Origin of the sequence: Paenibacillus antri, from assembly GCF_005765165.1 — a bacterium.
In the GTDB taxonomy this organism is placed as follows: Bacteria; Bacillota; Bacilli; order Paenibacillales; family YIM-B00363; genus Paenibacillus_AE; species Paenibacillus_AE antri.
In genome coordinates, this window is the sequence record NZ_VCIW01000028.1 from 1 (window position 1) to 57,671 (window position 57,671).

Genomic DNA, 57,671 nt, shown 5'->3' on the forward strand with positions numbered 1-57,671 from the left:
CGTGTAGCCGATATCCCCAGCTTTGCATTACCTACATGGGAGCAGGTCAGAAACAGAAAATACGATGTTTGGGACCGTGAACACATCATCATCGATACTGCTCACCGAACTGTGGACGAATGTCTGAAAACGTTGCGCGCACGGTTGGAACAGGAACTTAAAAGACGGCGGTTGAATCAGGATCGGCATGACCGAGTATGTCTGAAATGGTGGAAAGAGGCGTGTCCTGTTCCAAGAGCCTGCTCGCCATCGTGTGCCGGAGAGAGTGCATGCCGCGGCGTTTTTTTAACGTCGGCAAATGTGCCAGTTCCATATATCGTTTAATTAGTTGACTCAGATGGTCGTCTTCTGAGAAGGGACCAAACGGCGCCATATGCCGGATAAACAGAAAGGGACTGTCGACTTTGGGTCGACCATATTTGAGGTAATCGATCACGGCCCAACCGACCTCCGGCGTAAGCTGAAGAGCATTCACTCATGTTCAATCGGAACGTACCGTAAGGGTTTACGTGCGTATAGATCAGCGGCGTAAGCGCTCGGAAATCTTCTGGGGTCATCAAGTCGAACCATTTCCGGTCAGATAAAATATTTTGCAGCATAATGGTATTGATGTATACTAAGCAGTTTTGCACTAGATGGAGAGATAACACAGACAGTTCCTGGTCTTCTAAACGGTTGGTGGCTATTTCCCCACCTTTGCCGTAAAAAATGAAACTGTTTGCCGAATTCCAATTCTCAACGACATTTAGCTGCGTTGATTTCTCGGCGCAACTCCTCTGAATGGAGGTAATCACATATGAATATGGTTTTGACCGCCTTACCGAGTTCTCCCAACGCTTGATATGTCGGATGTTTTAGATTATTTCGGGTAAATCGTTTCAAGATTGCCTCCGTTTCGGCGGTGCCGAGATGAAGCGCTGTGGCATACTTCATCATCTGATCGTACTGCTGCCGAATCAGTTCCCAATTAATCGGACGTGTCAAAGCCAACTGTAAGTTCGGGTAGGATTCGGTCATGCCTGATTCGGGTCTATAAAGCTTTTGCGAATGAATCGCTTTAAGCCTCGGCATGAGCTGATAGCCCAAGAGGTAACAAAATGCAAAGGCTACCTCGCTCTGTCCATGTGAATATACGTAATTTTTCTCTACTTCCATTTCGGTACAGTGACGGAGCAATCCTTCCATCATCGCAGCGACTTCGGATGAAGAACATGATTTGAGCTGCGAATAGATACATGTCGAGTTTTTATCAACGTGCCAGTAAATCATTACGCCGCGGCCACGGTACCGGATATGCCATTCAGTCATAAGGTTTTGATCCCATGCGCCGAACTTTTAGAATCTGATGCACATGACGTAGTAGCATTACCCCGAACATCTTGCATTTTCACACGGAAAATAGCATTTACCACTTCGGAAATTGCATTACGAAGATTATCTTTATGGATGAATTTGCGACGAACGTAAAGTAGATCTTTGTATGATTCCCCATGTTCACCGGCACTCACACGTTTTAAACCAGCATTCGTCCCAAGCCCGTATAGGGATAGAATTAGCCTCATTTGCAGAGTGCCCCGACCTAGCGCCTCACGAACAGCGACCGTCCTGAATTGCTCCGTAAAGCCGACGCGGAGATCCGCCTCTTTCAAAATATCCAATAGGCTCGTCATTGGCCACCGTCGAAGCATCTCTGTTTTCAATCGTGACAGATTGACTGGTTCCGCTTGTGGTTCTAACGGAGACAGACTAATCCAACCATTTCCTTTCTCCGTGATCCGAACTTTGTCGTTTTTTTTGGAGGTCGGTATCGAGCTTTTCCAAGCCTTCTTTCATGGTTTTCTTCAACGTTGAAATGAAGGCTTCAGCATCTAGAGGTTGTTTTAGAGCCTTGTAATTTTCTTCTCGTCGTTCTTCAAAATCTATGGGCAGGTCTTCGTCCGGATTCCGGTACCGATTCGCACCACTCACCCAAATTTCTTTGCAACGAAGTTTTTCCCTTAACGCCTGTAAGACGCTAATCTCATAATTCATGCGGTTAATCCGTTCTTGTCCTTTTTCATCTTTCTCAACAAGGATTTCTTTATTTACGCTACGTATTACTCCATCAATTGGGACATCTTCGGTGAACGGTAAATAGTGAAGACCGGTATCCGCATATTTTTTAACCAAAGTATAACAATCAAAAAAGATACATAGTTCCAATTCCTAAAACAAAAACGGAACTTGCTCATTCTCCATGGAATGTTGACGAATAATGAATCCCGACATATAATGTAACAATCGTTACATTATATTTTATAACGAGGTGAAAGATAAAGGAAGATGTATCTATTTTTTTCTTCTGTTTTATCTGCATTAATGGTTGCTTTTATTGTAGGCATGATCAAAGGTAGTCTGAAAACACTGAGAATATACGGTAGAGGTAAAAGTGCGGTTGGGCTCTGCATCGTACTTGCAGCATACCTGTTCGTACAAATTAGTCAACCAGCCCAGGAATACGAAAGCCCTTACGCAACGCTTAAAGAAACGACAAAAACTTATGAGGACGGAAAGGAAGCATTCGATGCGGGACAGTATGATTTGGCCGATGAACTCCTTTCTCAAGTTCCTTCAAGCGATCCAAATTATTACGACGCCAAAGAGATGATAAATCAAATCCAAGACATATATCTGAACAATCATCTACAGAATGCAAGAGCAAAGCTGCAGCAAAAAGACTTTGACGGAGCGCGCGAGGAACTAAACCATGCATTGGAGATCGATAAGTATTCCAAACAAGCGCAAGAATTGATCGTGCAGCTCGAAGAGCAGGAGAATCTGGCACGTAAGCATTCCATCCAAATGGGAATAGCACAAGCATTGGAGCGTGCAAAAGAAAAACTGTCTAGCGATAACTTTGCAGGCGCCAGAGCAGATGCTCAGCGGGCTGCAAAATTGAATCCTCAGTCGGAAGAAGTCAAACAGTTGGAAAACGAGATCGATGTCAAGGAGAAGAATTATAAAAAACGAAAAAGTGAGCAGGAAATGAAACGCTATAAGACAGAGAGCAAAACGTACTCTTATGTATACCTTATGCAAAATATGGACTCCCTGAAGGGAAAAAAAGTAAAGTTAACCGGGAGACTGACTTCGATAGGAAATACTCATTCGGAAATGTTTGCTTTAATGAATCTCATGGGTGAGGAAGGGAAGTTGACCTCAAATCTCGTACAGATCGAATACCCGATGGAATACCAATTTGAGAAAAACGATACGGTTATCGTGTGGGGAGAATTGCAAGGCAAGCGAATTTACAAGGAAGGTTCGGAGGAAGTTCCGGTCATAAAGGGCAAGTACTTAGAAAAAGGGTTATAAGCAGTAAAGCGTATACCACAAAAACCGGAGGTTACAGATGATGAAAACAGTTGTCTTTCTTTGCCCACATAATGCAGCTAAGAGCGTGATTGCCAAGGCTTATTTCGATAAGTTGATCGATGAGAAAAAACTTGATTTTGTTGCAACCTCATCAGGAACAGAACCCGGAAAAGCAGTCTCACCGCAAGTGGTACAGCTTATGAATGAAGAGAATATTGACGTGTCTCACCATGTTCCAAGATCTGTGACAACGGAAGAATTACAATCGGCTTGGAAAATCGTTTCGTTAGGCTGCGATGTAAATAAACTAGGTTCTTTCCGTGAAAAGATGGAAGCCTGGGACGATATCCCTCCCCCGTCACACGACCTTATCGGAGCTCGGGATGCAATTCGGTGTCGGATTGAAACATTAGTGGAAGAGATTGAACCAACCTAACGATCAGAAAAGGAGAAACGATATGACAGAAGCATCTTTGCAAAAACTGGGTAACAATCCGGAAGCAGCCTCTTATACGTTATGGCAACTCATCTTATACTTCCTAAAACTAGGTACTGTCGGATTCGGCGGGCCCGTTGCCTTGGTAGGGTATATGTACCGGGATTTGGTTGAAAAGCGGGGATGGATCTCGGAGTCCGATTACAAAGATGGGCTGGCCTTGGCGCAACTTTCCCCTGGACCGCTCGCGGCACAGTTAGGTATTTATCTTGGGTATGTGCATTATGGCATCCTGGGTGCAACGCTCGCCGGAATCGCCTTCGTTCTGCCTTCTTTCGTGATGGTGGTGGCAGTTAGCTGGGCGTATATTGCATTTGGCGGATTAACCTGGATGCAGGCAGTATTTTATGCGGTCGGCGCGAGCGTTATCGGAATCATTGCTTTCAGCGCATACAAACTGACGACCAAGACGATCGGAAAACAGTGGTTACTTTGGGGCATATATCTCGTATCGGCGATCTATACAGCAGTTATGGAAACCGAAGAAATTGCTCTGATCTTGGCTGCAGGCATTCTAGTCTGGCTTGTAAAAGCGCCCCCGAAACAATGGTTTAATAAAACCAAGCTAAACAGTATGGCAATCATGCCTCTGGCCTGGGCATCGACGAAAATACCAATAGCAGATGCAGGAACGCTTTGGCACATTTTTACGTTTTTCACCAAGGCAGGCGCATTCGTATTCGGCAGTGGTCTCGCGATTGTTCCGTTCTTATACAGCGGCGTCGTTGTGGAAAATGAGTGGTTAAATGCGCAGGAATTCGTCGATGCTGTTGCTGTGGCAATGATTACGCCGGGTCCGGTTGTCATTACGACAGGGTTTATCGGCTATCTGGTAGCCGGTTTTCCCGGAGCTACGATTGCAGCAGTGGCCACCTTCCTTCCGGCATATTTGCTGACGATCATCCCGGCACCTTTCTTTAAGAAATACGGTAAGCGCCCCGGAATCGCAGCTTTTATCGAAGGCGTCACGGTTGCTGCGATCGGAGCAATTACCGGTGCGGTGATTGTACTGGGGCAGCGAGCAATCATCGATATTCCTACAGCTCTATTTGCCGTCATTACTCTGGGCCTGCTCTGGAAATTCAAAAAAATCTCGGAACCGGTCATTGTACTCGGTGCGGCGGTCATCGGATTAATTGTATATCCCTTGCTTCACGCCTAACTTGAAACGATCGGGGGCTCATGTATGAAACGTGCCTGGCTGCTGCTATCTTATAAAATCCCTAATGAACCTTCTAAACATCGTGTGTTTGTTTGGCGGAAATTGAAGCGTCTTGGAGCCGAGCTGCTTCATGACACCTTTTGGTGTCTGCCTGCGACGGATTGGACCCGTGAACAATTTCAATGGTTAACGATAGAAATCAAAGATTTCGGCGGCAGTGCCTATTTGTTTGAGTCACAACTAACCATACCGGGGCAGGATGATACCTTAGTCCAAACATTTCTAACGAAGGTAGAAACAGAGTACAGGGATATCTTAAAGGAACTGGAACAAGAGGAGCTTGATCTTATGACCATCTCAAAACGTTACCAGATGATACAAAAAAGAGATTACTTTCAATCGGAACTTGGGAAGAATGTCCGGGATGCCTTAATTACGAAAGGGAGGACTTGAACTATGAAATGGGTTACTTGGGAACGGGTCGGAGTAGATCGAATGGCGTGCGCCTGGCTGATTCGCCGATTTGTTGATCCCCACGCTGAATTTCTGTTTATTTCTGTAGGGCAAAGTTTACCGGAAGGTGCGGAGCCTTTTGATATACCAGGAGTCCGATATTCTCATCGGCAGGGTCACTGCAGTTTCCATACCATCTTAAAAGAGTTTAAAATCAACAATTTGGTCTTGCAACGTATAGCTCGAATTGTTGATGAGGCGGATACCGTTCAGGAAGTGACGCTGGAACCGGCAGCCCCTGGACTTGATTTGATTTGCCGCGGCCTAAGTATTAGCAGCCCTGATGATGCTGTCGCTTTGGAACGGGGGTACCTCATATTCGAAGGACTTTATGCGAAGCTTGCTGAAGAAGGACAGCTGGTATAAAGTCAGAATAATTCGGACTCATTTATGCATGATCGAAGCTCCCGGATGACCGGGCTGAGGAAGTGGCCGTTTGCTTAAAAAGATGTGTTCCATATTCTTTCACGTGTTCCAATTATAGTCAATGTAACGGTCGGAGATAGTTGGGCGGAGATATGAAAACAGTCGGACGGACCGTAGCTCGTAGAGGGACGGAAGAGACTTTATATACGGATGATTTACCCAACCGACTTTTCATATTAGAATCCTGATTTTAAAAGGAGATGTATTACATGAGTCGAAATCCAAGAATAGCGATTCTTTGGCATGGGGACCGTGAATCACGAAATCATGCAACCGCCAAGAACAACAAATTCAGTAAGATATTCGAAGAATTTCAGCAGTACAATATCATAGCCGAACCTGCCGTTTACAATGATGAATTTGTTGATGAGGTGCAGCTTCAACTAAGTCAAGTCGATGGAGTCCTCGTTTGGGTGAATCCCATTGAAGGTGGAAGAAATCGGTCTATTCTAGACGAAATGTTGAGAGATGTCGCTTCAAGCGGAAATTTTGTCAGTACGCACCCCTATGTGATTTTGAAAATGGGTACCAAAGAGGTGTTATTCCAGACTCGGGAAATGGAATGGGGAGGCGACATTCATCTCTACAAAAACATCCAGGAGCTCCGTGAGCAATTGCCGGTTCGCCTTGCAGATGGATCTTCACGTGTATTGAAGCAGAATCGCGGCAATGGCGGCAACGGGGTATGGAGGGTTGAGTTTGTTGACGGGACTGGTGTTCAAAGAACGGACCCCATCATTCGTGTACTCCATGCACTCCGTAACAGCACCGAGAAAGAGATGCTGTTCAGTGAATTCATAAACCAATGCGAAGCCTATTTTGCCGGAACCGGTCTAATGATTGACCAGTCCTTTCAATCTCCCCTGCCTGATGGAATGGTTAGATGCTACATGACCCATAATGAGGTGGTTGGATTCGGACACCAGTATGTTACAGCTTTACTCCGGCCACAGAGCGGTTCAGAACCACTGCAGCCACAGCCGAGGATTTACCATCCTGAATCGAAACCGGAGTTTCAGTCACTAAAAACAAAGATGGAGTCTGAGTGGATTCCACAATTGCTGCAATTACTCGACATTGAAACAAAGTCTTTACCGATTATTTGGGATGCGGACTTTCTCTACGGACCAAAGACCTCGTCAGGTGAAGATACGTATGTATTGTGCGAAATGAACGTTAGCTCCGTGCATCCTTTTCCGGATTCTGCTCTGCCTAAGCTGGTAAAAAATGCAGTTGCAATGATTACAAATTCTCAGAAGTGAAAATTTATCCTGCATTTCGACAGAAATGCCTGTATTTCTCCATATTTAAATTTGCTGCAAAGGACTTCACTGGTTTTATTACTGCCGGGGTCTTTTGTTTTGGCTCATTTCGAAAATATTGTTGCTCCTGCATTCTGTCCATTTTTTTGCTATAATGAATATCAACGTCAGTTTGTATTCAGGGGGATGGGCAGATGAGTTGGGCAAAGGTTTATGAGCTTTTCGATGAACTTCCGAAATCGGAACAATTACAGCTTTTCCAAGCCATGCAGACCACGCTGTTTCCTGAATCCAAAGAAGACATTGCTGCCATGGTCAGCGATATTCGGGAGGTCAGATTCAGCTAAGGACGCGCATGCGTCCATTGCGGCAGTGTCTCCGTGAAGCGGAACGGAAAGTACCGTTCTCGACAGCGCTACCTTTGCAACGACTGCGGCAAGTCATTTAATGATATGACAGCAAGTCCGCTTTCAGGAACGCACTATCCTCACAAGTGGTTGAAATACTTCAAGTTGATGCTCGAAGGCGTAAGCCTTCCAAAAATTTCCGATGAACTTGATATTCATGTTGCAACAGCGTTCTACTGGCGGCATAAAATTCTAAATGCGCTGCGTTCTCGTGGATACAATACGCTTACGGGCATCATTGAAAGCGACGAAACCTATTTCCTGGAGAGTGTTAAAGGAATACGGAATCTTACGCACCGCAGGCCGCGAAAACGCGGCGGTGTAGCCCGTCAGCGAGGCATCAGCAACGAACAAATCAGCGTCCTCGTCGCCCACGACCACAGTGGTAACATTCTGTCTAAAACGGCGGGACGAGGACGGATCACTGCGGATGAAATCGACCCTGTGTTAAGCGCTTGCTTGGATTCAGACGTTGTCCTATGTACCGATTCGGCCACAAATTTCAAGCTGTATGCGAAGAAAAAAGCCATTCCGCACGAGGTGCTAAACGGGAACAAAGGCGAACGAGTCAAGAAAGGCATTTATCATATCCAGCATGTAAATGCTTATCATCAGAGGCTAAAGAAATGGATTCAACGGTTCAATGGTGTCGCAACGCGGTACATGGACAATTACCTGTTCTGGTTCCGCTTCTTGGAAATGAACAAACATATGAGCAGGAACGCAATGAAGCGCTCAATCGTGCTTGAAGCATGCAGAAAAGCTGTGTTCTCGCCTGTGTGGTCATTCAAGTCGGCTTGAGGGTTGAGCGAGCAGAATAACGCAAGCGGGTCTTTCACAGGTTGCACAAAGGTACGATATTCTTTATCAGGGGATACAGCATGTGTAGCAGGAGTTGGATTTTGACTCGGATGGTTATATCATGGAGTGTGATAATTACCATTATTGTAAAGACTATTTTCAAGAAATTGTCAGGGGTGATCGTATGACCAACTTAACTGATAAAGAGCTGGATCTGGTCATAATCAAGCACTTAAAAGAGGCGAAGAAGAAGGACTTCCAAACGATTGCTGAAGAACTTCATCCTTACGATTTGGCTAGTATCTATAAACGGATGTCCGAAAAGCATAAACCTCGGTTTTTAGTTTTCTTAACCCTGGAGCAAACTGCACTCTTGGTACAAGAGCTTGAACAAAAACAGCAAATTGACGTCCTAACCAAGCTTGGCGTGGAAAAGACCGCGCAAGTAATGGACCTAATGGATAATGATGATCTGGCAAATCTGTTAGGTGAGCTGACAGAGGAGAAGAAACAAGCATTTTTGGAAAGAATGAAAAACGAAGAGTCTCAAGCAGTACAAAGCTTAATGCAATATCCTCCAGAAACAGCAGGGAGGATCATGACTAATAGGTATGTCTGGATCCCAAGACACTACACGGTTAGGGATGTAGCGGAGAAGCTTAGAGAATATGCAGAGATTGCGGAGACTATAAATTATTTATTTGTGATTGATGACGCAAAAAAATTGATTGGAGTTGTCTCTTACAGGGATTTAATATTAACTACACCAAATGAAAAAATAGAAAATATCATGTACGAAAGGGTTATATCCGTTACCGTTGACACAGATCAGGAAGAGGTCGCCCGCATTATTGAACGTTATGATTTCTTGGCTGTTCCCGTTGTTGAAAGTGATAATAGGTTAGTGGGTATTGTGACGGTAGATGATATTATTGATGTCGTCATAAAAGAAGCAACAGAGGACATTCAGAAGCTTTCTGCGTCAGGCAAATCAATTGACTTCGATACCAAAGCCTCTGTAGCTGCATTCCGAAGGCTCCCGTGGCTTGTCCTATTATTGCTTATAGGCATTTTATCTGGAACGATCATAAGTCAGTTTGAAGAAACTTTAGAAAAGGTTGTCGCGTTAGCTTTTTTTATGCCCATGATCGCAGGGATGACAGGGAATACAGGGACACAATCTTTAGCAGTTGTAGTAAGGGGTTTAATTACAAGAGATGTCGATGCAAGAACTGTTAGGAGATTATTCTTCCGTGAGCTTTTGGTTGGAATCATATTAGGCGTGGTTTGCGGCATATTAATTTCAATCATCGCTTATATATGGCAAGGGAATCCTGTTCTTGGACTTGTAGTTGGCAGCTCATTGGTGATGACCTTGATCATTGGCACCTTAGCGGGAACAATTATCCCAATTGTACTATATAAGTTGAAAGTCGACCCTGCGGTAGCGTCTGGACCGCTGATTACGACCTTAAATGATATTTTATCCCTTTTGATTTATTTCGGGATTGCTACGATGTTTATTTCGTATCTTATTTAAACCATTGACGCTCGATAAACACGTAACTGAATACATTGTGGGTTAATGATGATCGAAACATCGGGAGGAAAGCTCCCAATTGAAACCACCGTACATAGAGCTCACGATAGCCCAGATCATCAACGCCCTTATCAAAATCACCATTCCAGAACCAAAGCTCTGGTTTATTTTGTACAAAAAAGGCACCGATGTCGAAGGTCCAATATGGCGATCCGGTAACACAAATATTAAGGCCGTCAGCTATTTGTTTCTTGAGCGTGTCCCAATTTGCTGCTATATCCCCTGACCAGGTAATAGTGCCGTACCGATGCTGCCCCGCATATGCAGAACGCGTCAGATTCACCACGCGTTTGCTGTCTGTCGTGGAGCGCTGGCCTTCATAGATCCCTTTGGAATGCAGCAGTGAGTAGGCATTGATATATTCGGGATCAAGGTAACTCTTCGCTTCCCCTGTATTGATAAGCATACGCTGCTCGGGTTCAGGCTTGACCGCGCCTTTCCAATCAGCTTCGAACGGTTCTGTGCAATCACACAACCATGCATCAATGCCATGGGAGAACAATCCGGCATTCGCTTGCTGCCAATAAAGTTGACGTGCTCCTTCTTGAAAAGCGTCATACGTCGCCTGATTACCAAGCAGATAACCGTTCTCATCCATTTCCCGGTGGTTGTCGCCACCTGAGTTCATAATGGGCCAGATCGAAACCATGAGTTTGGATTTTAGGGCATGCAGTTGCTCCATCATGTTGGCATCAGGATCTGGAAACCGCTCAGGGTCAAGCGTCTTCTGTCCCCACAATTCTCCAGTCCATGAACGCCAATCCAGCACAATGCAATCCAATGGCAGCTCACGGCAGTATGTGCCAAGTTCTCGCGGTTGCGATACAACTGATCAGCCAGCACAACCTTGGGATACATACCGAATCGACTCTTGTACGCTTCCACCGATTCGATCAAAGTCACGCCTTCGTGAAAGCTGTACCATTGCATGCGTTCAATGATCGCGTACCCATTCACTAGACTCATCGAGACTTTAGAACCGAATTCGACCTTCGCTTTGGACTTGCCTCGCACCATCGGACGTACATGCGGTTGATGAATGCTGACAATCCGATCATCGACTTGGTGTGTTCGGTTTGTATACATCTCGAACTGCTGACGGTACATCTCCTGAACGACGAGCAAATTCTTGTATTGCCGCTTGTTCAGTGCCGTGAGAGGAGTGATTTCAGCTAGCTGCTCAATGATTCGAATATATCCCGTGCAATGAACTTCAACTGCTTGCCAATCGCCTTACGGAGCTTCTTGTGCCCAATTCGACGTTGCTTTGCGACTGCAAGATAGGCTTTACGAGCCTTCTCTCGATACGTACGCGGTTTCGCAAGCGTGCCCTTATGCGGTGCATGGAGCGCATCAATGATTTCCTCTAATTTCTCGCGGCCGGTATGGAGCAAGGTGATACCTGTTGGGTAGGCGATGTCTGCCGGCGCACATGTCGCATCAAGCAACAATGTGCCTTGATTTGGGTCAGCTTCGGGACGAATGGATTGCTTCGGTTTCGCAGATTTTCCTGCGCCCGGCATGGAGTCGTCATCGTCACGATCTTGTTCTTGCTTCGCGGATTCAATCGCGATCATCTCATTGATCTCTTGAAGCACTTCTGCATTCAAACGCTTCCGGAAATGGGTCATGAGCGAATGATGAAACGGAGGCTTCCGATCCTGGTACGCCTCAAGCCCAATGAAGTATTGCAGATACGGATTCTCTGTCAACTGTTCCAGCGTCTCGCGATCCGAGAGCTGCAGACGCTCTTGGATGATAAGAGAACCTAGAGCCGTGCGAATAGAAACTGCTTGCTGGCCGCGCATCGACTTTTTCAATGACTTGGCATATTTTTGATCGACCTTCGCCCAGGGAATCAATTGGGCCAACTTACACCAGCGATTGTCGGGATTCAACTTCCCGCCGAAGGGAAGAAAAAAATCGCCTGGCAACAAGATTTGGTTCGCAATTTTTCCGTAAGGCTTATACATGTCGAATCACTCCATATGCACGGAATTTTGCGCTAAATCTTCATTATCCTTGCATATGTATTCGACAAAAAGGGATGAAAAACCTTGCTGCTATGCGATTTTTTGAGCGTTCAGCAAACCCTAATTAATTCAGTTTCAAATTGCAACTGAATTTATGGGGATTGAATCGTATGAAATATTTGTTTGTTCATCGTGGCGGCGACGTTCCGAAGGATCAGGCTAATCAAAATGTTCATGACTTATGGCGTTGGCTTGACGATCTTAAAGCAAAGGGTTATGAAGCAGTGCGTTTTGCGGGAACCGGACGTAAATCCGTTTCCATGTCTGCGGTCGATGCTTATTCTGATGACATATTTGGTGTTTCGATAATTGAAGCAGATTCGCTGGAAGAAGCGATTTAACGACAAATTGGCCTGAATTGCCATATGGAGGCAAGATCGATATTTTAGAAGCGTTATAAATGATGGGTGAATGAAATGTCTGACCGGTTTATTTTGAACTTGTTTGCCTACCTTAGAAAGCAAATTCTCAATATCTGGCGGAAAAAATACTTTTAATCTTTGTTTTGGACATGAATCGATTGGAGACGAGCGATTGTATGAAAAAAAGAAGCGAAGGATGGTATTATTTCTTGATGCTTATTGTTCTGGCCGCGGGGCTCTTGAGTTCGTGGTACTTTTAAGTTCAACATTCATGCCATAGAACGTTCCAAGTACCATCGGCAACGTGACGATGATGGTAATCGCTGTAAGCAACTTAACAACATGATTGACATTGTTGGAAATAATGGAACCAAAACCATTCATGACATTCCCCAGAATGGCAGTGTATATTTCAGTCGTTTTGATCGCTTGCCGGATTTCGATCATGACTTCTGCAAGCAACTCTTGATCGTCTTCATACATTTTCAAAAAACTGCCGCTTAACAGCCGTTCCATCACTAAGTTGTTCGTGTCCAAAGCTGTCGAAAAATAAACGAGACTTTTCTGTAATTCAAGCACGGACAACAGTTCGTTGTTTTTCATGGATTGACGCAAGGAATTTTCAAGGCTTTCCATTTGCTTGTTGATTCGTTTCAAGTATTGTAAATAATAAAGCGAAGTATGGGACAGAATTTGCAGTAAGAACCGCGTTCTCATATGCGTGTGAAAATTTTTCACTTTACCTTGAATAAACTCATTCATGACAGCTGTGTCTTGCTGGCAAACGGTAAGGAAGTAATCCTCCATCACCAAAATGCCAAGGGTAACTGTAGTATTCGTCTCCTTTTGTCCATCTTTCGCAGAAATCGGGATGTCCACAAAAAGCATAACTCGGTTTTCATCTTTGTCGATCCGACCGATTTCATCATCATCAAGAGCATCCTGCAGAAATTCAACGTCAACATCCAATTCGCTGACCAATTTTTGTTTCTCATGTTCAGAAGGATTGGTAAGATGTATCCAGCAACCTTTTTCAAATTGGTCAAGTTTGTTTACTTTTCCGGCACCATCGTTTTTCAAAATGGTCAACATAAGGCTTCTTCCTTTCGCATGTAATAAATCGGCGGTGTTGCTCTCCACGTTTAATTTGTGCTTTTCCTCGAAGAACCACCCTCGGAAGCACATTAAGAAAAACCGTCAGTTCAGATCATCCTGACGGTCCTCTTATTGCGCATTAAAAAAATATTATGCTGTCCAACTTGCTTCATACCCATACACATTTTGATGATATGGTGACCCGTAGGGGATTCGAACCCCTGTTACCTCCGTGAAAGGGAGGTGTCTTAACCCCTTGACCAACGGGCCGAATGGAGCTTCCAACCGGAATCGAACCGGTGACCTCATCCTTACCATGGATGCACTCTACCTACTGAGCTATGGAAGCTGGCTCCCATGGGTTCCATATTCTTTCACGTGTTCCAATTATAGTCAATGTAACGGTCGGAGATAGTTGGGCGGAGATATGAAAACAGTCGGACGGACCGTAGCTCGTAGAGGGACGGAAGAGACTTTATATACGGATGATTTACCCAACCGACTTTTCATATTAGAATCCTGATTTTAAAAGGAGATGTATTACATGAGTCGAAATCCAAGAATAGCGATTCTTTGGCATGGGGACCGTGAATCACGAAATCATGCAACCGCCAAGAACAACAAATTCAGTAAGATATTCGAAGAATTTCAGCAGTACAATATCATAGCCGAACCTGCCGTTTACAATGATGAATTTGTTGATGAGGTGCAGCTTCAACTAAGTCAAGTCGATGGAGTCCTCGTTTGGGTGAATCCCATTGAAGGCGGAAGAAATCGGTCTATTCTAGACGAAATGTTGAGAGATGTCGCTTCAAGCGGAAATTTTGTCAGTACGCACCCCGATGTGATTTTGAAAATGGGTACCAAAGAGGTGTTATTCCAGACTCGGGAAATGGAATGGGGAGGCGACATTCATCTCTACAAAAACATCCAGGAGCTCCGTGAGCAATTGCCGGTTCGCCTTGCAGATGGATCTTCACGTGTATTGAAGCAGAATCGCGGCAATGGCGGCAACGGGGTATGGAGGGTTGAGTTTGTTGACGGGACTGGTGTTCAAAGAACGGACCCCATCATTCGTGTACTCCATGCACTCCGTAACAGCACCGAGAAAGAGATGCTGTTCAGTGAATTCATAAACCAATGCGAAGCCTATTTTGCCGGAACCGGTCTAATGATTGACCAGTCCTTTCAATCTCCCCTGCCTGATGGAATGGTTAGATGCTACATGACCCATAATGAGGTGGTTGGATTCGGACACCAGTATGTTACAGCTTTACTCCGGCCACAGAGCGGTTCAGAACCATTGCAGCCACAGCCGAGGATTTACCATCCTGAATCGAAACCGGAGTTTCAGTCACTAAAAACAAAGATGGAGTCTGAGTGGATTCCACAATTGCAGCAATTACTCGACATTGAAACAAAGTCTTTACCGATTATTTGGGATGCGGACTTTCTCTACGGACCAAAGACCTCGTCAGGTGAAGATACGTATGTATTGTGCGAAATGAACGTCAGCTCCGTGCATCCTTTTCCGGATTCTGCTCTGCCTAAGCTGGTAAAAAATGCAGTTGCAATGATTACAAATTCTCAGAAGTGAAAATTTATCCTGCATTTCGACAGAAATGCCTGTATTTCTCCATATTTAAATTTGCTGCAAAGGACTTCGCTGGTTTTATTACTGCCGGGGTCTTTTGTTTTTTTATCCCTCCCAACCAATCACATAAAGGTTCAAAAGATGGAACATCTTGGATTACAGTTGATTCTTTAGGGGAAATAATAATGATTCCACTTAACTCAGTCTAAGGAGATGGGAAGATGCCCCGAAAGGGAATAAGAAAGTGGCAATACATAGCCATTACATTAACCGTGAGTGTCCTGGTTGGAGTATATGTTTTTCAATATATAGCCGGTCGGATGGAGAGTTCTAATGTAACCGCTCAGGCGCATGAAATCAATTGGAAACCTGTAGAACAAATTCTCGGTATTCCTGGAAAAATGACTGCGGACGGTGTGTATAAATTCAGTTTGCCGCGGAGCGACCTGCAAGTGACTGTCGAAGGAATAAAGATTAAACCCACACTGGCACTTGGAACCTGGTTCGCTTTTAAAAAACATGATGCGAAGGCCATGGTCATGGGGGATTTAGTGCTTACCGAAGACGAAGTGAATCCGGTTATGGATAAGCTTTTTAAGGGAGGAATTATCGTAACGGCATTACATAATCATTTGATCGGTGAGTCTCCCCGAGTTAAGTATATGCATATTGAAGGGCACGGCGAGCCGGTTGAACTGGCGAAATCGTTACGAGAGGCATTGGATGTAACGAAGACGCCTTTGACAGCAAGCAAATCTAATCAATCAATCGAGTTCCCATTTCATGCGAAACGAATTGAACAGGTTCTCGGTTATCGTGGACAAGTCAGCAATGGCGTTTATCAAATCAGCGTTCCTCGTGCTGAAAAAATCACAGAAAACAAAATGGAAATCCCGCCTTCTATGGGCGTAGCCAGCCCTTTAAACTTTCAACCAACCAGCGGGGGCAAGGCAGCTATTACTGGGGATCTTGTCCTTACTGCAGAGGAAGTTTATCCCGTTGCCCGTGTGCTGCGTGAAAACGATATCAAAGTAACAGCCTTGCATAATCATATGCTAACCGAAAAGCCGCGACTCTTTTTCATGCATTTTTGGGCGCTTGACAATGCAGAAAAACTAGCCAAAGGTCTTCGTCAAGCTTTGGATCATATGAATGTGAAGTGAATTTAAGTTACCCTTAACAAACCCCAATCTGGAGGACTATTTCATCAACGTGGAGCAGAAATCGGATTCATATTAATTAATAATGTCGCAGGCTGACCGTATCATGCCTTTATCCCTTAGCTATTTCTGATTTTTGATTCTGTTTTTTTAATCTCCCTAGTAATAATACCCCTACAACAATAACGAGGCTTAGTCCCCACTGCATAATTGGATTTTCTGCAAAAAATTCCTTTATGAACGGCTCATCGAAAATCATTTTTGATGCAGTCAAAGCCAATACACCTGAACCAATGTAAATAATAATCGGGAACCGTTCAACCCACTTTAATATGAGGGTACTTCCCCAAACGACTATTGGCACACTAATCAGTAAGCCTAATACAACCAAAATAAAGTCACCGTGTGCAGCTCCTGCTACAGCAAGTACATTATCCAATCCCATTACCGTGTCTGCAATTAGAATTGTTTTTATCGCTGACCATAAATTTCCAGTCGACTTTACATCGTGTTTTTTCTCTTCCGCAATAAGTTTATAGGCTATCCAAATGAGAAGTACCCCACCAATCATGAGCAGACCAGGAATTTTTAATAACCAGACGACTACCAAAGTTAACAACGAACGAATTGCTATAGCACCAAAAACTCCCCAAAAAACAACTTTCTTTTGTTGGTCTCTCGGCAGGTTCCTTGCAGACAAGCCGATGACAATTGCATTATCACCAGCTAAAACCAAATCAATAACGACAATGGCTAATAATGCTGTCCAAAATTCTGAAGTAAAGTAATCCATTTTGCATACACTCTCCTTTTTTTCAAATCATCTAAATATTGTTTTTCCCAATTCTGATAATAATCATCCGAAGAGTCTTGTGGTACTTGCCAAACAACAAATGACCTTTATTGAAAAACAGTCGTCCGTTTAAAAAAGCTGCCCTCGGGAATCACTCATCGATTTGATCCTCCACTACTCGATGCACCTTAACATTTGAATAATACCAACCTTATCCAGAATGCCGACACATCGTGACGTTATTAATAAAACTGAAATCTCAAAATGGATTTGATCGAGACATCAAATGAAAAAACGAAAAGCAAATTTTTTGTATGTATGGCGGGGAAGATCACCCCTTTAGATCACCCGTTGAGCAAGGTGATAATATAATGGTATCCCTGCAATTAAATTGAAAGGAAACGTAACTCCTAGGGATAATCCCAAGTAAATGGACGGATTCGCTTCCGGTACGGAACTTCTCATCGCGGCAGGGGCGGCTATATACGATGAACTCCCGGCCAGTACTCCCATTAGCGTGGCGCTTCCGACGGACAACCCAATTTTCGCTCCAATCAAAACACCCAAGCTCCCCCACAGAATTGGCATCATGACAGCGAAAAGAAACAGCTTTACTCCATGTTTGCCTATTTCGGGAAGACGGTGTCCGGCAATTATGCCCATGTTCAATAAGAAAAGCATCATAATGCTGGGGTATAAATCAACAAAAAAGGGCTTGACCAGCGGTTGGCCTGATTCTCCTGTGACTAGCCCGATGAACAAACTCCCGAGCAGAAGGAACACACTCTTTCCGAAGAGGCCTTCCTTTAAGACTTCCTTATCAAACAGGGTTTTAATTGGATATTCTTTAAATATACCTAACTGATATGAGGACCGTGCCATTTGAGACGCGTTATTTTCTGCAATCCTTAAAAGCATTAACGAAACAATGATGGCAGGGCTCTCCATAATGACGACCAGTGCGCTCATGAATCCGTCATACCCAACACGTTGCTCTTCCAAAAACGCAATTGCCGCACCATAGGTCACAATGCTGACGGAGCCATATGTAGCTGCTAAGGCAACAGAATTTTTCACATCCATCTTCATGAATCTGCGCACTATCAACAGTGTCATAACGGGAATGAGTATCCCGAGCATTAATGCACCCATAATGGGGCGTACCATTGTCGCCAGCGAGTAATGCGACAATTCAATTCCCCCTTTGACACCTATGGCAATTAGTAAATAGATGCTGAGGGCTTCACTTAGACCGCTTGGAAATTTCAAATCGGACTTGAAAAATGCGGCGATCAGCCCCAGTACGAAAAACAGTACAATTGGAGACAACAAATTCCCAACAACAATATCGAACATGAATGTAAAGTCAACTCCTCTCGAAAAAAATAGCCGGCAATTCCAGGGTGCCCCTGAATCACCGGCTTATCTTCAACGGATCCTCTCGGATCTTTTGACTGATCTGCCATACGCATTATACAATTAATTTCTTCTCCAGATTATCGGAGAGCACGAACACCATTACTCTTTCCCCGGTACGAGTGCTGATATCGGTGTGGAAGCTGCTGACTTCTTCCCCTGTCAGCTCGAGAATCATCTTTCCAAGCTGTTCTCTTCCCGATTCCACCAAATCCGCCCTAATGCGCTTCACAGAAAGCATACCTTCAGATGTCCCCGCCAGTTTTTTCTCAGCGGGAGTTAATATCCCTTTAAGTCCCACAATAATCATATTGCGCACAATGTCGGTTTTTACCAACACTGGCCCCCGTCCCAAATATTCCTTCTCCCATTGCGTTAAACTTCTGCTTAATTTGTCTTCCAATTCCCCTTTTGACATCGAACGGAGCATTCAAATCCCTCCAAATAAAAAACGGTACTTCATTTGGATGAGTCCAAATGAACATACCGATTTATCTACATCTTACTTTAGCAAATGATGTTACTTTTTCATCCCGTCATTGCTCATAACAGCATGCTAAAGCAACGAACCGCTCAAGCTATTTTGAAGATCATTCGTTTATGGCTTAAGCTAATTATACTTAACTCCGTTCCCCTCTGTCAATGCAATCTTTTGTCTAATGTCAACCCTTTCGGAAGTTGGATGATCTCATAAGAGGAAAGTTGCATCTATGAATACCCCGGGATATTTCCGGGAATAATTGTATCCAACACAGCTTAATTTATTTAATACTTTAATGTATTGGAGTTTTGATATGATACATACCGAGGATATACACGAACACATTGGGGACCATAGAAATTCTGCGGATTTAGAAACTCAATGTTTAACAAATGGCCAACTTGAAGCGCACGTTTATTTTTATAAATCATTGTGTGACATAAAAATAATACGGGACTGTATTTCCGAACCTCTTGCAAAGTGCAAAACAGCTGAAGATTTTAAAAGCGTATTAAATTCCGAGCTTTCATGTAAACGTTTGGATGATGTGGAACAAATTCGGCCTGAAATGCTCAAAGGAAATGCCCTAATTGCTTTTGAGGGTAAGCTGTGGGCTCTTTCCGCCGCTAAAGTCATCAACGATAAACCAGGTGAAGCAACGAATGAAGCATCAGTTCAAGGGCCAATATTCGCTCTAACTGAAAATAGCACAGCAAACATTAATCTGATTCGGCATAGGTACCCTTCACCGAACCTGATTGTTGAGGAAAAGACCGTCGGTATTATTTCAAAAACAAAATTGTCTATTCTTTATGACAAACAATTAGTAAACGAAAGCGTGTTAAACGAATTATTTCAGAAATTAGATAAGGTTCGTGCCGATGTTGTGCAGGCAGTTGGACAACTTGAAGCGCTGTTGTCTCAAAAGAAATTCCGATTATTTCCCGTCACATTATTGACCGAAAGACCTGACCGTATCGCATTGAATCTTGCTCAAGGCAAGGTTGTTATATTAATGCAGGGTTCAAATTTTGCTTTAATAGCGCCTGCAGTTTTTTATGACTTTATGTCGGCTATGGACGATATGTATCAATCATTTTGGGTGAGTAATATGTTAATCGTCCTTCGTTATATTGCACTGTTTATTACCATCACGCTACCCGCAATGTATATAGCTGTTATTTCCCATAACCCTGAAGTATTCCGGATCCAATTTACATTATCCATTGCAGGGAGCCGTGCCGCGGTGCCTTACCCCTCATTTATAGAAGTGTTTATTATGCTGTTTATCATTGAAGCACTAATCGAGTCAAGCATCAGACTCCCCAAGTTCATAGCACAAACCACAACAACGGTCGGGGGATTAATACTGGGACAAGCTGCACAGCAAGCCGGTTTGATTAGCAGCATTATGATTATTATTGCATCCGCAGTTGCTATTGCAAACTTTGTTATACCGATTAACGCCATGAGCTTCGCAATTCGCATTGTTAAATACCCTTTGATTATTCTTGCTATATTTTTCGGTATCGTCGGAGTAATTATCGGTGTTTTCTGTTTTTTATTGTATTTAGCAAATATGAAGAGCTTTGGGGAACCTTATTTACGACTCTTTCTTGGGGAACATTCACCCTCAGGGTACAAGCAAGGGGATTCTGCATGAATCGCTATTTTTACTATCCAATCTTGGTATGCATGCTTATTAACACAATTATTTACGTACCAGAATTACTTATTAAATCTCGATTTGAAGGCGCCATAACAGCCATGCTGATCGCTATTCCGTTAGGATCTTTTTTGGCTTACTTGTTTTCCAGGGGAATGAATCGTTTTCCTGGTTTAGGCATTTCCGAAATCTTTGAGCAACATATGCCTAAGTTCATCCGTTTGCCCATCATCGTATTCCTTGGCTTATTGTGGTTTGCAGCCGGGTCTATTGCATTAGTTGCCATTTCGCTGATAGCCATAAGGTTTATTAATCCGGATGTTTCAGTTACTGTTCTGCTTTTTGTGTTTATTACGGTAGGGTGCTGGGCTGCAACCCGTTCTTCGTTAGCCATCCTCTATATTTTAGAGATTGGGCTGTTGATGAGTACCCCGATCATAGCGTTAATATGGTTTAAAGCATTTCAAAATGAAATGTTCGATTGGAATGCTGTCTTTGCCATGTCTGATTACGTCTTCGGACTGCCTTCTTGGAGCACCTTTTTCACCGCCACAGATCTATTTACAGGGTATATCTCATTAGTCGTGTTCAACCGATTTATTAAAGCCGGGAAAAAGATTACTCATTTATGGATTTTGCCGGTTGCAGGAACAATCGTCTTTTTTACAATATTTTTTATCCCAATCGGTATCCATGGTACACAGGCAGTGGATCATTATGTGAATGTTTGGGTCAGTACCGCGGATTCGCTCCGGTTGAAATATGGGTTCATTGAACGGGTGGGTTTCTTGTATTCATATGTGTATATTGGCTTATCTCTTCTATTTATTGCAACGAGCTGGCATGTTGGAACCGAATTAATGCGAAGTGTATTTCGTAAACAATCAGACCTTCTTAAGTGGGTTATCGCAGGCACGATCGGTGTCGGGACATTTTTGTATGGCATCTATTCGAACGAAAAACAGCTTATTCACTTTGCGCAACAATGGTTTGGCATCCTTTTCGTTGTGGAGTTATTGTTGGTTGCTTTAGTCGTTTTTCTAAGCAGGAGGAATAGGCATGCGTAAGCTTGTGGTAATCCTATTATCTTTCACGTTGCTGTTGCTGCCGGGCTGCGGCTTCAAAGATATTGATAAGCGCTTTTTTGTTGTGGCCATCGGCGTTGACAAGGGAATGGAGAAAAAGTACAAAGTAACTTTCAAGCTTGCTATTCCATCCCCTCAAATTAAGCCAGGCCAAGGAGATTTTCAATTGGTAAGTCGAGAAGCCAACAACATATCCGAAGCTATCGAATTAATGAAATCCGATGTGGATAAGGAATTTGATATGGGGCATGCCAAAATAGCTGTATTAGGTAAGGAGTTGGCAAGTGAAGAAATAACCGAAGCTGTAGATTGGTTTATTAGGAGCCATGATATCCAGCGAATCGAATACGCAGCACTTGGAGAACCTTCAGCCGAGGAGATATTGGCACTAGGTCCAAAGTCCGAACGTCTGGCTGCAAACTCGCTCATTTTAAGTTTTGGACGCGAAGGGACAGAATCGTCATTTATCGTGACGGAGTATTTGTACGATTTTTATGATAGATTGCTGGAAACAGGGAAAGATCCTTTTTTACCAATCATAAAGATAAGAGGGGATACGTACGAAATCAATCGTGTTGCCCTATTTGATAAGGAAAAACTAAAGATGATCTTAAATGCGGAGCAAACGAGAATTTTTAACCAATTAGTCAGTAAACATTCACGATTTGGAATTAGGGTAGATGAGGAAGACGTTCATTTCTCATTATCCGTTCAAAAATACGATTATAGCTATAAGATCTCCACTCCCAGCAATGAAAAACCTTCCATCAATATGGTTGTAACCATAAAGGGACAAGTTGCGGAATCAGACCGAATGTTGTTTGGTCGAAATTGGGAAGAGTTAGAGGAATCGGCGGAAAGAGCAGTACAGAAAAGTTACCTGAATCTGCTTGAAAAAATCAAGAAAAATAACGTCGATCCTGTTGGATTCGGTCTCAAATATATTGCAACACGCCGCAATGGTCTTAAGGATTGGGAGCAGTGGCAAAAAATTTATCCAGATGCGCAGTTTAACATAAGAGTAAACGTGATTTTGGAGAATACGGGAGAAATTAAATAGCACGGTAATACAGCTATATATTCGGCAAAAATCATTTAGAGTTGAACACATAACCAATCGACGGTAAACCAAACAAATAAGACTCCTTTGAATCAATGTGATTCGGGAGTTTTTTTGCTTATAATGTAAGTATGAGTTTAGTTGAAAGAGAGGAGAGTGAATGATGCTTACGATTGAGGAATACATATCACAGATGAAAAAAAAGGACAAGCTGGATGAGTTTAATTTTAAAAACCATGCTGAAAATATGACCGCCGTCATCAAGTATGTTATGGAGTACTTTAATACTTATCTTGATCCGGAAGCCTACAATTATGAAAATATAAAAACTGAACAGGCGGCATTAAAAATTGAGCAAGAAATTAGGTCTGCTTTTCCCAAAAGTAAAGATTTCATTATAGATTACTATAAAAGATATAAGACATGGATAGACAAAGGGCTTAAGCCTCTGATTGATCATAATAGAGTTGGGTGATAGATTAAGCTTCTTTCTTCTTAGAATAAAGGTAAGGCTGGTGCAACCAATCAAAAAGGATTAATCTCCATAAGTGCTATCCATATTGGGGCGATAGTCTGTGATGCACCGTGATGGCTGGAGTCAGACTAATGGTTGGGCTCTAATGGCACCATAGTTTATAAACCTTCTTCTCCCAGCCATAGTAGCAGTATTGACGGAGATTATCCATTTTCATACTCTGTAGTGCAGTGCTGATCTTGTTTTGCATGGTTGGCTAAGGGGCAGGTTAAGGGAGCTATGGACTATGAACAGAAAAAGCAGACCAAGACTGTATTGTTCCAGTTTTGGTCTGCTCTTTGTTGATACTTCCCTAAAAATACATTGAATACATGTAAACAATGTGTAGACCCTTATATTTCAAGGAGTTTTCACATTCTCGTTTAGATAACTGACACTACGCTGGTGTTACCTCGAAATAGGCAGAAAGTTCTGTATATTCAGTCACCCAGATAATGGAAGTGGTGCAAATGATACAGGACTTTTATCACGTGCGAAAAATGGTGAAAATTGGTACAATTATCACATGACATATGAACCAAACGTCATGACATACTGGGTCCATTTATCCTAAGTATGGAAAGGAGATGCGATGAAAGTATTTGATACAATAGGACAATTTGACGAAATATTAAAACGAGGAGTGAATTATGCCGTTTTTGATGTCGACAATACAATTACCAAAAGCAATATCGCACAGTTCTACTTTTTCATAAAAAGAAAGCGCTTAAAGAATACACTCTACTGGTGGCCATTTCTTCTATACTGTGCTAGTGCTGCTCCCTTTTACCTCATTCTGGACTTAATATCTAGGGATTGGTTCAACCATTTATTTGTTCAACGAAAATTTCGGAAATATACGTATGAACAATTGGAAATCTATGCAGAGATGTTCTTTCATGAGAGTCTAAAACAACAATTCATTTCCCCAATTCATGATCTTATTTTTTATTTAAAAAGCAAAGGGGTTCAGATTACATTGTTATCGACCAATTTTGATTTGCTTGTCAAACAATACGGCAGTTATTTTGAAGTTCCCTATGTATGTTTGTCGGTGATTAAAACCGATAACGGGATACGAATCGATTTTTCCAAGTTGAGTGGGTTTAAACATAATAGCATTCAACAATTCGATCCGGCTTTGACAATGGCTGTTGGTGATTCAAAATATGATCTGCCGATGCTAGAGCACGTCCATTATCCGATCATCGTAGCGAAGAAAAAAAAGAAATGGATGCAGTCGTTACAGAGGGAGGCTCTATTGATCCGACATTCATGATTCTCTGTCCATGACGGCTCTTTAATCGTTAATCCAATCGATTAAAGGAGTTGAACCGAATGGTATTTGTTTTTATTGCTTTGTGGACGATCGCAGCCATCCTACTCATTATCAATCCTAAAAATGAATCAACGCGCTGGGCCGCGCTTACTGCCTTTACAGGAGGTGGCGGTGGATTATCACGTACAGTTACTGAAACCATTTTGCCATATTTAGATAAGTATCAACTTCTCACTCCTTCGCTCGAATCGATTCTGCTCAAACTGCACATGTTCGGCTCGTTTATGAATCATAACGGGCTGCCGTATTGCTTTTTAATGTATGCTGTTAGCTATTCGGACATTTTTCATAATAAAGTAAAATCAATTCTTACTTGGGTGCTTCCACTGCCGATTGTTGGTATGTTCTTCCTGACCTCATTTACTCCACCAATCGAACATAACTTTTTAGTACTATTTTATTGGTGTGTACCTTATTTGATCATGGGGCTGACCTCACTATCTTACAGCTACTTAAAAGAGAATAACTTGAAAAGGAAAAGAAGCAGGCTTTTTTCCAACTTGGTGGCTTTTCCCCCCATTCTGTTTCAAATAGTAGCGAACTACACCTTAAAGGCATTTTTTGACATACAGGAAATATGGCGCTTTATGCCATTCGTCATTACTTTTTTACTTATTTCTTTCTTGTTGCTTGGCATTAAGTATGGTGTGTTGGGTGTCAGGTTGAAATTTGAGAAGGATCGTCTATATGGGACGATGCGGGCAATATCTTATGGAACCAGTGTATTAAATCATACGATCAAAAACGAAGTTGGGAAAATCAGAATTGTAACCGATGAGATTCGCAACATGGCCTTTTCCGCTCAACAGGAGAAAATTGCAGATGATGCTGTAGTTGTACTCGAATCAACAAAACATATGCTGGATATGGTTTCGCGAATACAAAGCCAAACACAAGACATTCTACTCAAAGAGGGGGTATATGATGTAATAGACATTTTGAGCCGGGCGCTTTCAATGTCTAAGATTATTTTGGACGAGCGAAATATTCAGACAAACATGGAGATAGACACGACAACTTTGTTTTTAACGTGTGATTCGGTTCATCTTCAAGAAACATTTCATAATATCATTGTTAACGCGGCCGAAGCGATGGAACATCATGGGATCCTAACTATCTCCATGCGCGAACAACGCAAACATATCGTACTCGTCTTCCATGATAATGGTAAAGGCAGCACGAAGGAAGAGCTTTCCAATTGGTTTGATCCGTTCTATTCAACGAAACACCGCAATCACAACTATGGATTGGGACTTACATATTGCTATAATGTATTGCAGCAGCACGGCGGATCCATTGACATTCAGAGTGAACTGAAAGTCGGAACGACGGTCTCACTTATGTTTCCAAAAAGAAGAGTTCGATCTGCTATGCTTCCCTTGGCGGAGGTGAGCGATGTTGGATCAAATCAAAATCATGTTGGTTGAAGACGATCGGATCTGGAGAGAACAACTAACGAATTACTTGAACCGAGAAGAGGATCTGGTGATAGTCGGTACGGCTGTAAATCGGCAAGATGCGGTGCATCTTGCCCGGCTCAGTGACGCGCACGTCGTTTTAATGGATTTAGTTTTATCGGATGAGGGATACGATGGTATTGAAGCGGCTTTGGATATTTTGGAGATTAAAGAGTCGAAAATTATCATGTTGACCGGTATCGATGAAGAAGATGCGATCATGGACACTTTTACGGCTGGTGCTGTCAATTACGTAACCAAAGATCATTATGAAGATATTCCTTATGCCATTAGGGCGGCATATTATAATTCGAGCTATATTCATCCAGACTCGGCGGGGGTATTAATGAAAGGATTTCGAACATTGAGAAAGGAACAGCGAGGTAAACTGCTAACCCCGGCAGAGCGGGAAGTATTGACATACATTCATGATGGACATAAACAAACGACGATTCAAAGTGAACGTTATACTGCTGAAAGTACTGTAAAGAAACATGTAAATAATATACTAAGAAAACTCAAAGTAAGCTCGAGCCGCGAAGCTGCTCGCATGGCTAAGCGACTTGGGATCATCGATTAAACGAATCGAGCCTGATTCTCCGTTCCCGGGAGTCAGGCTTTTTTGTGTTTGTATTCGATTCAATTTGTTTTTCGAGTAATGGGAACTAAAAAAGTTCTATAGGGTGTAGAACCTTTTTGTGAAAAGTTCTATGCCAAGATTCACCTTATTGGAATCAATAGGCCAAGCTACAATTGGCTTGTGAGCGATCATTCATAATACCAATGAAAGGAGCATAGGAAATGAGTCTTAAACATATAAAATCCAAGATTCCGTCTGAGGACCGCCAAACGAATCCTCCTAAACCCTGGTACGAAGTCGTCAATACTGATCATAAATCTCGTACAACAGATTCGTCACTGGCTTATTACGAACAATTAATGCGTCACGATTGGCATAGTAAAGTTCGACATCGCTTTCGACAGCGGGGGTGGGACTCTTGAAATTTAACATTCCTTATACGGAAGTCGAAAGCTGGCTTTTTGCCCTCCCTGATTGGAAGTCTCGTTTGGAAGTTTTGGAAGCACAGCTTGAGCATATTCCAGGTCTTGCCCAAAAGTTTGAATTGGTCGCTATTCACGGGCAAGGCCAAAAGAACGAGGCCATTGTACAGGAAGTCATCCGCCGCTTGCATGCGCAGGAGATTGAGATTCCATTGCTGGAGATGAAAATTCGGATGTTGGAGGCGGCCATCAAATCACTGCTTCCAGTTGAAAAGCGATTTGTGGAAAGTAAATATCAGTTACGACTTCCCAATCCCGATGTGATGAAAAAATTGTTAATGACATCTCGAATGTTTTTTCAGCATCGTAAAATCTCATTAACAAAAATATATCGCTTTGTCGGCGGACCTAATTCCATTCTCGGCGTGCCGGATGATTTATCTTGGTTGGAAATCGAAGGTAACGAAGAGGTAACTGTTAAGTGAAAATGAGGTGACAAATTGGGATAACACAAGGTAACAAAATCCTGTTAATCTGATAGTGTAGAAAAATGTGAGACAGGCCATCCGGCATCCCCGGCATCGCCTGTTTTTTTTATTTCTGGATGCATCGGAGAGGAAAAATTGCTCCGGTGTTTTTTCATTGAAAGGGGAGTTGTGGAACAAACATGGGGAATGACATTGCGTAATGAAGGTGCGAAGGGAGGGGGCGCTTATGCGCTCTTTTTGGTTTTCACGTTGGTGTCAGCCGGGATACGGTAAGCATAAGCAGGCACTATGGTTCGAAGTAATGCCCTCCCTAGATGCTGCGCCAATGGACTTCATGAAGGCAGCGCGTCTTGCCAAGCATATCAGTCAGCTCGGCCATCCCCGATTCAAGCGTCTACGTTATGGACAGTTATTTTTTCGTTTCCTGGTCCAGTGTGCAGGACCTGCTGGTCACATTCGAATCTACTTCTCTGTTCCCGACATTCGCTGGATGGGTTTTCGCACGGGCTTTCATACGCAGGTGTTCGGGATGTATTTGCTCCCGACTGATGCGCCTGTGTTTGCAGTTGGTACAGGCAAAAACGTGATCGTTGCCGAAGGACGTCCGGCGTATAAGGGCGCTTTGTCGGTCGCTGCGTTTCATCCGGCGGGCAAAGACCCGGTCAACGAGATGATCGCGGCAATGGGAGCGGGCGAGTTGAAGACAGGCGAGGAGGTATGGCTGGAGCTTGCATTTGCACCAGCTGGTAAACGACTCTTGCAGCGTCGCGTCCGCAGAGCGGAGAAATGGCTGCGATCCCCAGCCAACGAGCCAACATCGTTACGAGGGATCTGGCGGGAGATGCAAACGAATCAAAAAGTTAAGCCAAGACCACCGGAATTGACCACGCACCAGCAGAACGTCTTGCGTTCCTTGCAAAGCAAGCAGGACGCGGACGAAATCGGACTGTGGACGGGCTTTCGTGTACTCATTCGTTCGCATGCATCGAAAGCGAGGCTGCACACGATGAACGACATGCTGCAATCGATGCGCAGCGGCAATGGTATTGTGCTGCGTCCTGTGAGGGGCAAGAGAGCCGTTCTCGAGCCGGGATTACCGTCGAAGAAACTGCTGTTTACATCAGAGGAACTCGGCTACTGGTTACGTATTCCCGCCTTTGGCGATCCGGCAGCTGCCCACATGCAGAAGATGCATGCGAAGATCATACCGGCTCCGGAAGGATTGAATACGGGACTGTTTATCGGGAAGAGCAATGTTCCGGGTGTGGAAAAAGAAATTCGAATGCCGGTCAACCAGATGCTCAAGCATGCTTTTCTCGCAGGAACGACCGGATCGGGGAAAACGTCGACGCTGCTGTCCATCATGACCAATATGGTGGATGATCTGGAGCGTTCGCCGAACCAAGCGCCGGGTTTTACGTTTCTAGATCCGCACGGCGGGGCGATTGAAACGCTGCTCAGCTATATCCCGAAGAGCTTGTATCCGAAGCTGCACATCATTCCGCTCGGGCATACGGAGCGGCCACGAGGCTTTAATTTGTTTCAGGCTGCACATGTAGATGTGCGGGAAAGCCTCACTGGGGAATTTGTTACGACGCTGCAGCAACTCTTTCCGGGTTCGCGGCCACGAGCAGAGCATTATTTACGCAACGCTGTACTCAGTCTGCTTTCTGTACCGCCGCAAACGGTACTCGGTATAATCGACATTTTCTTTAATGAGACGTACCGCAAAAAAATCTTGCCGGATCTGGATGTGCATTTGCGTCATTTTTGGATGGACGAATTTGCACAAATCAAAAATTTCGGCGAACATCTTGGCCCAATTCTGAACAAGCTGGGTGCGTTAACCACTTACCCGACATCGCGGCGGATGCTCGGCCAACTGCATAGCAGCATCAACACGCGCCAAGTCATGGATGAGGGTCACATTGTATTGATCGACGGCTCCGGCTGCGTTCCGGATTTGCTGAAGATTTTAGCCAGTTTGTTCTTCATCGACTACCATTTCACTTGCCGTAAACGTCCGCAGCACAAGTCCAAAGCGCACTTCTTTTTCGCCGACGAGTGCCATCTGTTCGCCACGGACATCCTGACGAAAATACTGGCTGAGGACCGCAAATTCGGCTTGTCGCTGTTTTTGGCAACGCAGTATTTAACCCAGCTCTCCGATCGTATTTTGGAGGCTATTCTCGGCAACATAGGTACGCTCATGCTACTGCAGCTTGGCGGGCCGGACGCAGATAAGCTGTCGCGCTGGCTCAAGCCGCAGGTAACGAGCGTCGACCTCATGAATCTGGCAGAGCTTCATGCCATCGTCCGAACCAAGGGACAGGAGGGGAGGCTGGAGCTATTTACAGTCAAAAATGAAATCGTCCCTGTACACCGGGAAGCATGGATCAAAGAGGCATGGGCTCATTCGGACAAACAGGACGGCCGCAGCGTAGAAGCAGTTGAACATGAAATGAAACGCTCGGGTCTCTCCGATGAATCAGGCGGAACCATTTTGCCGAATTTCAAATAAACAACAGGGTATGAAGACTGGAGGGAACTTTCGAGAGTAATTTCGAGAGAACATTCGAGGGCATCTTCGAGGGAAGGTTGCAATCTCAAAAATGGGCCATGCACCGCATACCGGCGCGCGAAACGAGCACCGACCTGAACCCGACTATAACACCCCACACGGCCTGTAGGAAAGGAGACCAACAGATTTGTACTATGAAGCCAAAAAAGAAACGCTGATTATGTTGTACCGACACACCTTACTGACAGCCGAGCAATTAGCAATCAGCTTACATTACAAACCGAAAACGATCTATAACATCTCATGTGAATTGAAGGAGAAGGGGTTGATTCGTAACATCCCCCTCCCTTTTCTGAAAAGGAACCATGTCGGGTACACCTTGACCGCCTTTGGGGCCAGAGCGGGGGCTAGTCTTGCCGGTGACGAAACGGTTTTCCGGGCTAAAGCTTGGGAAGCCGGACCGGTACAGATCGAACATTTTTTTGGAACGAACGCTTTTTTTACCGATGTGATCCGCCACAGCATTTCCCATGCCGAAGAAGGCATGCTGGAGTGGCTGGACCCACGCTCGGCAGCCGAGCGATATGTGCAGAGCAAAAAAACAGGGAAAGCGGCTGCACCCGTCAAGCCGGATGGGTTCGGCATGTATCTGTTTCCTGATCGCGGACGGCTGGCCTTTCATCTGGAGTATGACACCGGAACTGAAACGCTGTGGCGCATAAAAGATAAGCTCTTTCATTATGGTACACTGCTCCCCACGATCTGGCCAAAGGTAGAGGCTGTGCAGGTACTGTTTGTGACGAAAATTGAAAGCCGTCCGAAAACGATTATCGACATTTGGGAGGTGCTGATGAAAGGGACGTTCAACAACGACCGATTGCCCAGCGTATGGGCCATCAGTGAGAAAGAGTGGAAACAAAAAGGCGCAGCGGGGACGCTTTGGCTGGGCAGCGGCGGGCAGCGTATTCGCTTGAAGGATATGCCGCTGCTCCCCATGCTTGCGGATCCGTTGGACCCGCTGCTGGGTAAACAGCCCAGAGAGCTCCCGCCTAAAACAAGGAGGTAAGGTTAGTGGATCTACGCTTACTGCCGAAGTTGCTGCTGTGGGGCATGCTGACGCTTTCGTGTTTGGGCACGATTTCTACACTATTGCGAATAGAAACGGACCCGATACCGGCCCTTCTTAAACGCACAACGGAGCAACAAATGGCAATCCAGACAGCGCTTGGCTTTTCCCGTGAGTGGATGCACTGGGATGGGAAGGAACTGCCAGAGGCTCGGATGCAGCGGATCAAACCATATGTGAATCCGGAATCGCTCGTCCGTATCGCAGCTATTTTGTCAGATAAAAATACGAATCTACAGGATGTAGTTGCAGTGGAATTGATCTCGCTCTCCTCCCATGGATATCAACGTTACAAGATTCGGGTCCGAGTGATTGCTTTGAATCCGGATCGAACCCTATGGGAAGTGGATGTACCCGTATGGGTGCAATCCGGTAAAGGCGCTGCAATTACGGATCCACCGTTCATTCACCCTTTGCAGAATCCCCCTGCTGTTCCCGAATCGGATAACAGTGAAGTGGAAGCATCCAGCGGGGTGAAGCAACGGATACGTCCGGCGATAGAAAGCTTCCTGAAGGCTATGTGTGAAGGTAAAGATGCGGAAAGCCTGTTTAACTATGTGACGACAGGCTCCAAACTGAAACCTCTCAACGGTCGACTCAAGTTCCTTTCGCTGGATAGGCTGGAGGCGACAGGCGCTGGACCGTATACCATCACTGCCACCTTTTCTGTCAAAGACGAAGCCACTGGATTTCGACTAACACAGGTGTGGAGGCTGGCGGTGGCGGAGGAGAACGAGAAGTTTTTCGTAGGTGGCATTGAATAAATGGTTTTGAAATCTATGAAAAGGAAGTGTACCTGCGATGTCTAAAGAACAAAGGGACAAAGAACGACAAGATATCATTACACAGCTTCAACAGATGGATCGGCATGGAGTCTGGAGCGATCAGCAAAGCAAGAATGAAGGGTACCCGCCCATGACTTTGCGTGAAGCCCGAGCAAAGTTAGCCTATATGTCAGACCCGGAAAATCAATAAGTGTCTTATGCAAATGAGTATTCACCAGGTTAGGGGGTGCGAAATATGGAAGGGGATTTTATTAATACCGGTCTACTCGTAATCAAACGATTACTGCAAGCCATTTTCCTGACCATAGCGATTTACCGGGGCGTCAAGATGTATGCCAATGGGGAGACAAATCGGCTGTGGTCGCATATTATGCTGTCGGTCATTTTGGGTATTTTTGTTTTTGCGCCTGGCATCGCCAAGTATCTGGCGCTCTATGTGCTAAAGACGCTCGGCATTTCCGTGGACGGACTAACGGACACGACGGGAGAGTGAGGCCAAGTGGAAGATCAAGAGAAAACAGAATCGTATCGTGCTCTCTACCGGGTACGGCCGCTCATTTACCATATCGGGGACATCCGCTTGTGGATGCCAATACGGCAGGACGGCGTTGTCCTTTGGTTCGTGTATATTGGCGTGTTTTTCGTTTTTAGTTATATAATCCCGGTGCTTTCCTGGGTGCTTCCGCTGGATCGTACGATCACAATGGTCGTAGGACCGATTGCCGCTGCGTACTTCACGGTCAAGCTTGACCCAGCGGGTAAAACGGTCACGCGCTATTTGCGAGACATTATTCATTTTCTGGTGCGACCGAAGTGGGTTGTCCGTTGGCAGGCGATTCGTCAGCTTGGAGGAAGAGGGAAGATCACGTTTGTTAGCTGTTGCCGGCCGTATGAGCGAATATCGCTTTCAAACGGTTCTGAGGAATGGTGCGGAGGTAGCGCGTGGCTACATGGAACGGTTGAAGGACTGCAGACGCTTTTCCTTCCCGCACATGTGCGCATTCGTTGGCGCGGCAGGAGTCAGAAACTGACGGTTACGCCACTTAAGTCGCCATCAAAACGAGCGATCGTTCCTCCTGCTTTGGTGGAGGGAAAAGCGGGCGGGAATATGACGTGGATGACATCGGATCCGGTACAAGTTGAACGAGAGAGTAGAGATAGTGTGAGGAATAAATGGAAGGTTAGTAATCGTCAATAATGAACCGATTTATAAAATGAGGTGAATCAAGAAAATGGGCAATTGGAAATACAAGGTGTCGATCAGCCTTGACGACCTATTGGAAAACCAATCAACGAGTGTAGAAGAGAAGGGCCGGACGATTGCCGAGCGGTTAGGCCGTGAAGCATGTTTCCGGTCTTTTCCGCATTTGGCGGAGTTTCGATCGGTCCGGAACGCAGAGGAACTGGATGAATGGCTGACACGCATGTACGACTACGCCGACCGACATCGGATCTGGATCAGATGAAGACCGATTTCAGAAGGGAGGTGAGATCCGTTGAAATTTCCGGTTTTGTATTGGGAACAAAACCTCCTGTTCGATACCCTGCTCAAACCATGGGCGGTGTACCGCATTCCGTTAAAGCCATATGCTTATCAATCACCGGAGAAAAAGCGCGGCACCGTGAGCCAGATGCAACAGTTTTTGCACAGTTATCACGGCAGCGGACAGTTGCTTTCCGTGACCCGGATGATGGACGCCAGCGTATGGCAAGCCAGACGCACGGGTCAGGGCGCGGAATACGAACGCTATGTGAAAGCGGTCATGCAACGGTTTGCCGAGCGGCGACCGTGGCAGCGATCGCTTTATCTCATTTTACAGCTATCCGCCGTACAGAAGCAGTTTCCGGAAGTGGATTTGTCCGGCTTGCGTAAAACGGGCGAAACCTTGAAGGCGTTGGCTGGTGCACTGGGTCGAAGCGTAACGGAGCAATTCTGGTACCGTCAACGCGGTGAACTGGAGATGGAACGTCTTCAGATTGCCAAGACAGCCGAAAGCTTGCAGTTTAATCAAGTGAACCATCACCTGAGCGGTGAACGATGCGGACCGCAGGAAATTGAATGGCTGTTGCGACGGGGTTTCTTCAGGGGTTTATCCTTAGAACCCGAGCTGATACTGACACCGGAAACGATGCGTGAGGTACGGGTAAAGGGCGACAAGGTTTTGCTGCGTCCGAAAAAATCGCTACCGATTTTGCTTGCTGCTGATATGGTTTCCGAAGAAAAAATGAAGACCTGGGTCGTGCATCATGATGATCTTGATGAGGACAGTTTGAAGAGCTTTCAGGCCTTCTTCTCCGTTGTCGATGTGCCGGAGGAGATTGATACGGTTGGCGACGAGTGGTTGTATGCACTTGAAGACCTTCCCTTTCCTGCAGAGGTCAGCATTCATTTTCAGGTGCAAACACCGCATGAAGCGGCGGGTGGATTGCAGCGAAATCGCAAGGTGCTGAAGGATCAGAGGCGCGAGTATAAGGAAGCATCCGAGGAGACACCGATAACACTGGAATGGGCAGGCAAGCGCGGGCGGGTGTTGGAGAACAAGCTTCAGAAAGGGATGCCGCTCGTATGGGCGTCTACTTGGCTGAACGTTTCAGCTTCCTCCCGCAAGGAACTGGAGGAACGTTCAGCGCAGCTCCTGCAATTGTATGCAACCAAACAAATTCGCGTGGTTCGCTCTCCAGCGGATCAGGGCACGGCTTTTCAGCTCTTTTTGCCCGGTTCGGCGATGGACAAGCAGAACCGCATCCCGATGGATCCGAAGTTTCTGTCAGCTGGAATGCTGCATGGTTCGCGGGAAATCGGCGACCCGGACGGCGACTATATCGGACGCACCTTGCATCGCATTCCGGTGCTGCTGGATTTGAAGCGCCCGATGTCCAAGGAACTGAACCGTTCCGGGGCGATTGTCATTGTCGGTACGCTTGGCTCAGGAAAATCCGTATTGAAGAAGACGCTATTCTACCATGGGTACAATCAGGGCGGCATTGTGTTCTCCATTGATCCCAAAGATGAGGATGGCAGCTTTGCTTTGATCCCGGATATCCATGAGAACATGATACGGCTTAATTTTTCAGCGGAGTCAACGACGAAGTTCAATCCGTTTCGCATGTCGAAAAGTGAAGAACGCTCTCACGGCATTGTACTGGACTTCCTGAGTCTATTACTTGAAGGAACAAGAAACGATGAACGAGCTGACGCATTAATGGAGGCCGTTGAGCGAACCTTTGAGCAGGAGAAGCGCGACCTTCACATCTTTATGACGGAGCTAACGCATATCGCAACGGAATCACCGATGGAAGCGATCCGGGTGGAAGCCAGAAGATGTGTGAACCGTTTACTGTCGTACTCGCGCAGCCCGTTTGGTAAATTCATCTTTGCCCACGACGGGGAAGAAAATGCCCAGCTCAGCGGTGCGCGTTTTATTGTCATTACGCTGGCTGGATTGCCGCTACCGAAGAAACGGAGTGAACGTCTGCAAACGGCGCTGACGCCGAATGAGCGATTTGGTCTTGGCATCATGTATCTGGTAGCCGCGCTCGGGCGCGAGTACATGTTTTATAGCCCACACGATCAACTAAAAATATTTGGCATTGACGAATCTTGGATGCTGAAAGCTTTTCCCGAGGGTGCGTTACTGATTGATGAAATCATCCGCATGGGCCGCTCTTTCGCGGTAGTGCCGCTTTTGGCAACACAAAACCCGGGGGACGTTGCCGATGAAGAGACCCGCAACAATTTGGGGTCTATTTTTTGTTTCCGTACGGAGGACCCTCGGGCTATTGCGGACAACCTGACATTGATTGGACTTGATCCCGATGATGAGGACATGATTCAGGCGTTTCGTGAATTGAAGGCCGGAGATTGCTACATGAAAGATATAACGGGTCGGATCGGGCGGGTGCATATTGAACCGACCCCGGACGATCTGCTCACCATCTTTAATACATCGCCGGATCGTGTGTCGAGGGAAAGGAGGGAAACCCCTTGAGACGAAAATGCCGTTATGGGCTTTTACTGCTGGTGTTTATCGCTTGTTTGATGAGTTTGGCAAACCCACTCACCGTTTTTGCACAAGCGCCGCCCCAAGATATGCTCGACCAACTGTTGCCGGGTGAAAGTCAGATGGGCATTGAACCGGGTGATCGGACGCTGGATTACCGTCAGTACCCGACGGATCACTATACATGGGATTTGGGCTACGATCTCGTGGAGTGGTCAGGTTGGAAGCCGAAGCTGAATAATCCATTTCCGATCATTCTGAATTGGATCGCGAATGGGCTATTTTTGGCGAATGCCTTCATTACCCGGCTTTCTATTTTTCTGATGCAGCTTGGTTTTCATACCGATCTGGTTAACGAACAACTGTCGCTGATCCTGCCAATCATGGAAGGGATGCGAACAGGTTTTTTTTCCAAATTTTTGCCGTTTGCTCTTGTGCTCTTGGCGGCGTGGATGGTGAAGGTCGGGTACTGGAACAACCAGACAACTCGGCTGATGTCCGGCGTCGTTGGTTCGATTGTTGTCCTGATCGGCAGCTACTGGTTTTTCACCCATTCGGGTCAGAGCATCCGTGCGGTATCACAGACGATGGACAAGCTGACGCAAATTACGATGGGATCGCTGGCCGCGCCTTACCAACGCGTGACGGGAGAGCAACTGGGCGCAGGTCTGGCGAATGTGGCAGATCAACAGTTGATGGCGACGTCCAATCGGCTATGGAAATTGTTTGTAGACCGTCCTTGGACGATCGGACAATTCAACCGACAGGATGGAAACGTGGTGCGCATGACAGCGGAGGAAGTAGAGGCGATTTTGGATCAAGCAGAGGAGGAAGACGTGGAGTTATCTGTGCAGGTCGGCGATGCGTGGTCACACTGGATGCGGCAGTATGCGCCGGGTATGACGCACCGGGACATTTTGCGCAAGGTGCTGGGTGATGCAAAAATTGACCACGGAGATCATGCTGACATTCCCTATGTGTTTGGTGGCGGATCGGCAGGCATTCGCTGTCTGGTCGCTTTACTGTCCCTGATTGCCACGTTAACCTTGCTTCTGTTTGTCGGAACGATTTCATTTATTTTGATTTTGGCTCAGGAAATGGCACTGGCGATCCTTATTCTTGCACCGGTCGTGCTGCTGCTTGGACTTTTTCCGGAACGGGGGTTTATGTTTGTACGCCGCTGGCTCGGCTGGTTGATCGGGGTCCTCGGTACAAAGGTCATCTATGGATTTTACATGGGCTTTACGCTGCTTGTTGCCGATATCGTCGCGCGCGGCTCCGGCATTCTGATGCTGCAGCAAATCTTTGTGGCGCTGCTCTTTTTCTGTGCATTTTTGTTCCGCAAAAAGATTCTCAAACAGATACTTAGCATCTTCCAAGCGCCGACTCCGCATGAGATGTATGACACCTCCAAAAAAGAAGTCGTCCACCATTGGGGAGAAGCGAAGCAGTCGTGGCAAAACACGAAGGAAACGACGAAAAAAGCAGCGGCGACAGCGAAGAAGATCATTTCCAAGTTGAAATAAGGAAACTGATGCGGAAGTGACGTTCCAAGCTGAACAGGCAAGTAGGGGGAGGCATTTGAATGGACCGGATTGCGGAGTGGCTAAGGGGTGAATTTCAGGTGCAGACCTTGTCCTATGAGGAAAAGCTGGCGCACGGTCTGGTTTTTCGGGGAGTTAGCCGTGGTGGGGAAGTGGTGTTTTTGGTGCCCGAATCGCAACATGTGTGGATGAGAAAAGCGGTTAGACAGGAGTGGAAGCCAACGGGGATCAAAGTACCTGATCGGGTCATGCGGTGACTGTTGACAACTTACAAAAGAGGGGATGACGATGGATGTTGTGAAAGACTGGGAGACGTTGGTATCCGACCTGAAGCAACGGATCCAAAGCGGCGATGTGTCATGCCGACTGCTGCTGGACAAAGCGGAAGCAGACCTGAAAAAGGCGCGCGAAAAACAGGTGACGCTGGAGCGGGACCGCCATGGATGAGGTTAGTGGTTTGATCAAGAAAAGGGTACTCTGGTGGGTGATCGGTAGCTTGGGTTTTGTCGGCATTGTTATTGTGTTGTTGGTTTTACTTGTGGCTTTTGTCTTATTAGGTGTGCTGGTCAGTTCGTCGGATTCCTCTATGGAAGGGATTCCAGTACCCCAACAGCAAACGTTCGATATTCCCGCACCGTTATTGCCGATCTATATTCACGCAGAAAATGAAGCGGTGACATGGTCGCGGTTGGCGGCGATTCACAAGATCACCACCGATTTTGGAGCCGAGACTGCGAAGCGGATCGATACGATTGGCGAAATGGGGTTTCCGCGACTTTTGTGGGAAGCGTACAAGGTGGATGGAGACGGGGATGGAAAGATCAGCGCAGATAACCCCTACGATGCGATTTTTTCGTTGGCAAATTATTTACGATTGGCCTCTCTTGAGACAGATGCTGCGATGGAAGCGTGGTTTTTAAACCCGAATGATGTAGCGCTCGTTTATGCCAAGGAAGCGGAGTATGCTTCTATGCTAATCATGCCGAGAAACTGGCTGTGGCCGGTCATTGGCTATACATCTCTTTCTAGTTCGTACGGTTCTCGAACCGATCCGGTTACCGGAGAGCTTGGGGTATTTCATGATGGGATCGATATCCCCGCTCCGCGGGGTACGCCGGTTGTTGCGATTCAAAACGGGGCAGTGATTCAAGTGACCCGAAGCAACAGTGGGTACGGTCATTACATCCGACTGTCACATGAAGGCGGTGTCCAGAGTTTATATGCACATTTATCCGACATCGGTGTTCGTAGCGGACAGCAGGTGCTGTGTGGGGAGGTGATCGGCTGGGTAGGCAGTACGGGGAAATCGACAGGACCCCATCTGCATTTTGGGATGTCTCAAAATGGGCAATCCGTAAATCCACAAAACTATTGGTTAGATCCAACAGAAGGAGAGTGAAGGTTGATGCTAGATCAGTTACTGCGTTTTCGCGAGTGTGAACATCGCGGCGATTTGGATGCCTATGCCCGCGACGTGACCCGCTGCGGCGGTAACGTGATTGGACGGGAACTGGACGCCGCCGCTGAAAGAGGTTATTTGACTGTGACGTTTAACAGCTTGGCGGATCGAGAAGCGTTTTGGGAGATGTTCAAACAAACGGATTCGTCTTCTTTTTGTTCTTAAGTAGAATGGATAGCTAGACAATCATGACGGCTCTCGAGAGAAGGGGGCTATTTTTTATGCCCAATAACAGTAAAGGGAGATGAAGGAAATGGGAAAACCAAATCAAAAAGTGGTCACGCATGGGGTGCAGGCTTTGGGATTACCTCCGGTCGTGATGAACCTGTTTTTTCGGAAAGCAGAGTCGTTTTTACCGAAGCATGAGTTTCTCGTGTTTGAACCACAGGGCAACCAGGTGGTTATTGGTGATGGTGACGGAAAGCAACTCGATACGATGCAGATGACACTGCCGGAGAAAGTGTGGGTCAAAACCGATGATTATGGCGACCGTTTGGTCATTACGGCGCTGTTGCCTCGGGAGTATTGAGTGGGAAGAGAAATGAGTGCAGGGCACACTTGAAAATAAATAACGATAGACGGCTGTTCTCGGAGCAGCCGTTTTTTTATGCCCATTTTTCGGTTTACAACCGTTTGGGGAGGTGATCGAGATTCCATACGAGGGAGTTTGTATCGATTTATTTTGCGGAGCTGGTGGACTTTCGTACGGGTTTGCGCAAGCAGGTTTTGACATTCGCCTAGGAGTAGATGTGGATGCATCCGCACTACTTACGTTTGAACACAATCACCATGATGCACGAGCTCTAAAGGAAGATGTCAGGCAGTTGACCGGAGCCAAGCTCCGGGAACTGGCAGGTAATGAAGCGATATTCGGCATCATTGGCGGCCCACCGTGCCAGGGCTTCAGTGTGGCAGGAAATCATAATCCGGACGATGTCCGCAATCAACTCCCATATGAATATGCCCGGCTATTGGAGGAAATCCAACCTGCTTTTTTCCTAATGGAAAATGTAAAAGGACTGCTCAGTAAAAAGCAGCGAGTTCATTTTGATGCGATTTACGAGCTGTTTACAGCTGCGGGTTACAAACTAGATTGGCGGTTGTTGAACGCTTGGGATTATGGTGTGGCGCAGACGCGGGAGAGGGTGGTTATTATCGGGTTTCGAGCGGATTTGAACATCTCATTTGAATGGCCGCAGCCTGATCCGTCGCGTCCGGTGCTGTGGGATGCCATTGGCGATTTACCGGATCCGATAGGAAGTGAACCCACACTGATGAACCATACGCTATTTAATCCCCGTCCGGCCTCGATGGAGAATCGCATACGCAACGCTGGTAAAGGGGTCGCGTTGTTTGACTGCAAGGTGCAGGATTGGGAGCAGCCGTGTAAAACGGTCACCGCCCATTTGTCGAAAGATGTTGATTTGGCACATCCCGGTTCGCCGCCCAATCATGAGGGGCACTTGTTTGACAATGTTCGGGAGCAGGGAGGTTACGAACAGGAAAACCGTACTGTGAGTTGGGATACGCCATCTTATACGATCACCGCGCACAACCGGTCGGCGGGACTGCATCCGAATCATGGTCCGGTACCGCAAGATTCCGAACAGGTGCTGCGGCTCATTTCGCAGGCGGATCCAAACGGGGTTATTCCGCTGGAGGTGCTGCAGGCCGAAATGCCTTCACGGGTCGAGGGCTTAAAAGGTCGACAAAAAAAGGGGGCATGGCACAAGCCGAATCCAACGATTACCGCGCAAACCACCTTGTATACGGGTGCGCACTACCATCCCAATGCTTCCCGCCCGCGTCGCTTCACGGTAAGGGAATGCGCGAGAATTCAATCTTTTGCGGATTCATTCGTCTTTTACGGCAGCTTGAGTGCCCAGTATCGTCAGGTTGGCAATGCAGTACCTCCGAAGCTGGCCTACCAGTTGGCACGGCAAATTGCCTTAGCTTTTCGAGAAGCGGGACGGAGGTGAGGGATTGGTGTGCAGAACATTCAGATTTATGTGAAGGAAATGCGAGGTGCGTATTATGTCATCGGCGTTGCGCCGGGGAAGGACATATACGATCTAGGCAGTCGGGAGAATGCGCAAGATGCGGTCTGCCATGCATTGGTATACGCCCGCTTGCTTGGCATTGCTGAGCAGGAGGTATATTTTTGCGGACATACGATTCCGCATATGGTAGCGCTCGGAGCCGGATTTGTTGATTCCATAACGAAAAATGAAGGAGAGGATCGCCATTGCTGAAAAGTCCAATTCGCTGGCAAGGCGGAAAATCACGATTGCGCGAGGATATCATGAGACGCTTCCCGCCTCATATTGTGTATGCCGAAGTTTTTGGCGGCGGGGGGTGGGTGTTGTTCGGGAAAGAACGCTCGAAGGTGGAAGTATATTCGGACATTAATGCGGAACTCGTCAATTTTTTCAGGGTCATTCAGGAACAGTGGGAAGATCTGGCTCAGCGCTTTGAATGGGCATTGTATGCTCGTGACGAGTTTGAGCGGATTATGAAACGCCGTGATCAGGAACGGGATCCGGTAATGCGCGCTTATGATTTTTACTATCGCATTTACTCCCATTTCGGCGGCAAATACAACGATTCGGACGACTGGGGGTACACACGCAGTAAACCAGCCTATGATATGTCCAAAGTAAAGGAAAAGTTTAAAGTCGCACATGAACGGCTGATTGGGGTGTATATCGAAAACCGTTCGTTCGAAGAAGTTATCCCGCGATATGATTCACCGGATAGCTTTTTTTATTGCGACCCACCCTATTTGGGGCTTTCCGGATACCTGTATAAATTCGATGAAAATCATCACCGAAAGCTGCGTGAATTGCTAGGTGGGATCAAGGGAAAGTTTCTGCTCAGCATCAACGACCATCCGCTAATTCGGGAATGGTATGCACCGTTTGTCATAGATAGTGTAGAGACGCATTACTCCATTGCCAAGCAGACGAAAGGCCGTCAACCTGTAAAGGAATTACTCATTTCTAATTACATTCCATCCGTTAGGCAAGCGGGTGAAACGTCCTCATGAACATGGATATCCGAGTGTACGGTTACTAGGAGGTTGTTTGATTATGAATCATATTCGCATTGAATCGAAAGGCGAAAAGTTTGCCGTTGTGCTGGAGCATGGCGGTTCGACGCAGGAAATGGATGTGCGTGATGCTTATGCGGATGCGGAAGATTATGCGTTCTATTTGGCGCAACGTTTGAAGATGGATGTCTATTATCGGGGGCAAAAAATAGATCCCTGCTCGAGGAGTTGACGATTTTGTCTATTCAAATTTCGGAAATCGTGATGGACGGCCTAAGCGCAGTTCAAACTTCAGATGATGAAATTGATCTATACGACATCCCGACCGTTATTCGTTGGCTAGAGGCGCACAGTTTTCCCGAGGCGGCAAGCTGGATGGGTTGTCATGAAACAGCCTATCGGGATGGACTTATTGTTGGTTTTGAAGTCGAACCTTGGTAAATCAAATCGTCGTATCACAACCTGCAAATCATGGGGAAGGGGTGAAGAACCATGAAAGTACCGAAAAACGTATGGGATGGGCTGGAGGCTGTTCGGGTATCGGGGAAGACGAATATGCTGATCGTTTCCGATGTGATCCGCTGCGCACAGATGCTGGGTTACCCGGAAACGGCACAGTGGATTCAGGATCATCGAAGCGAGTATTGGGAAGGCGTGTTTCAAGGCTTTGTGGCATCAACATGAAACTGTGTTTGAAAGGAGGTGGTAAGCCTTGCTGCAAGTCGCTTTGTTTCGTCCCCACCAGCGTCAGCGTCAGGCGTGGATCGATCGACTTCGTGCGTCGGGTTATGCTTGTCGCTTCGTCAATGATCTGAATCGGATTACATTCGAATTAGATATCGTGGTCATTGATTCGGCAGTTGGGAAATGGAACGACTATGTTCAGTTAGTTCGGGACAAAGGCGTGCCTGTTGTGCTACTCGTAGCCAGCGGTGCACAGTGGGAAGAAGACAAGTTGGCTGCGCTCGGCGTTGTCGGTACGGTGACTGAGGATGAAGAAACAGATCAACTCTTTGCCCGATTCTTTGCTCCCAACAAACTGGAAGACGAAGAGCTACCGGTTTCTTTTCCGCAGTGGGGAAAAGGGCTTGTAATGTCGACTGAAGAAGTGATTGTTTCGCAAAAATTGGATCATGCAGATGTGGACGAGCAGGTAGGCGTGTCGACCGAAACGCAGATAGAAACGAGAGGACCGCATAATGCGACAACGTTTGTTCCGCTTTCACAGCGGAAAGCAACGCGGCAGAAAGCGGAGGGATCTCTGGAACAAACGGTACAAGATCGACCGGATCGACATGTAGAAACCCCATCTAGAATGGAGAACGCGGAGCCGATAGGTTGGGTGGAAGAAGGTGAAGAACCGGAGCAACAACAAGCTGTCACGCCTGAGTCGTCTAGCGCTTTGCCTCGGATAAGCAGGGATCTCCCATCGGTTGTCGCGGTCTTTGCTGCCAAAGGCGGCGTAGGTAAAACGACATTATTGATTCATTTGGCTTCATTATTAGCAAATGTTGGATGCCGGGTTTGCATTCTCGATCTGGATCTGATGAACGGAACAGTCGCATCCACGTTACAATTACAACCTCATAAAACGATTGTCGATCTGGTTCGCCGGATCGACGATCCGAAAGCAAGCCGAGCCTGTCTTCAACAAACGAAGATGGGCTTTTCCATTGTCGCCGCTCCTTCACAACCGGGAACTTTTAAGATGCAGCGGGAGCAACTGCTAGCGATCCTTCGCTTTCTGAAAGAAGAAACAGATATCGTGCTGATCGATACACCAGTCCATTTCGACGCCCTCACGAAGCTGGCTCTGGAACAGGCGGAGCTACAGCTGCTCATGACCACCGACGAACCGGCCAGCATGCAGAGTATCGTGCGAATGAAGCCGTTGTTATCCAGCTTGTTGCCTGCACCGGACATGTACACCGTATGGAGTCGTTTTACGGAAATCTTGCCGAAGGAGCAATGGCGTCAGGAGATACCTTGGCCGGTAATCCTGGAATTGCCGGAAGATCCAACGATCAGCCGAGCGGTTCGAAGCGGGCAATTCATTGCAAGTTCGCCTTGCAGTCCGTATCGACTGCGTGTGAAAGAACTTGTGGATCGGTGGATGGGCGTGGAGCCGGAGCATCCCGGTAAAAAACGGAACCTGTTGGCACGTTTTTTATCCAATCGGACCTAAACCAATAAACGTTCCAGAAGGGTGGTGAGAACATGAATGTGCTTGAGGCAAGAATCGTTCATCCCATGAATGCCATTGGCGGTTTGTATGTCTTTATTGAAGGGACACAAACGGAGATATACAAGGGAGCCTCCGATCGTCTGGCGGTCGAGACTGCGAACAGTCAAGGATGGAAGGGCAACGGACGAGGGACTGTTGGCATCCCAACGCGCATGGGGATCGATTTGTACACGCGTTCCTACTGGTTTCACGAAAGGCGGTAGCTTTTCTGCCGCTTTATCTTATCGAGAGGGGAAATGTAGCGATGTCTTTTATGTACCGCTACCGCAAACCGGTCGTGATCTCGGCGATTGGTTTGGTTTTTATTATGCTGCTTGCCACATGTGTCTTTTTCTTGCACCAGCAAGCAGAGCAGGAACAGCTGCGTGAGGAGCTTCAAGCTCATTATGAAAAGAAAATCGAGGAACTACAAACCATGGAGCAGGCCGCAAAAACACGAATTCTTGTGGTCAGCCGGAGCCTTCTCGCAGGAACGACATTGCAAGCGGGCGATGTCAAGTCCGTGGAGGTGTCTATAGCCTTGGTCGCATCCGGCAGCATAAAGGAGCAAAGCGCAGCGGTCGGCAAAATCACAAAAATTGACTTACAGCCGAATACACCGCTCGTCGCTTCGATGCTGTTTGAGGACAAGCCGATCCCAAGGGATCTGCGATTTCAGGAATTTAACGTGATCCAATTGCCGACGAATTTGCAAAAAAGCCAATTTGTCGATGTACGCATTAACTTTCCGACAGGCGAAGATTATATCATTCTTGCCAAAAAGAAAGTCCGAGAAGTGGCTGGCACCATTGTCTGGGTCGAGATGAATGAAAAGGAAATCCTGATGGCGTCCAGCGCGATCATCGATGCGTATTTGCAAGGTGCAAAGCTGTACGCGCTCACCTATGTCGATCCGGGTATACAAGAGGCTGCCATTGCCAATTATCCATCAAATCCGAAGGTGCTTGACCTGATGGAACGCGATCCCAATGTGTTGGAAGAAGCAAAATCCGCACTCGCCCGTCAGCTTCGCACCGTTTTGGACAACAACCTGAAAGCGATGAGCGACGCAGATAAAATGCGGGTGGTTAGCGGCGCTGTCACCGTGCAGCAGCAACTGCAAAATGAACGCATCACGACCCAGCAAAACAATGCGATGCGACAAACAGTTCAACAACAAGCGGAGCAACAGCCAAACGGAAAAAATGGACAAGCCGCTCCGAAACCAACCACCCAAACGGAGTCTGTACCCTCCAATACATCGCCTTCGCCGATGCCGGATAAACAATCACCTGTGCCCGATGCCGTGAATGATTCGGGCGAATCGACGCCGGGTGGAAAGCCGCTGCAGAGAGGCACACTGGACGATATATTCGACCAGTCATCTGCCAACGGCCCGGCTTCATGAAGGAGGCAGCGATGAAAAATATTGTCTTTTTTGGTGCGCCGGACAAAAGCCATCTGTTGCTGACGCTCGGTAAGCTGTTGGTTGCCGCAGGACAAAAGGTGCTGCTCGTCGATTCGACGTTGGCGCAGTCGGTTCAGGGGTATCTCCCGCTTTCGGGTGAACGGCCGAGCGCGTACGTGACCGAGTTTGAAGGATTGGATGTCTCGGCTGGGTTCATTACGTTTACCCAGTTGGATCGCTACATGAAGCAATCGGAAGGCAAGTGGCCCGATTACGATGTGATGCTGCTCGATACGGATCATACCGAGTTTGTGAAAGGTCGGGACTTGTCAACGTTTACTCATTGCGTCTGGTGCAACAGCTTGGAGAAGCTGGCTTTGCAAAAAAATGCTAAACTGATGCAGCGGCTGTGTTTGGCGGAATCCGCTGCGCAGCCGCTGCCGTTTTTAAAGCTGCTGTACCCGTCCGTGCAGGCTACAATTACCGAGGCGTATATCGATTCACAGATAGCGTCGAATCCCATTCAGTGGCTGAATCCGGTATTTCGTATTCCTTTTGACGAGCGGGACATTTCGACAAAAATTGATAATCAGCATCATTGTCGCATCGACGTGAAAAAGCTTTCTGGAGCCTACATCCGGACGGTGTTGTCCATGTCAAAGCAACTGTTCGATTTGGATGAACGAACCGTTAAAACGGCGTGGAAACGGGTAAGGAGGGATCGCCGTGGGACATAGTGTTGTTTTTTGGAGTCCGGTGCCGGGGCAGACCGGTACCACAACGAATTTGATCGCTGTCACCACGCTGCTTGGTCTGGACTATTCCTCCCGATTGCTCTTGCTTGGGTCTGTGCAAAGCCGCCGAGCTGCCATCGAACAGGCTTTTATCAAGCGGCGAACGCAAACGGGAGACGAGCTTGCTTTTGCTGCCGACTCCGGCATCGATGCACTAGTGCGGTTGACTCAAAACCGCAAGCTGACAGCGGAGATGATCCGGGACTATACCTTGCCGCTTTTGAAGGATCGGCTCGATCTGTTGCACGGTTCGAACAAGGCGGACAAAGCGTTTATCCCCGGCATGAAGGAGGTACTGTATCCGTTGCTTGATACGGCCAAGCGTTATTATGACCTGACGCTGATTGATGCGGGAAGCGGCATGGGGTCGGGATGGACGCAGGCACTGCTGCAAAACGCTGATCTGGTGGTGATCAGCCTGAATCAGAACCGTACCGTACTGGAGCGGTTTTTTCAACAACAAGAGGAAGTGCAGAAGGGCAAAAAACAGCTTTTTATTCTCGGTCAGTACGACCGGCACTCCGCCTATACAGCCAAAAATATCGCGCGGAAGTATAAGGTGAATGTCCCGATCTATCCGATTCCGCACCATGCAGGCTTTATGGACGCGTCACAGGAAGGTGGCGCGATCGATTTTCTGTTTCGCAATCGCAGCGTACCGCGTGACCATGAAAATTATATTTTCATGCAGAGCGTTCACACACTGGCACAGGCAATTATCGAACAAGCCGGATTGAATAAGCCGTCTTTCGGTGGAAAGGGGGGATAAAGGATGCTCTATGTGTTCAACTGGCTACTAATTCTTGTGCTTGTGCTGCTGGCCGGTGCGCTGCTCTATTTCCGCATGAGCGGGCGAAAGCTGGAAAAGCAGACGGAGGAACGAGCCTATACGATTGAGGCGATGACCGCGTACGTGAAACAGACGCTGCACGATTTAACGAGCAGCAACTTGTACGATCTGGGCTTATCGGAAGAGGCATTCCGTCGTCGAAAACACAAGCGAGCGGAGTTGAAAAAAGCGCTGCGCGGTTGCACGTCCGGGGATACGCGGGACAAGGCGTATGTGAAGCAGTTTTTATATGATTTCTTGCTGCAATCCTACCAATTGGATGAAACGAGCATCAATCGGATTCTCCCATTTGATGAGCCGTACGAGCTTTCGCCCCAGGATCAGTTTGACATTCTGCTGTACCAGTATAAGAAACGATACCGGCAGAATGGATTGAGTGAGTTGATTCGAAAATATGATCTGGATCGACCCAAGCTCGGGATTGAGGACGGGAAAACCGAATCGTACCGAATTACCACTGAGGAGATTCATGAGATTTATAAGAAGGAATCGCGGCGGCTGCATTTCGAGGACAAGCTGCATATCGTGGTTCAGCGTATTTATCAGCAATACAAAGGATTTAGTGTAGTGGACGAAATCCGCGACATGAAGATCGATGGCGTGTCGGGCGGCGTTTCGGGAATACCGCCTTCGGTATGGGAAGGCGAATGGGAATTTCAATCCGATTCGTTACTGCGTGAAGTCCCGAAGTCCCACGACAGTGTGTGGATTTTCTACCGAGGGAAGTCGATACACCTTGCCTTCCTCTCGTTTGGAACGGAGCAAGAACTGAAACGGGTCAGTCAGAATATTTACAAATATAACTATCCCGGCCAGTTGTCGGAGGCGAATGGCTTTAAGGTCAACGAAATGGCGGACGGATCGCGCGTTGTTGTACTGCGTCCCCGCTTTTCCGAATCTTGGGCCTTTTTTGTACGGAAATTCGATGTGCAAAGCGCGACGCTGGAGCAACTCATTCAAGACGAGAACGCCCAACTTCCCATCGAACTAATCGCTTATCTCGTTAAGGGTGCAAGGATCACCGCCGTCACTGGGGCGCAGGGCAGCGGAAAAACAACACTTCTTATGGCAATGGTCAAATTCATTTCGGCTACCTTCCCGATTCGAGTACAGGAGATGAGTTTCGAGCTTCATCTGCGAAAAATCTATAAGGATCGCAATATTTTGAGCTTCCGCGAGACAGAAACGATCTCCGGACAGGATGGCTTGGATATACAGAAAAAGACGGATGGCACCGTGAATATCCTTGGCGAGGTGGCGACCGATCCGGTTGCGGCTTGGATGATCCAGATGGCGCAAGTTGCTTCACTTTTCACACTTTTCACCCACCATGCTAAAACGTTTCGCGATTTGGTATATTCGCTCAGGAATTCGCTATTAAAAACGGGAGTGTTTACGAACGAAAAGGTGGCAGAGCAACAGGTGATCAGCGTCATCAATTTTGACATTCATTTAAAACGAGATGTCAACGGCAGCCGCTATATTGAGCGCATTACCGAATGTGTGCCGCTCGATCAGGAGATGGATTATCCCGTGCTTTATCGGCAGTCCGAAAAGTTGGAGGAAAAGGTGGTTGCGTTTATGGAAACGGCCACCGAATATTTCCGGCGCTCCACCGATCGGGTCCTGTATGCAGCGCGGAATGTGATTGAATTCCACGATGGACGGTATGTGGCGGCGCATCCGGTTTCGGATCAAAACGTGCAAGAGATGCAAGAGCATCTATCCGATGCGGATCGCGCAGCGTTCGCGGCTTATCTCACGGCGAACTGGGGGGAACGGAATGGATAGTAAAACAATGCTGTTGGGCTTGTTTGGCGGAGCGGTCGTGTTTTTTCTCGTCGCTGTGATCCTTTTCAAATGGCTGTCCCGCAAAAATACGGGAATCGGTTCCATTCGGGAATATGAAGAGCTGCGGCTCCCTGGTAGAGCCACCAGCAAACAGGCCCTGTATAGTCTCTTGCAACGAGTGTATGTCGTGTGGGAACGGGTTCCTCTGCTTCGAGACTACTTGACGACGATCCGTAAACGATTGTCGGCACTGCATACCTACGACGAGTGGAAGCTGCGGTTGGAAATCATCAAAATCGCGCTCGTTGCATGGGGGGCGCTGCTGATCGCTGCTGTACCGCTGTTCTTGTTCGCCCGCGATCCGATGACTTTGCTTATGATCATAATCGGCATCTGGGTCGGTCATGGCATGATTGCAGATGCGTTTGTCCATCGTCTGGAAAATCGGCTGCTCCGTCAGCTACGTCACTTTTTTGCCGATGTCCGGCATCACTACCACAGGCACGGTATGGTGGAGGAAGCGATCTACGATGCGGCAGAAGCCGCACCGTATGAAATGGCACTGCATGGGCATGAAGTGTATGCCGTACTGACTGCCAGCGATCCGGAAGAAAAGCTGGAGCAATATTATGAGGTCGCGCCGAAACGTTTTCTCAAAGGGCTGGCTGGATTGTCGCACCTTGTCAAGGAGTATGGGGACAAAACGCTGCAGAATGGCTCGTTATACTTGCATGCGCTCGGACGATTGACGACCGAGTTGAATTTGGATATTTTGCGGCGGGAGAAACTCAGCTATTTGCTGCAAGGATTGACCGCCATCGCGCTCATCCCGATTCTCTTCACTAAGCCGATCGAAAACTGGGCTAGCCGTTACTTTCCGGCGATGGACGATTTTTACGCAAGTAAGCTGGGCTGGATCACGAAAATCGTAATCTTGCTGATCATTCTCGGCTCGTATGTGTTGCTCCGCAAGATGCAGGAATTGGACGGAGAACGAAAGGTACGGCGGCGAAAGCCGTGGGAACAGCGAGTTTACGATCTGCCGCGGGTACGCCGGGTCATGGACCGGATAGCACCAGAGCCTGGCACGCGGGAAGCCGCCCGCAGCGCGATGCTGCTCAAAGAAACGAACTCGCCGCTCCGATTGGAGTGGTTTTTTGTGCAGCGCGTGACCATCAGCATCGTGGCGTTTTCACTCACGCTGGGTTTGTTTGTGACGCTTCATGGTGTCACGAGACACCAGATTCTTCATGCGCCGGTAAAGCCGGACACGATGTTCGGCCGTTTGTCAGCGGAGGATGAAGCGAAAGCGAAGGAAGCGGCGGCGCTTGATCGCAGGATTATCGCAGATGTGAAGGGGGTGAAAAAAAGACTTTCCGAGGCCGTCATAACCGAGTTGCGAAAAGATCCGCTGCTTACGCAGAATGAGGCGCAGCTTCACGCCGCCGCGAAGCGCATGGTGCAGAAACTCGAAGCGTTAAACGGCGAATATCTCAAATGGTGGGAGGTGATGCTGGCCTTGTTGATCGGCTTAGGTGGCTACTATGCGCCGGCTGGCTTGCTGCTGTTTCAGCGCCGGATGCGGAATATGGAGATGAAGCATGAAGTCGATCAGTTTCATTCCGTAATTGCCATGCTGTCGGAAATGGATCGGATGTCAGTTGAACATCTGCTGGAGTGGATGGAGCGGTTCGCCTTTATTTTCAAGGAACCGATTCAGCACTGCATTCTGCATTACGAACATGGAGCGGAACAGGCGTTGGAGCAATTGAAAGAAGAAGCACCGTTTTTGCCTTTTGTCCGAACGGTGGAAAAGCTGCAACTGGCCGTAGAGAAAATTCCGATCCGTCAGGCGTTCGACGATCTGGAATCCGAGCAAACCTTTGCGCAAGAACAGCGCAAACAGGATTACGAAAGGTTGATTGAAACGAAAGCGGGATGGGGGAAAATGATCGGTTTTGCGCCGATGATGTCCCTCATTTTTTGTTACCTCGTCTTTCCGCTCGTCTATGTCAGCCTGAATCAAATGTCGGTGTATTATGAGCAAATTCAAAAAATCCAATAACCAAAGGAGTTTGATGTACGATGAGTAATGCTCAAAAAGCGCTGGTGATGGCAGCGGGTATTTTCCTCGCCATCGCGCTGATCACACTTGCCGTAGTCATGTTTATTTCTGCCCAGGAATCGACCAAAGCGGCGCAAAGCAATTTCAGCAACATCCAAACGGAGCTGTCGCAAACGGCCTTTACCGTCTATGACAATACGCTAGTGTCGGGAAGCCAGGCGGTCAATGCGCTGCGCAAGTTTTCCGATCAGGACCAATTCGGCATTCAAATTGTAACGGGGAAAAATCCGGCTGGACAGTGGTATGGCAAGGTAATCAATACGGGCGTTCCGGTTGATAGCATCACGTATGGTTCGGTTGTAGGGCCGGCTCCGGGAACGCTGGTCCAAATACTTGATGAAGCGGATATCGACTACGTGAATCCGAGCGGCAAATTCCGGGCACAGCTTGTGAAAGACAGCAGCAACGTCATTCGAGGTATCGTGTTCCGTCAACAGTAATCAGAATGTGGACATGCCCTACCCGTTTAACGGTGGGTATGTCCTTCTTATGAAGGGAGGTCATTAGATGGGGTACTCGGTTCGGTCGATGATCGACATGAGTTTTGCTTGTCTAATGTTTGTGGCCGCTGTGACCATAGGCTTGCTGTTGTTTCAGAGCGGAGCCGCTTCACTTGATGTCGCTTATGGCGCTAACCAATTGGCGGATCGCAGTGTTCACTCGACGTTATCTCCACTGGCAGGGGACGGCAACGTCACCGGAGCGGAGGTGCTTCAATCAATCGCTCATATTGAAGAAATCGGGGTGGAGATTGTTGTGGATGGTATCGTGCTTACGCCACAGCTTGAACGGGAGGAAGTCATTGTTTCGGGTATTCGGACAAACGGTATGTATAGGCCGGTTTACGAGCGAGGACCGCAAGGAGAATTGCAGCGGATTAGGTTCAACTCGCTGTGAAAGGGGTGTGCGATGAACAGTATTTCAAAGGTGTTTGCGATAATCATGGCGATTCTTCTTTTATATATCTTCCCGATCTCCGCTGCGTTTGATAATCAGGATGATGTCTCGGAGCTGGTCGTGCTTCGGGCGGTGACCACATTTGTGGATGCGGTGCGGGATAAAGGCTACATTTCTCCCACGATGTACAATGACTTTGTGCAGGGATTGCATGCGACCGGCAACACGTTTGACATTCAAATGGAGCATGGGCAAAAACGATATGATCCGGTGTATGACGACCCAACGCGCCCTGAGACGTTCCGGGATGCGTACGTTATTCACTATGAAACATTTTATAACGTGCAAATGTTGCCGGTGCTGTTTCCGAATACGGCGGCGGGTAAAGACGATCCGACGCGCCGGTATAAACTGGCGGTGGGCGATACTTTTCATGTGGTAGTGAAAAACACGAACCGAACGAATGGGACGATCCTCCACGATTTTCTGAATAATGCCAGTAGTCCACATGAAAAAATCTTTTTTCCCTACGGAGGCGTTGTGCGCAATGAAGATGGTTAACTGGGCAATCGTAGGGGTATTAATTCTGCTGCCGTTCTTTGTCATCAATCGGCTGGATACCGAAACGCAGCGTCGGATGATGATTACGGAGCTTCGCTATGATGCGGTGCTAGATACAGCAGTAGATGATGCGGCACAGGCGTTGCTTACGAATATGAACCAACAGAAGGAAGCGCAGTACGATTCGGGGAAAAGGGTACGGGTGAACAAGGAGGAAGCTATCGCGACATTTTACCGTACGCTGTATTTGAATTTTGGCATTTGGGATGATCCGATCTCGCAGGGCGTGTTGAATCGATACATTCCGGCGGTGGCGGTTATTGGATATGATGGTTTTTATGTGTATGCCGAAGAAGAATTTTCGAACACGGCCGGTGAAACGAAGATACGGCCCGTGTGGAGTCCGATGAAGCCTTATGCGTATGCCGACACACAGGGCAATAGCCTTTCGTTCACGCTGGATGACTATGTGACAGCTTATGAAGCGGGTAGCGGTGAATGGCAGGAGGGTTTTAGGACGGAGATTCAACAGACAACAGTGATTCCGCTCCTTCACGATCCGCAGTTATTCGAGCAGGTGCGACGAAATACGATTGTAAATGCGATTCAGAACGAACTGACCTATCGGATCAATCGCCATAATGAGTATGCGATGCGGACGGGTGTGTCCTATACGTTTATGCTGCCGGCGATCAGCCAAGAGGAGTGGAACAACACGATCAATGATACCGGAGTATTGGCCTTCATTCAGGGGATTCCGATGGGGAGCAAAGTGTATAACAACTATGCGTTAGGCGGTAGTAGAGTGCAGAAAAAGCCGATCATTGTTGGGGCGATCAAGGACGGCATGAAAGTGTACTACCGCAACACCTGTCCGTTTTCATATCCGGTTGAAGAAACATTCGAGAGCGAAAAAGCCGCTGCGCAAAAAGGATATATCCCGATCAGTTGCAGGAATACGACATAACTCGCAACGCTTTCATGAAGGAGTGGACAGGTTGGACAGGTGATTATATGATGGAGTAAACAATTGTGAACTTCCTGAATTTCTCAAAAATCATGTCGAAGGAGTTGATTCAATTGAAGAAATGGATGGGTGCAAGTTTGGCTGCTATCATGCTATTTGGTCTTGTGGCTGGTATCTCCAATGCGGCGGCGACTGCACCGACTTTCGTCAGTGTGGTGATGGATGGTTACAAAATCTGGTTTCCCGATGCGCAGGCGTTCGTCGATGACAACAACCGGACACTGGTTCCAGTGCGCTTTGTCGCCGAAAAAATGAAGGCGAAGGTCGGCTGGGAATCGAAGACGATGACGGTTCCGATTGAGCGAGACAGTCAGCAGATTCTGCTGACTGTCGGATCTAGCAAAGCGCTTGTGAACGGTGAAGAAGTTACCTTTGATACGAAAGCCATTATGCAAAAGGAGCGGACGTTTGTACCCTTGCGGTTTGTCAGTGAAGTGTTGGGAGCGGATGTGAAATGGGATGCGTCGATATCGACTGTATTTATCACAACAAAAGAAGATGCCGTTGCGAAATACGATGAATGGGGTCGCTTGATTCGCACGACCGATTTGCCGAAAAATGCGACCGACTATCCGTACATTTTGGCAGATGTGCCGAATGAGATGTATGAAATGAAACGGCCTCATTCACATCCAGATCCTGCAGAAAGTAAGGTTGCTTCTGAACTTTATACGTCTATACCTGAATTCAAGAAAGAGAACATTGATATTTGGATGGAACGTCTAAAGTCATTTGGCGCTGTGTGGCTCAATGCCGATTACCGTACGATTGATTACAGTTGGGCGGATGAGTTGTTTGTAAACAAGGTACAGCTAAACGGAAGTGAACTGAAATATATTAAACGATATGTTGATTGGGTAAAGGAAAACCAGATCCAGATGGAAGGATTCCTTGATCCGGAGCCATCCATGATTTATGACGATGGGTTTGGCGGGTATCACGTGCGCTCAAAATTTAGAATCAAATTTAATGGGTTTAAGAAAAATGAAAAACTGGTTTATGACACATGGTTTCCCGATGATTTACAATTAGAGAAAAGTATTTGGTATGAAGGTTACACAGACGTATATTTGTCTACAAATGTAGGAGGAAATTGGGGAAAAACTTTGAGAGTTGATCCTCAAGCAAGTTTGTTCCGAAATTATATCATGAAAAAGGCAGGGTAGAGAAACCATGAATAAACACATAAAAAAAATTGTGAGCATGCTGCTGGCATGCTTCTTTTTATTGGACGTTTTTTCCTTTATTGCTCATGCTGAAGTACCGGCAGTCCGAATAAAAGAAGGGAAAATCAAATTCGATGTAACCAGTACGGCGGCGACAAGCGGCATTAGATATAAAACAACGGGGTGGACTATTCGCAGAGACAGTGTCTGTATGGTTAATTCATCAGGGAAACACTGTGATCCGACTGGGAGTGGGTCAGCAGTTATCGAGGGGCTGACCCAAATTGACCAGTATCCAAACCCACCTGTTCCAGGAGAGCCATTAACGACTTCGTTTGAAGTTTCGGAAACAAGAGTAACAAAGGCATTAACCGATAATGATTTGGAAGGCATTCAGCAAAATGATCAACTGTATTTGTATGCAATCATGATCGTCACCCAAAACGGGAGTCAAATCGGAGGTCCATATTACACGTTGGACGGGATCAAAAAGGCGCAATCGTGGGCGCATCCGGACGATTTGGACGATTATTTCGGCATTCCGGTGACCTACGATAGCCCGGATTTTCCGGTCGATGTCGTATGTAAAACGGAAACGGGTACCATCATCTCTGATCCGGCCTGCTCCTTTCATAAGGGTGATTATAAGGCGGGAGTCGAGATTGAACACACGTTTGATCAGAAAATTGAAGTGGGCGGAAAGACTTATGAGATTGTGCGATCGTATATCGTATCCAAACATAATCTCAGTGACAAAAAGTTTGTGCGTGAAATAGGGGAATCTAATCTGCTTGATCGGCACATCAGCGTCTATTTGAGCGGAGTGAACATTATCGCCGAATATAAAGAGCAGGACAACCCGGTGAAGGCAATTTACCAGAAAGAAGACGGTACGAAGCTGAAGGAAGTCGATAAGGGCAAGTTTGCAACTGGAGCCGAAGCGACACACACTTTTGAGGCCCAACTTGTTTCGGGTGGGAAAACCTATGAAATTATCCGTTCTTATATTACGGACACGAATGACCCGAATACCAAAAGGTTTGTTCAGGAAAAAGCGGATCCGAAGCTCCGAGAACGATCGATCACGGTTGCTTCGGGCGGCTCCAATTTTGTTGGTATTTATAAAATCCCCTCCTCGGTAACCGTCACTTCCCGCATTGAGGCACCTACACAGGTGAGCGGAACGACGACCGAAGTGAACGGGGATTTTTTGTTTGATGCGAAAGCATTGACCAATCTAAAAACGTATGAGATCACGAGCATCCAAAACGCTTCGTTGATCCAGTCCGCTGACCGGACCGGCACGTTAAGCGGTACATCTGCTGCGAAATCGGTTCCGATCCGTATCCCAATCGGTTCTTCTTCCAGTGTCACGGTGAACATTACGGTGGTGGTCAAAGATGTGGATGGAAACATAGGTGATTCGACGTCTGACCACACGGTGCAAACTTCGAATGGCGGGGATACACCGACCGGAGGAACGACGCAACAAGCTGAAGTCATGGATCCGAATGTAGCAGGCGTCATTAAGGCCGATCTACGCGGAGCAGAGAAGTTCGATGTCGTCAAAGGCATTCCTACTTCCGAGAGCTTGTATGTGAACGCTTCGTCCAAAGGGTATCTGTATCGGAATGAATTTACGGAAATGTCCGGGACAAAACAATATCCAATTCAAGTGAGCAAAACGTATACGCTAACGTGGACGGAAACGCGATCCGGACCTCCGGATGCGGAAGGCAATCCGACGACCGTTTACGTACCCCGTTCGGATACGCAGACCGTAGCCAAGAGTTATTCGATTGAACGCAAGTACAGCTATTGGCAAATCCAAAATCTCGAAGTGTATGGCCTTCAAAAAGCCACGTTCGCCAACTATGCGCTGCCTTCGGGAACGGTCACGTTGCAGTCGAACGGCTATACACCGCCGAACGTATCCGCCGTGCATGAAGCATCGCTGGATTCGCATATTACCCATCCGGTGTATACCAACATAACGTTGCCCGGCCAAACGATTTCCGGTGGCTCCAGCCGTCCGTCCGTTCCGAATGAGGATTGGAAAAGCGAAGCGGAAAGGGCAATCGGCAAGATCAAAGTAAAAAACGATTCGGTTGTCTTTAACGGGATGACAGTAATGGACAATCGAACGGTGGAGGAAAAGGCGCCGGCACCGGGTGCGATTCCGGCTCCGACCACGATTGAGCAGGATGTGCTATACGGCAAAGGATACCTAATCGATTCCGTCAAAACGAACAAAGCAAATCAAGCCAGCTCCGGAACGATTTTTTATACGCTGGTGAAAGGCATCAATGGGGGAGAGAACAAGTCCTATCCGATCAACGGTATCAATGCCGTGACCGTGCATACGCCGATCGTCAACACTGCTTCCGTTTCGGACGATCAAGCCCATAATCAAAAGACAAAGCCGAGCGCGGGTCGCTCGGCTTTCATTTTGGATCGGCCATTTACCGTGACTGTACCAACTAGCGGCCCGCATCGGGATATCACAGGGTATGGCAACCGGGATTATGTGAAGTACACGAAAGACAAGCAGGTATGGTTCCCGTTTGATACGTACAGCAACGACAAATCGACCTTTTATCCGAAGGAGACGTGGATTTCGCTTCCGGTTACGCAAACGACGACGACCTTTTTCCTGCCTGTATGGGTAGACGAGGGCAATTACGATGTGCTGTTCCGCACCTTCGCGGAAAACAGCCCACCGGCATCATTCGGTACACAGATGAACGCCAATCTGGAGATAAGCAACCACGTTGCCA

At 46.9% G+C, this 57,671-nt stretch carries 56 protein-coding genes, 2 tRNA genes and 2 pseudogenes (1 of these 60 running past the window's edge); 50 read left to right on the plus strand and 10 right to left on the minus strand.

Features of this window, described 5'->3' with window-relative positions:
• Positions 1-157 precede the first annotated feature (157 nt).
• Positions 158-436, minus strand: a complete 279-nt coding sequence (locus FE782_RS28420) for a tyrosine-type recombinase/integrase (RefSeq protein ID WP_238392697.1) — start codon at positions 434-436, stop codon at positions 158-160.
• A gap of 37 nt (positions 437-473) precedes the next feature.
• Positions 474-2,172, minus strand: a pseudogene (locus FE782_RS28425) (Tn3 family transposase); the annotation flags it as partial.
• A 150-nt stretch (positions 2,173-2,322) separates the two neighbouring features.
• Here FE782_RS28425 and FE782_RS28430 point away from each other — a divergent pair.
• From FE782_RS28430 to mgtE, 8 genes and pseudogenes are all read left to right on the plus strand, one after another.
• A complete protein-coding gene (locus FE782_RS28430; protein ID WP_138197741.1) occupies positions 2,323-3,354 on the plus strand; it encodes a tetratricopeptide repeat protein in 1,032 nt (343 codons plus the stop codon).
• Positions 3,355-3,391: 37 nt separating this feature from the next.
• Positions 3,392-3,790 (plus strand): arsenate-mycothiol transferase ArsC, encoded by a 399-nt coding sequence (locus FE782_RS28435; RefSeq protein ID WP_138197742.1) that lies wholly within the window; start codon positions 3,392-3,394, stop codon positions 3,788-3,790.
• A 22-nt stretch (positions 3,791-3,812) separates the two neighbouring features.
• Positions 3,813-5,012, plus strand: coding sequence for a chromate transporter (locus FE782_RS28440; RefSeq protein WP_138197743.1), 1,200 nt, complete (start codon positions 3,813-3,815; stop codon positions 5,010-5,012).
• Positions 5,013-5,036: 24 nt separating this feature from the next.
• Positions 5,037-5,465, plus strand: coding sequence for a Chromate resistance protein ChrB (locus FE782_RS28445; RefSeq protein WP_138197744.1), 429 nt, complete (start codon positions 5,037-5,039; stop codon positions 5,463-5,465).
• 3 nt (positions 5,466-5,468) lie between these two features.
• Complete coding sequence (locus FE782_RS28450) at positions 5,469-5,891, plus strand: chromate resistance protein ChrB domain-containing protein (protein WP_138197745.1); 423 nt, start codon at positions 5,469-5,471, stop codon at positions 5,889-5,891.
• Between the two features lie 269 nt (positions 5,892-6,160).
• Positions 6,161-7,213: a Cj0069 family protein gene (locus FE782_RS28455; protein WP_138197746.1), complete on the plus strand. Its 1,053-nt coding sequence runs from the start codon at positions 6,161-6,163 to the stop codon at positions 7,211-7,213.
• Positions 7,214-7,407: 194 nt separating this feature from the next.
• Positions 7,408-8,421, plus strand: a pseudogene (locus tag FE782_RS28460) (IS1595 family transposase).
• Positions 8,422-8,605: 184 nt separating this feature from the next.
• Complete coding sequence (mgtE, locus tag FE782_RS28465; protein ID WP_138197747.1) at positions 8,606-9,961, plus strand: magnesium transporter; 1,356 nt, start codon at positions 8,606-8,608, stop codon at positions 9,959-9,961.
• Here mgtE and FE782_RS28470 read toward each other — a convergent pair.
• Both FE782_RS28470 and FE782_RS28475 read right to left on the minus strand, forming a co-directional pair.
• A complete protein-coding gene (locus FE782_RS28470) occupies positions 9,954-10,802 on the minus strand; it encodes a TIM-barrel domain-containing protein (protein ID WP_238392698.1) in 849 nt (282 codons plus the stop codon). The genes mgtE and FE782_RS28470 overlap by 8 nt on opposite strands.
• Positions 10,803-11,193: 391 nt before the next feature.
• Positions 11,194-11,994: a transposase gene (locus FE782_RS28475; protein ID WP_138197748.1), complete on the minus strand. Its 801-nt coding sequence runs from the start codon at positions 11,992-11,994 to the stop codon at positions 11,194-11,196.
• A gap of 170 nt (positions 11,995-12,164) precedes the next feature.
• Here FE782_RS28475 and FE782_RS28480 point away from each other — a divergent pair, with 170 nt between their 5' ends.
• A complete protein-coding gene (locus FE782_RS28480; RefSeq protein WP_138197749.1) occupies positions 12,165-12,395 on the plus strand; it encodes a YciI family protein in 231 nt (76 codons plus the stop codon).
• A gap of 237 nt (positions 12,396-12,632) precedes the next feature.
• Here the strand turns inward: FE782_RS28480 and FE782_RS28485 are convergent, their stop codons facing one another.
• The 3 genes from FE782_RS28485 to FE782_RS28495 all read right to left on the minus strand — a co-directional run bounded on the left by FE782_RS28485 (position 12,633) and on the right by FE782_RS28495 (position 13,860).
• Entirely contained in the window at positions 12,633-13,508 is an 876-nt protein-coding gene (locus tag FE782_RS28485; RefSeq protein ID WP_138197750.1) for a magnesium transporter CorA family protein, read from the minus strand.
• 198 nt (positions 13,509-13,706) lie between these two features.
• Positions 13,707-13,781, minus strand: a tRNA-Glu gene (locus FE782_RS28490).
• 3 nt (positions 13,782-13,784) lie between these two features.
• Positions 13,785-13,860 (minus strand) — tRNA-Thr (locus tag FE782_RS28495).
• A gap of 195 nt (positions 13,861-14,055) precedes the next feature.
• Here FE782_RS28495 and FE782_RS28500 point away from each other — a divergent pair.
• Positions 14,056-15,108: a Cj0069 family protein gene (locus FE782_RS28500; protein ID WP_138197751.1), complete on the plus strand. Its 1,053-nt coding sequence runs from the start codon at positions 14,056-14,058 to the stop codon at positions 15,106-15,108.
• Positions 15,109-15,326: 218 nt separating this feature from the next.
• Complete coding sequence (locus FE782_RS28505) at positions 15,327-16,268, plus strand: DUF1259 domain-containing protein (protein WP_202914625.1); 942 nt, start codon at positions 15,327-15,329, stop codon at positions 16,266-16,268.
• A 109-nt stretch (positions 16,269-16,377) separates the two neighbouring features.
• Here FE782_RS28505 and FE782_RS28510 read toward each other — a convergent pair whose 3' ends face one another.
• The 3 genes from FE782_RS28510 to FE782_RS28520 all read right to left on the minus strand — a co-directional run bounded on the left by FE782_RS28510 (position 16,378) and on the right by FE782_RS28520 (position 18,904).
• Entirely contained in the window at positions 16,378-17,058 is a 681-nt protein-coding gene (locus FE782_RS28510; protein WP_138197752.1) for a TerC family protein, read from the minus strand.
• 339 nt (positions 17,059-17,397) lie between these two features.
• Positions 17,398-18,414, minus strand: a complete 1,017-nt coding sequence (locus FE782_RS28515) for a sodium-dependent bicarbonate transport family permease (RefSeq protein WP_138197753.1) — start codon at positions 18,412-18,414, stop codon at positions 17,398-17,400.
• A gap of 115 nt (positions 18,415-18,529) precedes the next feature.
• Positions 18,530-18,904, minus strand: coding sequence for a Na-translocating system protein MpsC family protein (locus FE782_RS28520; RefSeq protein ID WP_202914626.1), 375 nt, complete (start codon positions 18,902-18,904; stop codon positions 18,530-18,532).
• A gap of 364 nt (positions 18,905-19,268) precedes the next feature.
• Here FE782_RS28520 and FE782_RS28525 point away from each other — a divergent pair, with 364 nt between their 5' ends.
• From FE782_RS28525 to FE782_RS28710, 39 genes are all read left to right on the plus strand, one after another.
• The gene (locus FE782_RS28525) at positions 19,269-20,618 is read left to right on the plus strand and encodes a spore germination protein (protein ID WP_138197754.1); all 1,350 of its coding nucleotides are present in this window, start codon (positions 19,269-19,271) and stop codon (positions 20,616-20,618) included.
• The gene (locus FE782_RS28530; RefSeq protein WP_138197755.1) at positions 20,615-21,688 is read left to right on the plus strand and encodes a hypothetical protein; all 1,074 of its coding nucleotides are present in this window, start codon (positions 20,615-20,617) and stop codon (positions 21,686-21,688) included. The genes FE782_RS28525 and FE782_RS28530 overlap by 4 nt, the downstream gene beginning before the upstream one ends.
• Positions 21,681-22,766, plus strand: coding sequence for a Ger(x)C family spore germination protein (locus tag FE782_RS28535; protein ID WP_138197756.1), 1,086 nt, complete (start codon positions 21,681-21,683; stop codon positions 22,764-22,766). Before FE782_RS28530 ends, FE782_RS28535 begins: the two co-directional genes overlap by 8 nt.
• 160 nt (positions 22,767-22,926) lie before the next feature.
• Entirely contained in the window at positions 22,927-23,241 is a 315-nt protein-coding gene (locus tag FE782_RS28540) for a hypothetical protein (protein WP_158299598.1), read from the plus strand.
• 631 nt (positions 23,242-23,872) lie between these two features.
• Positions 23,873-24,559: a haloacid dehalogenase-like hydrolase gene (locus FE782_RS28545; RefSeq protein ID WP_138197758.1), complete on the plus strand. Its 687-nt coding sequence runs from the start codon at positions 23,873-23,875 to the stop codon at positions 24,557-24,559.
• Positions 24,560-24,618: 59 nt separating this feature from the next.
• A complete protein-coding gene (locus tag FE782_RS28550) occupies positions 24,619-26,046 on the plus strand; it encodes a sensor histidine kinase (RefSeq protein WP_138197759.1) in 1,428 nt (475 codons plus the stop codon).
• The gene (locus FE782_RS28555; protein WP_238392699.1) at positions 26,015-26,656 is read left to right on the plus strand and encodes a response regulator; all 642 of its coding nucleotides are present in this window, start codon (positions 26,015-26,017) and stop codon (positions 26,654-26,656) included. Before FE782_RS28550 ends, FE782_RS28555 begins: the two co-directional genes overlap by 32 nt.
• Before the next feature lie 409 nt (positions 26,657-27,065).
• On the plus strand, positions 27,066-27,563 hold the full coding sequence (locus tag FE782_RS28560) for a hypothetical protein (RefSeq protein ID WP_439116466.1): 498 nt from the start codon (positions 27,066-27,068) through the stop codon (positions 27,561-27,563).
• A 229-nt stretch (positions 27,564-27,792) separates the two neighbouring features.
• Positions 27,793-30,087 (plus strand): type IV secretory system conjugative DNA transfer family protein, encoded by a 2,295-nt coding sequence (locus FE782_RS28565; protein WP_138197761.1) that lies wholly within the window; start codon positions 27,793-27,795, stop codon positions 30,085-30,087.
• Between the two features lie 187 nt (positions 30,088-30,274).
• On the plus strand, positions 30,275-31,153 hold the full coding sequence (locus FE782_RS28570) for a replication-relaxation family protein (RefSeq protein WP_138197762.1): 879 nt from the start codon (positions 30,275-30,277) through the stop codon (positions 31,151-31,153).
• Positions 31,154-31,158: 5 nt separating this feature from the next.
• A complete protein-coding gene (locus tag FE782_RS28575; protein WP_138197763.1) occupies positions 31,159-31,977 on the plus strand; it encodes a conjugal transfer protein in 819 nt (272 codons plus the stop codon).
• A 37-nt stretch (positions 31,978-32,014) separates the two neighbouring features.
• Complete coding sequence (locus tag FE782_RS32465; RefSeq protein ID WP_158299599.1) at positions 32,015-32,188, plus strand: hypothetical protein; 174 nt, start codon at positions 32,015-32,017, stop codon at positions 32,186-32,188.
• A gap of 45 nt (positions 32,189-32,233) precedes the next feature.
• Positions 32,234-32,491 (plus strand): hypothetical protein, encoded by a 258-nt coding sequence (locus FE782_RS28580; protein WP_138197764.1) that lies wholly within the window; start codon positions 32,234-32,236, stop codon positions 32,489-32,491.
• Between the two features lie 6 nt (positions 32,492-32,497).
• On the plus strand, positions 32,498-33,196 hold the full coding sequence (locus FE782_RS28585) for a TcpE family conjugal transfer membrane protein (protein WP_138197765.1): 699 nt from the start codon (positions 32,498-32,500) through the stop codon (positions 33,194-33,196).
• A gap of 298 nt (positions 33,197-33,494) precedes the next feature.
• Positions 33,495-35,987, plus strand: a complete 2,493-nt coding sequence (locus FE782_RS28590; protein WP_138197766.1) for an ATP-binding protein — start codon at positions 33,495-33,497, stop codon at positions 35,985-35,987.
• Positions 35,984-37,525: a type IV secretion system protein gene (locus FE782_RS28595; protein ID WP_138197767.1), complete on the plus strand. Its 1,542-nt coding sequence runs from the start codon at positions 35,984-35,986 to the stop codon at positions 37,523-37,525. The genes FE782_RS28590 and FE782_RS28595 overlap by 4 nt, the downstream gene beginning before the upstream one ends.
• Positions 37,526-37,584: 59 nt before the next feature.
• Positions 37,585-37,800 (plus strand): hypothetical protein, encoded by a 216-nt coding sequence (locus FE782_RS28600; RefSeq protein ID WP_138197768.1) that lies wholly within the window; start codon positions 37,585-37,587, stop codon positions 37,798-37,800.
• A gap of 31 nt (positions 37,801-37,831) precedes the next feature.
• Positions 37,832-37,990, plus strand: a complete 159-nt coding sequence (locus tag FE782_RS32470; protein WP_158299600.1) for a hypothetical protein — start codon at positions 37,832-37,834, stop codon at positions 37,988-37,990.
• On the plus strand, positions 37,983-38,942 hold the full coding sequence (locus FE782_RS28605; RefSeq protein WP_138197769.1) for a M23 family metallopeptidase: 960 nt from the start codon (positions 37,983-37,985) through the stop codon (positions 38,940-38,942). The genes FE782_RS32470 and FE782_RS28605 overlap by 8 nt, the downstream gene beginning before the upstream one ends.
• A 6-nt stretch (positions 38,943-38,948) precedes the next feature.
• Entirely contained in the window at positions 38,949-39,167 is a 219-nt protein-coding gene (locus FE782_RS28610) for a hypothetical protein (protein WP_138197770.1), read from the plus strand.
• An 88-nt stretch (positions 39,168-39,255) separates the two neighbouring features.
• Positions 39,256-39,531, plus strand: coding sequence for a hypothetical protein (locus tag FE782_RS28615; RefSeq protein WP_138197771.1), 276 nt, complete (start codon positions 39,256-39,258; stop codon positions 39,529-39,531).
• Between the two features lie 112 nt (positions 39,532-39,643).
• The gene (locus FE782_RS28620; RefSeq protein WP_439116467.1) at positions 39,644-40,981 is read left to right on the plus strand and encodes a DNA cytosine methyltransferase; all 1,338 of its coding nucleotides are present in this window, start codon (positions 39,644-39,646) and stop codon (positions 40,979-40,981) included.
• Positions 40,982-40,990: 9 nt separating this feature from the next.
• Positions 40,991-41,254, plus strand: coding sequence for a hypothetical protein (locus FE782_RS28625; protein ID WP_138197772.1), 264 nt, complete (start codon positions 40,991-40,993; stop codon positions 41,252-41,254).
• Positions 41,248-42,048, plus strand: coding sequence for a DNA adenine methylase (locus tag FE782_RS28630; RefSeq protein ID WP_138197773.1), 801 nt, complete (start codon positions 41,248-41,250; stop codon positions 42,046-42,048). Before FE782_RS28625 ends, FE782_RS28630 begins: the two co-directional genes overlap by 7 nt.
• 43 nt (positions 42,049-42,091) lie before the next feature.
• Entirely contained in the window at positions 42,092-42,283 is a 192-nt protein-coding gene (locus FE782_RS28635; RefSeq protein ID WP_238392700.1) for a hypothetical protein, read from the plus strand.
• 5 nt (positions 42,284-42,288) lie between these two features.
• Positions 42,289-42,492 carry a DUF5049 domain-containing protein gene (locus FE782_RS28640; protein ID WP_138197774.1) on the plus strand — a complete coding sequence of 68 codons (204 nt, stop codon included), beginning with the start codon at positions 42,289-42,291 and terminating at the stop codon, positions 42,490-42,492.
• 51 nt (positions 42,493-42,543) lie between these two features.
• Entirely contained in the window at positions 42,544-42,735 is a 192-nt protein-coding gene (locus FE782_RS28645) for a DUF5049 domain-containing protein (RefSeq protein ID WP_138197775.1), read from the plus strand.
• Between the two features lie 28 nt (positions 42,736-42,763).
• Positions 42,764-44,236 (plus strand): CpaE/TadZ family protein, encoded by a 1,473-nt coding sequence (locus tag FE782_RS28650; RefSeq protein ID WP_138197776.1) that lies wholly within the window; start codon positions 42,764-42,766, stop codon positions 44,234-44,236.
• A gap of 304 nt (positions 44,237-44,540) precedes the next feature.
• The gene (locus tag FE782_RS28660; RefSeq protein ID WP_138197778.1) at positions 44,541-45,683 is read left to right on the plus strand and encodes an SAF domain-containing protein; all 1,143 of its coding nucleotides are present in this window, start codon (positions 44,541-44,543) and stop codon (positions 45,681-45,683) included.
• Between the two features lie 11 nt (positions 45,684-45,694).
• Positions 45,695-46,420, plus strand: a complete 726-nt coding sequence (locus FE782_RS28665) for a hypothetical protein (RefSeq protein ID WP_138197779.1) — start codon at positions 45,695-45,697, stop codon at positions 46,418-46,420.
• Positions 46,410-47,246 carry a hypothetical protein gene (locus FE782_RS28670; protein WP_138197780.1) on the plus strand — a complete coding sequence of 279 codons (837 nt, stop codon included), beginning with the start codon at positions 46,410-46,412 and terminating at the stop codon, positions 47,244-47,246. The genes FE782_RS28665 and FE782_RS28670 overlap by 11 nt, the downstream gene beginning before the upstream one ends.
• Positions 47,247-47,249: 3 nt before the next feature.
• A complete protein-coding gene (locus FE782_RS28675; protein ID WP_138197781.1) occupies positions 47,250-49,118 on the plus strand; it encodes an ATPase, T2SS/T4P/T4SS family in 1,869 nt (622 codons plus the stop codon).
• A complete protein-coding gene (locus FE782_RS28680; RefSeq protein ID WP_138197782.1) occupies positions 49,111-51,183 on the plus strand; it encodes a hypothetical protein in 2,073 nt (690 codons plus the stop codon). The genes FE782_RS28675 and FE782_RS28680 overlap by 8 nt, the downstream gene beginning before the upstream one ends.
• Positions 51,184-51,203: 20 nt before the next feature.
• Positions 51,204-51,683, plus strand: a complete 480-nt coding sequence (locus tag FE782_RS28685; protein ID WP_138197783.1) for an ABC transporter permease — start codon at positions 51,204-51,206, stop codon at positions 51,681-51,683.
• 67 nt (positions 51,684-51,750) lie between these two features.
• On the plus strand, positions 51,751-52,140 hold the full coding sequence (locus FE782_RS28690) for a hypothetical protein (RefSeq protein ID WP_138197784.1): 390 nt from the start codon (positions 51,751-51,753) through the stop codon (positions 52,138-52,140).
• 12 nt (positions 52,141-52,152) lie between these two features.
• A complete protein-coding gene (locus FE782_RS28695) occupies positions 52,153-52,701 on the plus strand; it encodes a hypothetical protein (RefSeq protein ID WP_138197785.1) in 549 nt (182 codons plus the stop codon).
• Positions 52,688-53,668, plus strand: coding sequence for a hypothetical protein (locus tag FE782_RS28700; protein WP_138197786.1), 981 nt, complete (start codon positions 52,688-52,690; stop codon positions 53,666-53,668). The genes FE782_RS28695 and FE782_RS28700 overlap by 14 nt, the downstream gene beginning before the upstream one ends.
• Positions 53,669-53,781: 113 nt before the next feature.
• Complete coding sequence (locus FE782_RS28705) at positions 53,782-54,894, plus strand: copper amine oxidase N-terminal domain-containing protein (RefSeq protein ID WP_138197787.1); 1,113 nt, start codon at positions 53,782-53,784, stop codon at positions 54,892-54,894.
• A 7-nt stretch (positions 54,895-54,901) separates the two neighbouring features.
• Positions 54,902-57,671, plus strand: the 5' portion of a protein-coding gene (locus FE782_RS28710) for a DUF5704 domain-containing protein (RefSeq protein ID WP_238392701.1). It continues 1,040 nt past the right edge of the window; 2,770 of the gene's 3,810 nt are visible here — the first part of the coding sequence; the start codon lies at positions 54,902-54,904; its stop codon lies beyond the right edge, outside the window.

What these genes read in the sequence shown, in the direction of transcription:
- FE782_RS28505 (WP_202914625.1), top strand. Translation starts at nt 15,327, where the DNA reads ATGCCCCGAAAGGGAATAAGAAAGTGGCAATACATAGCCATTACATTA.
- FE782_RS28610 (WP_138197770.1), top strand. Translation starts at nt 38,949, where the DNA reads ATGCTAGATCAGTTACTGCGTTTTCGCGAGTGTGAACATCGCGGCGAT.
- FE782_RS28540 (WP_158299598.1), top strand. Translation starts at nt 22,927, where the DNA reads ATGATGCTTACGATTGAGGAATACATATCACAGATGAAAAAAAAGGAC.
- FE782_RS28605 (WP_138197769.1), top strand. Translation starts at nt 37,983, where the DNA reads ATGGATGAGGTTAGTGGTTTGATCAAGAAAAGGGTACTCTGGTGGGTG.
- FE782_RS28680 (WP_138197782.1), top strand. Translation starts at nt 49,111, where the DNA reads ATGGATAGTAAAACAATGCTGTTGGGCTTGTTTGGCGGAGCGGTCGTG.
- FE782_RS28675 (WP_138197781.1), top strand. Translation starts at nt 47,250, where the DNA reads ATGCTCTATGTGTTCAACTGGCTACTAATTCTTGTGCTTGTGCTGCTG.
- FE782_RS28635 (WP_238392700.1), top strand. Translation starts at nt 42,092, where the DNA reads ATGAATCATATTCGCATTGAATCGAAAGGCGAAAAGTTTGCCGTTGTG.
- FE782_RS28485 (WP_138197750.1), bottom strand. Translation starts at nt 13,508, where the DNA reads ATGTTGACCATTTTGAAAAACGATGGTGCCGGAAAAGTAAACAAACTT.
- FE782_RS28600 (WP_138197768.1), top strand. Translation starts at nt 37,585, where the DNA reads ATGGACCGGATTGCGGAGTGGCTAAGGGGTGAATTTCAGGTGCAGACC.
- FE782_RS28525 (WP_138197754.1), top strand. Translation starts at nt 19,269, where the DNA reads ATGATACATACCGAGGATATACACGAACACATTGGGGACCATAGAAAT.
- FE782_RS28685 (WP_138197783.1), top strand. Translation starts at nt 51,204, where the DNA reads ATGAGTAATGCTCAAAAAGCGCTGGTGATGGCAGCGGGTATTTTCCTC.
- FE782_RS28450 (WP_138197745.1), top strand. Translation starts at nt 5,469, where the DNA reads ATGAAATGGGTTACTTGGGAACGGGTCGGAGTAGATCGAATGGCGTGC.
- FE782_RS28520 (WP_202914626.1), bottom strand. Translation starts at nt 18,904, where the DNA reads ATGCTCCGTTCGATGTCAAAAGGGGAATTGGAAGACAAATTAAGCAGA.
- FE782_RS28615 (WP_138197771.1), top strand. Translation starts at nt 39,256, where the DNA reads ATGGGAAAACCAAATCAAAAAGTGGTCACGCATGGGGTGCAGGCTTTG.
- FE782_RS28580 (WP_138197764.1), top strand. Translation starts at nt 32,234, where the DNA reads ATGGAAGGGGATTTTATTAATACCGGTCTACTCGTAATCAAACGATTA.
- FE782_RS28660 (WP_138197778.1), top strand. Translation starts at nt 44,541, where the DNA reads ATGTCTTTTATGTACCGCTACCGCAAACCGGTCGTGATCTCGGCGATT.
- FE782_RS32465 (WP_158299599.1), top strand. Translation starts at nt 32,015, where the DNA reads ATGTCTAAAGAACAAAGGGACAAAGAACGACAAGATATCATTACACAG.
- FE782_RS28515 (WP_138197753.1), bottom strand. Translation starts at nt 18,414, where the DNA reads ATGTTCGATATTGTTGTTGGGAATTTGTTGTCTCCAATTGTACTGTTT.
- FE782_RS28480 (WP_138197749.1), top strand. Translation starts at nt 12,165, where the DNA reads ATGAAATATTTGTTTGTTCATCGTGGCGGCGACGTTCCGAAGGATCAG.
- FE782_RS28695 (WP_138197785.1), top strand. Translation starts at nt 52,153, where the DNA reads ATGAACAGTATTTCAAAGGTGTTTGCGATAATCATGGCGATTCTTCTT.
- FE782_RS28690 (WP_138197784.1), top strand. Translation starts at nt 51,751, where the DNA reads ATGGGGTACTCGGTTCGGTCGATGATCGACATGAGTTTTGCTTGTCTA.
- mgtE (WP_138197747.1), top strand. Translation starts at nt 8,606, where the DNA reads ATGACCAACTTAACTGATAAAGAGCTGGATCTGGTCATAATCAAGCAC.
- FE782_RS28510 (WP_138197752.1), bottom strand. Translation starts at nt 17,058, where the DNA reads ATGGATTACTTTACTTCAGAATTTTGGACAGCATTATTAGCCATTGTC.
- FE782_RS28700 (WP_138197786.1), top strand. Translation starts at nt 52,688, where the DNA reads ATGAAGATGGTTAACTGGGCAATCGTAGGGGTATTAATTCTGCTGCCG.
- FE782_RS28455 (WP_138197746.1), top strand. Translation starts at nt 6,161, where the DNA reads ATGAGTCGAAATCCAAGAATAGCGATTCTTTGGCATGGGGACCGTGAA.
- FE782_RS28565 (WP_138197761.1), top strand. Translation starts at nt 27,793, where the DNA reads ATGCGCTCTTTTTGGTTTTCACGTTGGTGTCAGCCGGGATACGGTAAG.
- FE782_RS28535 (WP_138197756.1), top strand. Translation starts at nt 21,681, where the DNA reads ATGCGTAAGCTTGTGGTAATCCTATTATCTTTCACGTTGCTGTTGCTG.
- FE782_RS28645 (WP_138197775.1), top strand. Translation starts at nt 42,544, where the DNA reads ATGAAAGTACCGAAAAACGTATGGGATGGGCTGGAGGCTGTTCGGGTA.
- FE782_RS28500 (WP_138197751.1), top strand. Translation starts at nt 14,056, where the DNA reads ATGAGTCGAAATCCAAGAATAGCGATTCTTTGGCATGGGGACCGTGAA.
- FE782_RS28445 (WP_138197744.1), top strand. Translation starts at nt 5,037, where the DNA reads ATGAAACGTGCCTGGCTGCTGCTATCTTATAAAATCCCTAATGAACCT.
- FE782_RS28435 (WP_138197742.1), top strand. Translation starts at nt 3,392, where the DNA reads ATGATGAAAACAGTTGTCTTTCTTTGCCCACATAATGCAGCTAAGAGC.
- FE782_RS28665 (WP_138197779.1), top strand. Translation starts at nt 45,695, where the DNA reads ATGAAAAATATTGTCTTTTTTGGTGCGCCGGACAAAAGCCATCTGTTG.
- FE782_RS28555 (WP_238392699.1), top strand. Translation starts at nt 26,015, where the DNA reads ATGTTGGATCAAATCAAAATCATGTTGGTTGAAGACGATCGGATCTGG.
- FE782_RS28430 (WP_138197741.1), top strand. Translation starts at nt 2,323, where the DNA reads ATGTATCTATTTTTTTCTTCTGTTTTATCTGCATTAATGGTTGCTTTT.
- FE782_RS28550 (WP_138197759.1), top strand. Translation starts at nt 24,619, where the DNA reads ATGGTATTTGTTTTTATTGCTTTGTGGACGATCGCAGCCATCCTACTC.
- FE782_RS32470 (WP_158299600.1), top strand. Translation starts at nt 37,832, where the DNA reads ATGGATGTTGTGAAAGACTGGGAGACGTTGGTATCCGACCTGAAGCAA.
- FE782_RS28440 (WP_138197743.1), top strand. Translation starts at nt 3,813, where the DNA reads ATGACAGAAGCATCTTTGCAAAAACTGGGTAACAATCCGGAAGCAGCC.
- FE782_RS28530 (WP_138197755.1), top strand. Translation starts at nt 20,615, where the DNA reads ATGAATCGCTATTTTTACTATCCAATCTTGGTATGCATGCTTATTAAC.
- FE782_RS28475 (WP_138197748.1), bottom strand. Translation starts at nt 11,994, where the DNA reads ATGTATAAGCCTTACGGAAAAATTGCGAACCAAATCTTGTTGCCAGGC.
- FE782_RS28545 (WP_138197758.1), top strand. Translation starts at nt 23,873, where the DNA reads ATGAAAGTATTTGATACAATAGGACAATTTGACGAAATATTAAAACGA.